This is a genomic window from Vibrio sp. Isolate32 (genome assembly GCF_022397955.1).
Taxonomy (GTDB): Bacteria; Pseudomonadota; Gammaproteobacteria; order Enterobacterales; family Vibrionaceae; genus Vibrio.
Genome location: NZ_JAKEUQ010000018.1, coordinates 57,672 through 98,217 on the forward strand (window position 1 = coordinate 57,672; position 40,546 = coordinate 98,217).

General features: G+C 43.7%; 41 protein-coding genes and 2 pseudogenes (1 of these 43 running past the window's edge). 21 read left to right on the plus strand and 22 right to left on the minus strand.

Features of this window, described 5'->3' with window-relative positions:
- Together rlmF and L1D11_RS14235 are read right to left on the minus strand one after the other, a co-directional pair.
- Window positions 1–792, minus strand: the 5' portion of a protein-coding gene (gene rlmF / locus L1D11_RS14230; RefSeq protein ID WP_239831817.1) for a 23S rRNA (adenine(1618)-N(6))-methyltransferase RlmF. 513 nt of this gene lie to the left of the window's left edge; 792 of the gene's 1,305 nt are visible here — the first part of the coding sequence; the start codon lies at window positions 790–792; its stop codon lies off the left edge, out of view.
- Between the two features lie 4 nt (window positions 793–796).
- Window positions 797–1,294 (minus strand): M48 family metallopeptidase, encoded by a 498-nt coding sequence (locus L1D11_RS14235; RefSeq protein ID WP_004734935.1) that lies wholly within the window; start codon window positions 1,292–1,294, stop codon window positions 797–799.
- Window positions 1,295–1,431: 137 nt separating this feature from the next.
- Here L1D11_RS14235 and L1D11_RS14240 point away from each other — a divergent pair, with 137 nt between their 5' ends.
- On the plus strand, window positions 1,432–1,668 hold the full coding sequence (locus L1D11_RS14240) for a glutaredoxin family protein (protein ID WP_016786183.1): 237 nt from the start codon (window positions 1,432–1,434) through the stop codon (window positions 1,666–1,668).
- Window positions 1,669–1,757: 89 nt separating this feature from the next.
- On the opposite strand, the gene L1D11_RS14245 is transcribed toward L1D11_RS14240, so the two are convergent.
- Window positions 1,758–2,630 (minus strand): LysR family transcriptional regulator, encoded by an 873-nt coding sequence (locus L1D11_RS14245; RefSeq protein WP_239831874.1) that lies wholly within the window; start codon window positions 2,628–2,630, stop codon window positions 1,758–1,760.
- Between the two features lie 112 nt (window positions 2,631–2,742).
- On the opposite strand from L1D11_RS14245, the gene L1D11_RS14250 reads away from it, so the two are divergent.
- The 3 genes from L1D11_RS14250 (at window position 2,743) to L1D11_RS14260 (ending at window position 5,474) form a co-directional block, all read left to right on the plus strand.
- Window positions 2,743–3,942 (plus strand): MFS transporter, encoded by a 1,200-nt coding sequence (locus tag L1D11_RS14250; protein ID WP_239833890.1) that lies wholly within the window; start codon window positions 2,743–2,745, stop codon window positions 3,940–3,942.
- A gap of 85 nt (window positions 3,943–4,027) precedes the next feature.
- On the plus strand, window positions 4,028–4,615 hold the full coding sequence (locus tag L1D11_RS14255; RefSeq protein WP_239833889.1) for a DUF1415 domain-containing protein: 588 nt from the start codon (window positions 4,028–4,030) through the stop codon (window positions 4,613–4,615).
- Between the two features lie 283 nt (window positions 4,616–4,898).
- Window positions 4,899–5,474, plus strand: a complete 576-nt coding sequence (locus tag L1D11_RS14260) for a nucleoside triphosphate pyrophosphohydrolase family protein (protein ID WP_239833888.1) — start codon at window positions 4,899–4,901, stop codon at window positions 5,472–5,474.
- A 100-nt stretch (window positions 5,475–5,574) separates the two neighbouring features.
- On the opposite strand, the gene L1D11_RS14265 is transcribed toward L1D11_RS14260, so the two are convergent.
- From L1D11_RS14265 to L1D11_RS14320, 12 genes and pseudogenes are all read right to left on the minus strand, one after another.
- On the minus strand, window positions 5,575–6,063 hold the full coding sequence (locus L1D11_RS14265) for a GNAT family N-acetyltransferase (protein ID WP_008217559.1): 489 nt from the start codon (window positions 6,061–6,063) through the stop codon (window positions 5,575–5,577).
- A 291-nt stretch (window positions 6,064–6,354) separates the two neighbouring features.
- On the minus strand, window positions 6,355–6,534 hold the full coding sequence (locus L1D11_RS14270; protein WP_102425737.1) for a hypothetical protein: 180 nt from the start codon (window positions 6,532–6,534) through the stop codon (window positions 6,355–6,357).
- A gap of 241 nt (window positions 6,535–6,775) precedes the next feature.
- Window positions 6,776–7,453: pseudogene (locus tag L1D11_RS14275) on the minus strand (chitin-binding protein); the annotation flags it as partial.
- A gap of 512 nt (window positions 7,454–7,965) precedes the next feature.
- The gene (gene btuD / locus L1D11_RS14280; RefSeq protein ID WP_239833887.1) at window positions 7,966–8,724 is read right to left on the minus strand and encodes a vitamin B12 ABC transporter ATP-binding protein BtuD; all 759 of its coding nucleotides are present in this window, start codon (window positions 8,722–8,724) and stop codon (window positions 7,966–7,968) included.
- Complete coding sequence (gene btuC / locus L1D11_RS14285) at window positions 8,711–9,706, minus strand: vitamin B12 ABC transporter permease BtuC (RefSeq protein ID WP_008217547.1); 996 nt, start codon at window positions 9,704–9,706, stop codon at window positions 8,711–8,713. Before btuC ends, btuD begins: the two co-directional genes overlap by 14 nt.
- A 134-nt stretch (window positions 9,707–9,840) precedes the next feature.
- Window positions 9,841–10,869, minus strand: coding sequence for a succinylglutamate desuccinylase (locus L1D11_RS14290; RefSeq protein WP_008217545.1), 1,029 nt, complete (start codon window positions 10,867–10,869; stop codon window positions 9,841–9,843).
- A gap of 266 nt (window positions 10,870–11,135) precedes the next feature.
- Window positions 11,136–12,932, minus strand: coding sequence for a M3 family oligoendopeptidase (locus L1D11_RS14295; protein WP_239833886.1), 1,797 nt, complete (start codon window positions 12,930–12,932; stop codon window positions 11,136–11,138).
- Between the two features lie 125 nt (window positions 12,933–13,057).
- Entirely contained in the window at window positions 13,058–13,675 is a 618-nt protein-coding gene (gene cobC, locus L1D11_RS14300) for an alpha-ribazole phosphatase family protein (protein ID WP_008217541.1), read from the minus strand.
- Window positions 13,676–13,684: 9 nt separating this feature from the next.
- Window positions 13,685–14,278, minus strand: coding sequence for a bifunctional adenosylcobinamide kinase/adenosylcobinamide-phosphate guanylyltransferase (cobU, locus tag L1D11_RS14305; RefSeq protein WP_008217539.1), 594 nt, complete (start codon window positions 14,276–14,278; stop codon window positions 13,685–13,687).
- 26 nt (window positions 14,279–14,304) lie between these two features.
- A complete protein-coding gene (locus L1D11_RS14310) occupies window positions 14,305–15,111 on the minus strand; it encodes an adenosylcobinamide-GDP ribazoletransferase (protein WP_008217537.1) in 807 nt (268 codons plus the stop codon).
- Window positions 15,111–16,139, minus strand: a complete 1,029-nt coding sequence (gene cobT, locus L1D11_RS14315) for a nicotinate-nucleotide--dimethylbenzimidazole phosphoribosyltransferase (protein ID WP_239833885.1) — start codon at window positions 16,137–16,139, stop codon at window positions 15,111–15,113. The genes L1D11_RS14310 and cobT overlap by 1 nt, the downstream gene beginning before the upstream one ends.
- Window positions 16,140–16,211: 72 nt before the next feature.
- On the minus strand, window positions 16,212–16,823 hold the full coding sequence (locus tag L1D11_RS14320; protein WP_239833884.1) for a flavin reductase family protein: 612 nt from the start codon (window positions 16,821–16,823) through the stop codon (window positions 16,212–16,214).
- 731 nt (window positions 16,824–17,554) lie between these two features.
- Here L1D11_RS14320 and L1D11_RS14325 point away from each other — a divergent pair.
- Complete coding sequence (locus tag L1D11_RS14325) at window positions 17,555–18,250, plus strand: NAD-dependent epimerase/dehydratase family protein (RefSeq protein WP_239833883.1); 696 nt, start codon at window positions 17,555–17,557, stop codon at window positions 18,248–18,250.
- A gap of 483 nt (window positions 18,251–18,733) precedes the next feature.
- Here the strand turns inward: L1D11_RS14325 and L1D11_RS14330 are convergent, their stop codons facing one another.
- Window positions 18,734–19,627 (minus strand): nuclear transport factor 2 family protein, encoded by an 894-nt coding sequence (locus tag L1D11_RS14330; protein ID WP_239862596.1) that lies wholly within the window; start codon window positions 19,625–19,627, stop codon window positions 18,734–18,736.
- A 130-nt stretch (window positions 19,628–19,757) separates the two neighbouring features.
- Between L1D11_RS14330 and L1D11_RS14335 the strand changes: the two genes are divergently transcribed.
- Entirely contained in the window at window positions 19,758–20,219 is a 462-nt protein-coding gene (locus tag L1D11_RS14335; protein ID WP_239833949.1) for a LysR family transcriptional regulator, read from the plus strand.
- Between the two features lie 482 nt (window positions 20,220–20,701).
- Window positions 20,702–20,809, plus strand: a complete 108-nt coding sequence (locus tag L1D11_RS22760; RefSeq protein WP_345772755.1) for a hypothetical protein — start codon at window positions 20,702–20,704, stop codon at window positions 20,807–20,809.
- 150 nt (window positions 20,810–20,959) lie between these two features.
- Here the strand turns inward: L1D11_RS22760 and L1D11_RS14340 are convergent, their stop codons facing one another.
- Complete coding sequence (locus L1D11_RS14340; RefSeq protein WP_239833937.1) at window positions 20,960–21,481, minus strand: DUF2058 domain-containing protein; 522 nt, start codon at window positions 21,479–21,481, stop codon at window positions 20,960–20,962.
- A 412-nt stretch (window positions 21,482–21,893) separates the two neighbouring features.
- On the opposite strand from L1D11_RS14340, the gene L1D11_RS14345 reads away from it, so the two are divergent.
- A complete protein-coding gene (locus L1D11_RS14345; RefSeq protein ID WP_239833938.1) occupies window positions 21,894–23,228 on the plus strand; it encodes a sphingomyelin phosphodiesterase in 1,335 nt (444 codons plus the stop codon).
- 39 nt (window positions 23,229–23,267) lie between these two features.
- Complete coding sequence (locus L1D11_RS14350) at window positions 23,268–24,218, plus strand: chromosome partitioning protein ParA (protein ID WP_239833950.1); 951 nt, start codon at window positions 23,268–23,270, stop codon at window positions 24,216–24,218.
- Window positions 24,219–24,222: 4 nt separating this feature from the next.
- Here L1D11_RS14350 and L1D11_RS14355 read toward each other — a convergent pair whose 3' ends face one another.
- Window positions 24,223–25,257 carry an AraC family transcriptional regulator gene (locus tag L1D11_RS14355; protein WP_239833939.1) on the minus strand — a complete coding sequence of 345 codons (1,035 nt, stop codon included), beginning with the start codon at window positions 25,255–25,257 and terminating at the stop codon, window positions 24,223–24,225.
- Window positions 25,258–25,462: 205 nt separating this feature from the next.
- On the opposite strand from L1D11_RS14355, the gene L1D11_RS14360 reads away from it, so the two are divergent.
- From L1D11_RS14360 to purT, 7 genes are all read left to right on the plus strand, one after another.
- Window positions 25,463–26,476, plus strand: a complete 1,014-nt coding sequence (locus tag L1D11_RS14360; RefSeq protein ID WP_239833940.1) for a DUF2804 domain-containing protein — start codon at window positions 25,463–25,465, stop codon at window positions 26,474–26,476.
- Between the two features lie 87 nt (window positions 26,477–26,563).
- The gene (locus tag L1D11_RS14365; protein WP_239833941.1) at window positions 26,564–27,412 is read left to right on the plus strand and encodes a sterol desaturase family protein; all 849 of its coding nucleotides are present in this window, start codon (window positions 26,564–26,566) and stop codon (window positions 27,410–27,412) included.
- A 198-nt stretch (window positions 27,413–27,610) separates the two neighbouring features.
- On the plus strand, window positions 27,611–29,035 hold the full coding sequence (gene sbcB / locus L1D11_RS14370) for an exodeoxyribonuclease I (RefSeq protein WP_239833942.1): 1,425 nt from the start codon (window positions 27,611–27,613) through the stop codon (window positions 29,033–29,035).
- A gap of 25 nt (window positions 29,036–29,060) precedes the next feature.
- Window positions 29,061–29,432 (plus strand): CidA/LrgA family protein, encoded by a 372-nt coding sequence (locus tag L1D11_RS14375; RefSeq protein WP_239833943.1) that lies wholly within the window; start codon window positions 29,061–29,063, stop codon window positions 29,430–29,432.
- Window positions 29,433–29,434: 2 nt separating this feature from the next.
- Window positions 29,435–30,112, plus strand: a complete 678-nt coding sequence (locus L1D11_RS14380; RefSeq protein ID WP_239833944.1) for an LrgB family protein — start codon at window positions 29,435–29,437, stop codon at window positions 30,110–30,112.
- A gap of 351 nt (window positions 30,113–30,463) precedes the next feature.
- Complete coding sequence (cdd, locus tag L1D11_RS14385) at window positions 30,464–31,351, plus strand: cytidine deaminase (protein WP_239833945.1); 888 nt, start codon at window positions 30,464–30,466, stop codon at window positions 31,349–31,351.
- 167 nt (window positions 31,352–31,518) lie between these two features.
- Complete coding sequence (gene purT, locus L1D11_RS14390) at window positions 31,519–32,694, plus strand: formate-dependent phosphoribosylglycinamide formyltransferase (protein WP_239833946.1); 1,176 nt, start codon at window positions 31,519–31,521, stop codon at window positions 32,692–32,694.
- Window positions 32,695–32,786: 92 nt separating this feature from the next.
- Here purT and L1D11_RS14395 read toward each other — a convergent pair whose 3' ends face one another.
- Window positions 32,787–33,440, minus strand: coding sequence for a thiopurine S-methyltransferase (locus L1D11_RS14395; RefSeq protein ID WP_239833947.1), 654 nt, complete (start codon window positions 33,438–33,440; stop codon window positions 32,787–32,789).
- A 322-nt stretch (window positions 33,441–33,762) separates the two neighbouring features.
- Between L1D11_RS14395 and L1D11_RS14400 the strand changes: the two genes are divergently transcribed.
- Window positions 33,763–34,542 carry a RelA/SpoT domain-containing protein gene (locus tag L1D11_RS14400; RefSeq protein WP_239833948.1) on the plus strand — a complete coding sequence of 260 codons (780 nt, stop codon included), beginning with the start codon at window positions 33,763–33,765 and terminating at the stop codon, window positions 34,540–34,542.
- 398 nt (window positions 34,543–34,940) lie between these two features.
- Here L1D11_RS14400 and ihfA read toward each other — a convergent pair whose 3' ends face one another.
- A complete protein-coding gene (ihfA, locus tag L1D11_RS14405; protein ID WP_004734853.1) occupies window positions 34,941–35,237 on the minus strand; it encodes an integration host factor subunit alpha in 297 nt (98 codons plus the stop codon).
- Window positions 35,238–35,784: 547 nt separating this feature from the next.
- Here ihfA and L1D11_RS14410 point away from each other — a divergent pair.
- The 3 genes from L1D11_RS14410 (at window position 35,785) to L1D11_RS14420 (ending at window position 38,680) form a co-directional block, all read left to right on the plus strand.
- A complete protein-coding gene (locus L1D11_RS14410; RefSeq protein ID WP_345772762.1) occupies window positions 35,785–37,035 on the plus strand; it encodes a dihydroorotase in 1,251 nt (416 codons plus the stop codon).
- Window positions 37,036–37,116: 81 nt separating this feature from the next.
- On the plus strand, window positions 37,117–37,677 hold the full coding sequence (locus L1D11_RS14415; RefSeq protein ID WP_239834709.1) for a carbonate dehydratase: 561 nt from the start codon (window positions 37,117–37,119) through the stop codon (window positions 37,675–37,677).
- On the plus strand, window positions 37,667–38,680 hold the full coding sequence (locus L1D11_RS14420) for a GTP-binding protein (protein ID WP_239834708.1): 1,014 nt from the start codon (window positions 37,667–37,669) through the stop codon (window positions 38,678–38,680). The genes L1D11_RS14415 and L1D11_RS14420 overlap by 11 nt, the downstream gene beginning before the upstream one ends.
- An 80-nt stretch (window positions 38,681–38,760) precedes the next feature.
- Here the strand turns inward: L1D11_RS14420 and L1D11_RS14425 are convergent, their stop codons facing one another.
- Window positions 38,761–39,672, minus strand: coding sequence for an EamA family transporter (locus L1D11_RS14425; RefSeq protein WP_239834707.1), 912 nt, complete (start codon window positions 39,670–39,672; stop codon window positions 38,761–38,763).
- Window positions 39,673–39,776: 104 nt separating this feature from the next.
- On the opposite strand from L1D11_RS14425, the pseudogene L1D11_RS14430 reads away from it, so the two are divergent.
- A pseudogene (locus tag L1D11_RS14430) lies at window positions 39,777–40,301 on the plus strand (GntR family transcriptional regulator); the annotation flags it as partial.
- Between the two features lie 3 nt (window positions 40,302–40,304).
- Here L1D11_RS14430 and L1D11_RS14435 read toward each other — a convergent pair.
- A partial coding sequence (locus L1D11_RS14435; RefSeq protein WP_239834706.1) for a transposase occupies window positions 40,305–40,546 on the minus strand: 242 nt, incomplete at its 5' end.

Genomic DNA, 40,546 nt, shown 5'->3' on the forward strand with positions numbered 1-40,546 from the left:
AGCTTGTAGGCGAGCTCGGATCTTACCTTTTAGATTAGGGTTACTTTCCGCAATGAAGTTCGCTGTTTTGATGGATACTGGATCAACATCCGTCCCTGTACAACGCCACTTATACTCTGTAGCACCAATGATAGGGTAAATACAATTTGCTCCAACACCAATATCTAACGCTTTCACAGACGCGTGGTTATATGGTTCGCCTTGGCCATCGCTATTTAAGATGTCTGCCACTCTGTGAATGTAGTCTGCACGACCAGGAATTGGTGGGCACAAGTAACCCGCAGGAATACCCCAATGTTTAACGCCATAGTGATGCGCCAGTAAAGCTTTGTTGAGGAGCTTAACGGCTAACGGATCAGAGAAATTAATGGTGTCTTCGCCTACCGGGCTCTTGATCAGGTGATCTTTTAGCTCAGGCAACGCGGCAACCAACAACTCGAAGTCATAACGACCAGTGTGCTGGTTTCTTGGGTGTAATCCACCTTGAGGTTTTTCAGCCGAACGTCTTTTCTGAGCTGCGTTTTTGTTAAAAGCCGTTTTGTTGAAAGAACCCTTATTCGATGTTCCTTTATTCGCACCCTGCTTACCTTTGCTATCTTTTGCAAAAGGTCGCTTTGCTTTGTTATTGCCAGCGCCTTTAGGGGCAGCACTATTCTTGCGGCTCTTATTCGATGTGTTCTTTGTAGAAATACGCTTGTCGCTGCCTTCTTTAGCTTGGTTGTCTTTTGTTTTTGCTGATGAAGTACTGTTTTTTGACAGGCTTAGCGTCGTTCTATTTTGTGATTGGCTCATTGGGCTACTTCTTTAAATCTAAATACATCATGAATAAACGGGCATCCAACTCAAGTTGATGATATTCCGGTTCCATGTGACAGCATAGTTGGTAAAAGGCTTTGTCGTGCTCTTTCTCTTTGATATGCGCCAGTTCGTGTACCACCAGCATTCTTAGCAAAGGTTCTGGTGCATTTTTAAAAACACTAGCGATACGAATTTCATTCTTTGATTTGATCTTTCCACCGTGATTCTTGGCAACGTAAGAATGCAGACCTAATGCATTGTTGATTAGGTGTATCTTGCCGTCGTAAATCACTTTGCTGATCGGCGGTGTTTTTTTCATGTAGCGATTTTTTATCTCAATCGCATAGTCAAACAGGGCTTTCTCGCTTTTTATTTCATGATTCTTTGGGTAGCGAGCTTCAAACCACGGCACCAATTTACCCGACTCTACAAGTTGAGTCACAGGATCAAGAATGTGCTTAGGGTAGCCTTGAATATAGCGTAAAGAAGGATGCATGCTGAAAGACCGTACAAGTTACACCACGACAATACGTTGTGGTCTTGAAAATTGAACCGCATAGTGTAACTGATCACACTTTTCTAATCACCTAGGATTCGTTACACTTTAGCGAGATTCACCAAGAGAATGAAAAAATGAAACGTGTTGTATTGTACGTCGCAGACAAATGCCCGCACTGTAAAGATGCCCAAAGGTATTTAGACTCTAAGAAAATTGTTTACCGCCTAACGAATGCAAAGATGCAGCGTGGCCGTAAAGAGTTGCAAGCGATGGGTGCTCGTTCTATCCCCGTGCTTAAGATCGGTGACCAAGTGATGGTTGGCTGGAATCAGAAAAACTTCGATAAGATGTATAACTCAAAGAACACCTAACGTTCTCTGACAACGTTATAATTCTATAAGCAAAGCCCGAATGTCCAACCCAGGATGTGCGGGCTTTGTTTTATCCAATTGATTCTAAATCACACATACCACTTAACGAAGTCAATAAAAGTTCTATCTGCTTTCGATAGGTAACCTTCTTTTCTCCAAGCTAGAGACAAATCCAGTTTAACCGGCTCTTTAAATGGTAGCCCCACTACATCTGACTCGTATTCCGTAACCAAACTAAGAAGCGCTGTGATTGCAAAGTCTCTCTTCACGATAGAAAGAATCATCGGCAGCAAATTGGTTTCGAAGGCGATGGTCATATCTAGATTATATTTTTTGCAGGTCGCATCAATAAAATCACGATGGAAGTAACCCGACTTAAACATGATCAATTCTTGTGCGAAAAACTCTTCAAAGGTGATGGATGGTTGGCTTGCGAGTGGGTGGTCTTTACAAACGACCGCAAGCATCTCAGAACTTAGCAGGTGGTCGGTCTCAAGATCATCGGGCAAATTTTCATGGTTAATTACGCCAATATCGAGGTCGCCGTTTAACAACATTTCTCGAATCGATGCGGTTCCAGCATCTATCAAAGTCAACTTTAAGTTTGGGTATTGCCTTTTAAAGGCCATCACGACTTGAGGGAAAAAATAACTGCCCATCATGCTTGGAGCGCCTAATCGAACCTCTCCTTTTTCTAGTCCCTTTAGCTCATCCATCGCGAGTTGAGCATCATCGAACTGCTGGCCTATTCGCTTCGCATGTTCAAACAGCACCTTCCCCTCTTCCGTTAACGTGACGGATTTATCTCCGCGACGGAAGAGGACCAACTCAAGTTTCTGTTCTAGTTTTTTAATAGAGATACTTAATGCAGACTGTGCGATATGCAGCGCTTTCGCGGCCTTAGTGAAGTTACCAAACTGAGCAACAGCAAGAAAATGTCGAAGTGGTTTTGATTCAAGCATAGATGAATATATTAAATATATAGATGTGATATTTTTAATATATTTCTTTAATTACATTGGTACTGATAACTTGTTCACAAATAGCTTACTAACTCGCACAGGCACAACGTAAATGTTTGATAAAGGCACTCCTCAATACAAACAAATCACACAATCATTAGCGATTGGCTCGTTTATCATTTTCTGTAACCTTTATCTCTTTCAGCCCATATTGCCGCACATGGCAGAGCACTTCCAAGTATCTGAACCCCAAATTAACTGGCTATTTGCAGCAACCACACTTGGGTTATCAATTAGCTTGGTGCCTTGGGCAATCGCTTCTGAAACCTTTGGCCGAAAACCCATCATTCTGTTCAGCTTATTTGCTATCCCGCTAATCGGGCTAAGCATGGTGTTCACAACCACCCTGCTACAGCTTGTTATTGCAAGGGGATTCATGGGAATTGCGGTCGCTGCATTCGCAGGTGTGGCGGTTGCATATATGGTCGAAGAGTTATCTCCGAAAGCATTCGCAGTCGCGATTGGTGGTTATATTGCGGCTAACTCGTTAGGTGGCATTTTTGGACGTGTATTGGGTGGCTTGATCACGGATTATTTCGACTGGCACACAACAGTTTTGTTTTTCGTTGTCGGCTCTTTGCTTGGCGCACTTTATATAGCCTATCGATTACCAGACCAACAAAACTTCAAACCACAAAAAGGCCTCTTTTTTCACCATAACCGTTCAGTAGTGATGCATTTAAGAAACCGTACCTTATGGCTCGCTATGTTGATTGGTGGTGCTAACTTCGCGCTGTTCGTGAATCTGTATTCGGTAATGGGCTTTAGATTAGTATCAGCGCCTCACTCGGTGCCTGTTGGTTTAGCTTCGCTGATATTCCTATGTTACTTGGCAGGTACGATAAGCTCAAAGCTCTCAAACAAATGGACACTTCGTTTTGATCCCTTGAACGGAATATTGATGGGCGTGTGCATTAGCTTAATCGGAATGCTAGTTTCTGCGTTCGATAAAGTCCTGTTCATATTAGCTGGATTATTATTGATTAGCGGGGGAGCGTTCTTCGCCCATACCCTTGCCTACTCTTGGGTAAGTGAAAAAGCACCAAGCGCGAAGGCCACAGCAACGGCACTTTACTTAGTCCACTATTATATAGGCGGGAGCTTAGGTGGCTTCTTACTCTTATATTGTTGGCAACTATTCGGTTGGAATGGCGTGATTGCTGGCGGTTCTATCTTCTATGTTGCTATATTTGCATGGGTTTATCAGTTGAAACTGCTTCAAATATCGACATCCAAACTCGCACAAGCATAAGTACGACTGTGGTTGTAACTCAATTATTGCTTTTGATTAACCTCCGTTCTGATATCCTACGCAAAATTTCATTTCGGAACCTGTTATGTCGAACACTCAAAGTACAGATCTTCAAACCATCCACGACCAAGTAAAGCAGTGGTTAGACGATGTCGTTATTGGCCTAAACCTGTGCCCATTTGCAGCAAAGCCTCAACGTAATAAGCAGATTAAGATCTTTGTGAGTGAAGCGAATACGGAAGAAGCGTTATTGGAAGACATCATGACGCATTTCGTAGAGTTAGATAACACGCCAGTCGTGGAATTAGAGACGACTTTGGTCGTTGTGCCTAACATGCTGCAAGATTTCTTCGACTACAACATGTTCATTGATTGGATTGAAGCATTGATCAAGCAAGAAGATTGGGAAGGTGTTTACCAAGTGGCTACCTTCCACCCTGACTATTGCTTTGGTGGTGCGGATCCTGAAGACGATGAAAACCTCACTAACCGCTCACCATATCCTGTTTATCATTTGATTCGTGAAGCGAGCATGGAAAAGGTGCTAAAGCATTATCCTAACCCTGAAGCGATTCCAGATACTAACATCGCGAGAGTTGAGTCGTTAACGCCAGAAGAACGTCGTAAACTGTTCCCGTACCTGTTCAGTTCATCGCTCGGCAAGCAAGTATAATAACTGGCACTAAGTACCTAGCTGCGGCTGATATGAAGGAGATAGAAACTGATCTCGTCCATTTTCTTAAGCGACATACAAACATTCATCCGCTAATTTAACCTATGAATCCCATGCCTAAGCCCTATCAGTTTATGGTCCACCCGAGCTTACGAGTAAGCAATTTGTTTGAAAAATGTCTCATTGGTCCAATGAATAAAAATCGAGTTCTTCGACTTTGCGTTAGCACCCTATCCCCACCTTTGTTAAAATGCCCCATTAACGAAACAGAATGGATAGGAATATGAACCTTTCTCAACTAAACCAAGAAATCTACAATCACCTTTACCGCGATATTGAAGAGTTCCGTAACACTTTTGATCTACCTGTTGCTGCACCTGAAACAATGGATGAAAAAGGCGATACGCTACATACCTCTCTAGCGATCGAAGAACTGACAGAACTTGCAGAAGCCGACTCTAAAATCGAACAAGCGGACGCTATTGTAGACAGCGTTTATGTTTTGATGGGACGTTTGGTTCACCTTGGTCAATCTAAAGTAGAAGACAACCTAGCGATCAGCTACCTGATCGATCTTCTGTTGAACGTTGCTAAAAACCGCTCAATCGACTTCTTACCTTGCTGGGATGAAGTACACTCAAGCAACATGAGTAAAGTATGTCGTAACGAGACAGAATACGCAGAGACTGAAGCTTTCTATGCTGAACAGCACATCAAGCTAATGGCGGTTCAAAAAGGKGAATACATCATCGCTAAATGTGCGGAAGATTTCGTATCTGAAGGTAAAACAGTTCGCCAAGGTAAAGTTCTGAAATCAGTGCATTACCGCCCAGCCAACCTTGAGCCACTAACGGCTTAAGTGCATCAAATATTGGCTTTTAAGTAAGCAGCCAACTGAAATCGTAAACGCCACGTTATAACAACGTGGCGTTTTATTATCTATTAATCGAACCTAGACGTTATACCAGTCGCGCCATATGGTAAGCCGCCACATATTCGCCATTTCTGAAGGCAAACCCTGCTGACTCCCCTTCAATCACGAAGCCAAACTTCTTATATAGGCTGATCGCTCGTTCATTATCGGTATAGACGGTGAGTTCCAGTCGTTTGATGTTAATCCAGTTGTCACATAAGTCGATTGCCGTTGCGAGTAATTGGCTACCTACACCTCTGCCTAACACATCGTCTTTAACACCCATACCAAAAGAAGCGACATGACGCCTTCTTGGATTTACACACACTTCTAAACCTAGGTTGCCAACAATTTCTCCGTCCAATAACGCGACATAAGAGTACACATTATCAGGAACATTTGAGATTCGTTTTTGCCAAGTTTCCAGAGATGGATTTGGGAGTTGCAGCGTACCAGTATAAGCATTAGTGCATTCGTAAACTTCTTTGATTCCCTTTGCATCTGACGGTTCAGAGCGTCTCACTACAATACTCATCGCAACTCCTACTGTTATTATTTTTTGCTAAATTTGAAGTACACTTTTTACGTGCACCTAGACACACTATCAAATAGTAAATATTTAACAATAGGTTAGATAAAATTGTTTCTATTTAACAATTTAGTGACTATGAGTATCGACGAGGCGAGCCAATGATTTTGAATGAAACATTAATGGTTGATGCTAAAAAGTTGAACTCAGAAAGGCTACATTGTGCTACTGGTATATACACAGATGAGGCAGCATGGGCACAAACTTCTGTGCCCAGTGCTTAATTATATCTTGTGGTTAGTCACGCTCACATTGAACTTGCATGACTTTTAAATCGGTAGTGTTTAACTTCTTAGCCAGAGCTGCACCTTCTTGGTTACATTCTTCAAGGCTCGTGAATTGCGTGTTCACTTCCATTTCGGCCGTACTTGGTGCGCCACCCATCATTAAGCTAAGAATCAGTGTTAGTTCGTACATTATTAGTCCTCTTTCGAGTTAAATAAGCATCCATTCAAATAAGATAAAGTGACTCGTGTTTTTCCTATGCACTTGTCGCGTTTGAAATAATTCTAATCAATCCTTCCAACTGAGTTTTACCATTTCGTGCCACGAGACGATAAACACCTTGAACAAAAAATGACGCTACATCTCTGTAGCGCCATTTATACGATAATAAACTCAGCCCAAATGGAATCATCAGGGGAACAGTTAACAGGCCTTAGTTAGCTGGACGCCAAACGCCCCACTTGTCGTTTTCGTAAGTCGCTTTCGGGTTTTCACCACCCTGAATCCACCACTGCGCTTTCCAGGACTGGTTAGAGTAAGTCACAATTTCACCACCAAGGTAAACCTTAGATGAATCCCATGTGCCCGGGTTTGGTGTAGGGTCTGGGTCTGGAGTCGGATCTGGGGCAGGTGTTACACCACCATCTTCAGCAATCACTTCAAATGTGAAGGTTTCAACACTCTCACTTTCAATAGAGCTAGCAATGAAAGACAAGGTTTCGTTCGCTGTGATCGCCGTAGTATCAACCACGATTGAAGCCGTACCATTGTTTTGAATGCTTACTGCAGAACCTTGTGTTTGCGTAAGGTTTGCGGCTTCACTTGTTGCAATCACAACTTTGTCGCCCGCATTAACGACATTGTCACTCTTAACAAGTTCGTAAATATCGCCTTTCAACGGCTCAACACCGCCGTCACCACCTTCAATAAGCGTTAATTGACCTGAAGCACGACTATCTTTTGAGTTAAAGAAATTACGAGACGGATCGTTTTGGAAGTACATGTAGTGCTGCATTTTAGCATGCCAGTCACCGATGAAGATCGCACCGCCTTTGAACTCTTCATGCCAACCATTAATTTCTGAAGCAAGTAAGCGAGTCCAATCGTTAACTGGTGATAGGAAAGTAACCACAGTGGATGGCACTTTGTACAGCGTCATAAACAGCGCAGTGATGCTGCGCATGTACCTCTTCTTCCATTTCTAATTGGTGCACGATCGACGATATGTTCAAGCTTAAAGGAAGCATGAATAACGACAAAATCAACAATGTGCGTTTCGCAGTTCGAGAGAAAAGGTTCAGAGTTTAGGCCCTATCGAGGTAATGCTAAGGAGATTACCACCGATAAACATGTCATTTATGTATCTAGATCAAAGTAATATCACTAATCGAAATCATTCTCATCACTATATAAAATGAGAGCAATGACAAATCAAAATCAGCGTAAATGCTTCTAATCATTTATAAATTAGTAATCTGGGATAGGAGAGTATTCGAACGAATACAACAGGGGTTACTAAGAGCCTTCAAACAAGCAGTCCTGATTCAACTGTTCTTCTCTTCTAAAGTGTCCATTGTGTTATTAAAAATAACGTTATTAGAAGCTACGTTATGAAAGGCGACGTTATTCGAAGACTAGGTAGGTTTGACCATCTACAGAGACACTTTTCACTTGAGTGTTGAATACAGACTCAAGTTGTTCTGAAGTTAGTACTTCGCCCGCAGTACCACAAGCTTGTAAAACACCTTTGTCTAGCAGTAGCACTTGGTCAGCGTGTCTTAGGGTGCGGTTAAGGTCGTGGTTTGCCATGATTACGGCGATGCCCTTTTGTGTCACTCTTTCAATGAGCTTATAGAGTAATGCCTCTTGCGCAATGTCTAACGGTGCCGCTGGTTCATCTAAGATCAGTAACTTCGCATATGGGTTAAGTGTTGGCCAAACTTGTAGGCACATGCCCGCCAATCGAACCCGCTGCCACTCACCACCTGACAAAGCTTGGATTGAGCGATGAAGCTTATCCGCAATATCGAGCATCTGGGTTATCTCTTTCAAAGCTGCATTGATTTCAGTATCAAGCCCTTGTGACGAGCTTGGCAGCGATAATGCCAGATATTGGAACACTTCTAAATTGAAAGCCGGTCTTGCGCTTTGACACAAATAAGCACGATGCAGTGACAAGTCTTGCAGCGATAGATCTGATAAGTCTTGCTCATCAAGCTTGATATTGCCCTTGTAATCATCACCGATACCCGAAATGGCCTCAAGTAAGGTACTTTTACCGCTGCCATTAGGCCCAATAACATGAGTCACTTGGCCCGGCTTGAGCTCAAATGATAAGGGTAATAAACGAGCGCCGACGCTCAGGCTCTTAATTTGAATCATGATTTTTAATTAACATCCAAATGAAGATAGGCGCACCGATACTTGTGGTCATCACACCCAAAGGTAATTCTGCAGAATCAAGTAATATTCGTGCGCAAATATCAGCAAACACCAGCAGCGCAGCCCCTGCAACAGCAGACAGAGGCAGTAGATATTTATTATCGGTGCCAATTGCTAAACGCAGTAAATGTGGCACAACCAAACCAACAAAACTGATCACACCACCCAACGCCACTGCACAGCCTACCAAAATGGATACTGCGAAGATTAAGCGCCAACGCAACTTAGACACATTCACGCCAAGTTGCGCCGCATGGGTCTCACCAATCATCAGTTTGTCGAGCTTGCTGCCTTGCAGGCACAACCAGATAATCACGGGAATCATCACTAATGTCAGCGAGTGTTGATACCAAGTCACGCCGCCTAAGCTACCCATTAGCCAGTACATCAACAGACGAAGGCTCATGTCATCACTGAAGTAGAATGCCCATGTCACCATCGCGCCAGAAAGAATACCTAGTGCGACACCCACCAGTAGCAGCTTGGTCGTGGTGAGCCGCATTGCTTTTACCATGCTCACAAGAATCACTGTGAAACAGAGTGACCCTAACACCGCTGCAACCATGAAGAGTTCAGGGGTAGGAGCAAACGGCAAAAAGAACAACACAATCACCATGGCGAGACTTGCACCGCCAGAAATGCCGAGCACACCCGGCTCTGCTAATACATTACCTAACAAGACTTGTAAGCTTGCGCCAGATACAGCTAGCCCTGCCCCGATGGCAATAGCCGCCAATAATCGAGGTAAGCGTAAATCAATCAGTAGTTTTTGTTCTAATGTGGACAAGGTGCCCAGAGGGGAAATGAAGAGATCGCCAACCATTAGGTAAATAGCACTCAGCGCGATTAGCAGTGCTGCCATCAGATAAATGGCTCGCGTCCATTTACGCTGTTTTTGGTGAAGAAGTTGTTGGAAATCCATATCAAGCTACTTTGAAATTGTTCGCGTAACCTTACCTGTATCCCCAAATAAACTCAAGGTTCACACCGTAATGTGAACCTTGATATTTCAACCAGTTGAGCGGTTATTCAACGAACTGTCATCGCTTCTACTGATTAATCGTAAACCAACTGCCCGTGGTCGAATCGCGTTTCCACTTCACACACCATTAATGCTGCTCGTTGACCGATAGCAACATTACGATTAGGGAACACCACCGCTTCGTTTTCGTTCTTTGCCATCAATGGTTTGTCACCATCATGACCAAAGACTTCACCGTGCTTAAAGGCAGTAAAGTTCTCTACAGAATCTGAGAACATGAAATCGAAATCATCATGTAAACGAACAATGGTGCGGCTCACACGATAAGTAATGGTTGGCTTGGGTAGATGCTCTGGCTCTACTTCCGCGATTAAATTACGCATTGCTAAATCAAAAGCAGTTAGCTTATCAAGTTGGTTTTCACCAATTCTCGCGACCTGCCCGAGTTCCATTGTCAGAGCCTGCGCACCGAAGTTTTCAGCGCTGTACCAGCTGAACGTGCTGGTAGGTGCATTCGACAGCAACACGGCTTCAACGTGAGCACTGTTGATGAAGTCGAATAACTCTTTGCTACGTACTTCGTGGCGAACCTTAGGGCTCACTGCAAATGAATAATGCTTAGATAAACGGATCGCACAGTGCAAATCTAAGTGCCAGCGTGTTTCTGGCTTGGTTTCTTTATAAAACTCTGTCACCAGATACTTTAAGTTCTGGGCGATATCCACTTCTCGATTGCTCTCGTACTGCTTTTCATCAAACAGACGGTTCATATTCACATCAAGAAAACGGGTATGCGCGTTGGTTGCTTCTGGGTGAGCTATGATAAACAAGCATCTAGCGTTCACTGCCTGAAAGCCTGTTTCAATATCCTCAACGAGCTTATCAATCAGCTCCATTGGTGAGGTTTCGTCGCCGTGTACACCGCTTGAAAAGATAATGTTCTTGGTTTCAGAACTGTAATCAGCGGGAATCACTTCCAACACGCCACGTTGATGAAGCTTAATTTGAACACCGTTACTCAGTACGGTCTGTCCTGCAAACACTTCTTGCTCAAGATCTAGGCTGTCAAAAAGAAATGATTGGCGAAAGAGGGTCTTCGTCATGCGTTACTCCTTAATTGCACGGCCGTATGTTAATAAATTGTACATAGAAATTGTGTTGCTAGGATCGCACTTATCAATAGAAACTCCGTTATCACTCACAAATACTACCCATATATTTTATATTTCCTGCTTATTAACAAACCGAGGCCTGTGCCAAATAACTTTCTCTATTTAAAGCAACTTTTGGTTGTATCAAGTTCTTTCAGCAAGATAAGAGCCACGTAAGCTAACACAGCTCTTACCTGCTATGAACAGATTGAGATCAATTAATCTTCCTGATCGAGCAATCTTTCAAATTCATCGATCTGAACTTTGACCATGTCGATGCTTTGTTGCCAAAAATCGGCTTTAGTCAGGTCCATTCCAAGATGTTTTTGAACCACTTCTTCCGCCATCATGCTGCCCGTATCTCGCAACAAAGACACATAGTCGCTATAGAACTGTTCGCCCTTCGCATCACGTTGCGCATAAACACCTTTGCTGAACAGATAACCGAACAAGTATGGGTAGTTGTAGAAACTCACCTGAGAAATACTGAAGTGTAATTTACTCGCCCAGAAGTAAGGGTCGGCCTCAGTCATTGCATCGCCGTACCACTCTTTCCAAGTGCTCTCCATCAGGTCACACAGTTGTTGAGCCGTCAGTTCACCTTTTTCACGCTGCTCATAGAACGCTTTTTCGAACTCAAAACGCACTGGAGTATTAATCATCAGAACTAAGGCAGTTGATAATTCCTCCCACAACATCTCAAGTTTCTCATTACGAGTTTTTGCTTGTTTAAGTAAGTAATCTCGCACGATGTTTTCAGCAAAGATTGAGGCGGTTTCAGCAAGCGTCATTGGATAACGTGTTTTACACAACGGCATATCTTTCATTACCCAGTTGTGGAACGCATGACCAAGCTCGTGTGCCAGTGTCATTAAATCAGAGCGGCTGCCACTCCATGTCATAAATACTAGCGGTGTACGTGTTGCAGCAAACTTAGTACAGTACGCGCCTAAACGTTTGTTGGCTGCTGGTGCGGCATCAATCCAACCATTCTCAACCATCAAAGTAACAAAATCAGCCATCTCTGGATTCACTTCAGCAAAAGCAGTTTTAATCACCTCAATCGCTTCATCAAAAGGATAAACCTTAGATTCAGCGTCACCCAATGGCGGCATTGCAGCTAAGTGGTTCCAAGGCTTCATTTCATCTAAGCCGTGAACTCTTGCCATTAGTAGACCCGCTTTCTGACCTACTTCGCGATTCGCTTTAGCGACAGACATCATAGTGTCTAATGTTTCAGGCACGATGCGGCTGCCATGCAAGCTAGGATCTAAGAAATGTACATCGCTGATTTTCGAGCGCTTTTTGTTTTCAGTCAGGCGCCAACCTGCAAGCGCATTTAGAATCGAAGCAAATGACTCTTGGTGTGTCTTCATTGCGCCTTGAACCGCGCGCCATGCAGGCTCTTGTTTGTCGAATTCGCTGCCGTACAACAAACTCGCCGCTTGCGAAAAACCGAGAACTTCTTCTTCACCGTCCAGTTTTAGGGATAGTTTCAAAGAGCCAGTTAGATTGTCGTATAAACGACCCCACGCATCACGGCCATCCACTTTCATCGCTGCTAAAAGCTGCTCTTCAGCAACACTGAGACGGCTACTTGATAACTTACGTGAGCTTTCAATCGCAAAGCGTTGGCCTGCAACATCTGCACTCTCGTGTTCTAAAACCGCATCAATAAACTCGGGTTCAGCATGAATCAGCGTATCTTCATAAGGGCTAAACGCTTGAGACATTTCAGAGTTAAGCTTTGCAACACGGCCAAGCAACGCTTTCGCTTCTGTGTGGGTCGCGTCTACTGAAGCGTGACAGTTAGCAAAGGTGTTAATTGTGCTCAGTAGCGTGCCTGCCGCTTCTGAGGTCTGGATTGCGTTTTGCATTGCCAGAATGATGTGACGCTTTTCAACATGCAGGTACAAGAGTTCGATACACTGTTGAATGAGTTCAATGTCCTGCTCAATTTTTGCATCATCAAGATCACGATAAGCAATGCTTAGATCCCAACTCGGTGTTGTCATGACTAAATTCCTTTCACGTAGGTAGTAATACCAATCTGGTATAGCGACTGTTAACGCCGCTTTATACTTCTAATTACTTTTAATACTTCTAAGATTGTTAATTCTTAAACTGTGTTTTTGGACACTCAGAGAACAGGCAGGCCTATCGCTTTGACGCTGATAAAGCTCTGCGCAAACTGAGTGACTTGAATATGGGTTATCGAGGCATTCTCGATCGATAGCTTCGAGTACAAGCTCGGATTTTTCCAATCAATATCAAGGCAATGCGCCAATAGCATTCGAATTACGCCACCATGAGTAACCATCAATAGATTGTCACTTGAGTTATTCAAAAGTTGCGACCAAGCTTGAGTTACTCTGTCGTGGAAGCTCTGTAAACTTTCGGCTCCAGTCAGTTGATGATTTGCCGGGTCTTGCCAAAAGGTGTCTAGCATCGCCCACTTATCTTCAAGCTCATCAAACGCGATGCCGTCCACCTCACCAAAGTTCATTTCTTGAAATTCTGGTGCAATCGACAAAGGCACCGACATGCGCTCTGCATATAAATTTGCTAGGTCGCTGCAGCGCCTTAATGGCGAGGTAATCACACCATCACAAGCCACACCGTGTTGCGCCAAGGCGTCACATATTTGCTGTTGAAGTTCTGGATTGACTAACACGTCAGATACACCGTTTAGTGCAGCTTTCCCTTCAACCTTGCCGTGCCTTAGCAAATAGATATTTTTGGTTGTTCCATTGACCATGTATGAGACCTAGCCTTGAGCATCAAACGAATGATTTGAGGGTTTTAAATTCAACGGTAATCCCGCGGCTATCAACGTAACTCGTTCGACAACTTGAGCGAGCGCTTGGTTCATTCGCCCAGCATTGTCTACAAATAAGCGCGACACTTTACCCAGAGGAACAACACCTAAACCCACTTCGTTAGAGACCATGATAATTTGCGCTTGGCTTTGCTCGACGCTTTTGACCAATGCTTCAACCATGGCTTCAACCTGTTTATTGGTTGCGTCGTCACCCAGTTCAAAGATGATGCTGTTCAACCACAATGTTAGGCAGTCAATCAGCACCACATCTTCTTTCTCAAAAGACTGCAATTTTTCGGCTAATTCGACGGGTACTTCATGCTCAATCCACTCTTTACCACGACGATCTTGATGATGAGCGATTCGCTCGCGCATTTCATCGTCTAAATAGGTCGCAGTCGCAATGTAATGCAAACGCCCATTTGAACATGCTTCAATTGCACATAATGCTTGTTGTTCTGCAAAACTCGACTTACCTGAGCGCGCGCCACCTAAAACAAGATGTCGATGACTCTGATACGCTTGATTATTCGTTGTCATGTGTTGCCTCTAAAATCCTGAATGAGTTACATAAAGCCGTTATAAAACGCAGCGGTAAACACAACGTAAATCAGCAGTTCCATCAACTGTTGAGCCGCGCCCAAACAGTCACCAGTAAAGCCACCAATTCTTACGATTAACCACTTTTTGAAGCCCACTCTAAACAGGTAAGCAATCACAGCTAAAACACACGTAAACGCTAACCCAAACCACAAGCTTGGTAACAGACCAACTAACATAAGGAAGACAAGTTCACCCTTGGTTTGTTTGTTGGCTAAAGGCTTACTCTTGCTTGTGTCTAAATCGCTGACGTAAGGCATGTCATAAATAAGGGATGCAGCAATCGCACGGCTAAAGGTGTAACTCGTCACGATGACCATAAACAATCCAGTCATACTTACGAGTTCATTGAGCAGAGCCCACTTACCAAGCAACGCCATGATCAGCGCAGACGCACCGTATGTACCAATTCGGCTGTCTTTCATGATGGTTAAGCGACGTTCCAATGTCATGCCACCACCAATACCATCCGCCATGTCAGTTAAGCCATCTTCATGGAAAGCACCGGTGAGCATCAAACTAAAACTCATCATCAAAAAGATGGCAATCGAGCTTGGTAACACAGTATCAAGCAACAGGAACAAACCGCCGCACAAGGCGCCAAGCAACAAACCGACCGTTGAGAAGTAACGACCAGAACGATTCATGCGCTCTTCTGAATAGGGCGTACTCTTTGGCATTGGCAAACGGGAAAAGAAGCCCATAGCCAACGAAAAAAGCTCCCATTGATAAGTAGCGCGATCTTTTAACGATCTTTGTGGCGTATCACTCATTAAACCGTGACTCCAGCGCTCTCAAAACTCGCCATATTGTTGTAAAACTCAGCCGCCGCTCGGATGATTGGCATAGCTAAAGCTGCGCCCGTGCCCTCGCCTAATCTCAAGCCAAGGTCAAGTAACGGTTCAGCGTCGAGCAGTTGTAGTAGGATTTTATGCCCTGACTCTTCAGAGCGATGTGCGAAGATCATGTAGTCACGGCAATTCGGCTCAATTAAGGTCGCGACATACGCAGCGACTGACACGATAAAACCATCGACTAATACTGGTGTTCTGTTGTGGTAAGCACCAAGGAAACCACCGACCATTTGCACGATCTCGTAACCACCGACTTGAGCCAAAACCGATTTCGGATCGAGTCCTTTACAGCGCGCAACACCTTGTTCAACAAGCGCCAATTTACGTGCAAGTTGTTCGTGATTAATGCCTGTACCTAAACCCACACACTCTGCCGCAGTTCGCTTTGCTAGTGCGCTTAAAATCGCTGACGCGCTGCTGGTGTTGCCGATACCCATCTCACCGAACATGACAATGTTCGTGCCATTCGAAATGGTTCTAGATACAAGCTCCGCGCCCAGTTCAATACCACGTTCTACCGTTTCTAAACTCATTGCTGCTTCGTTGGCAAAGTTATTGGTTCGTGTGCCCAAACGTTGTGACACTAGCATTGAAGAATCAGCTTCAACTGGCAATAGGATGCCCGTGTCGACTACCGTAATGTCGATATTGTTCACAGCACAAAAACAGTTAATCGCAGCACCGCCGTTTAAGAAGTTCAATACCATCTGCTGCGTGACAGCACTTGGCGCAATACTCACACCTTCGTCAGCGATGCCATGATCACCTGCGAATATAATGATGCTCGGCTTGTTCAATTCGATATTTTCGACCGCCGACTCTTGTCCTTGGCTCTGAATTAATGCTAATTGAAAGGCAACTTTTTCGAGTAAACCCAATGCCCCAAGCGGCTTAGTTTTTTGATCAATACGGTGTTGGATTTGCTGTGAGTATTTGGTATCTAACATAAAATTATTGCTACTTAGATTACAGAATGGGGTTTAGCGTTATTATCCGGTTGAAGCTCAATTGAATAACGCTTACTTAGGACGAGTCACTGAGAACACATTGGATAGCGTGGCGTATTCGCCTCCACCTAGTCGAGATAAAGGATCAAGTGCTAGTGCATCAATCTTCAAGCGTTCGCTCTCTTTATCGATCACACCTTCAGAGATATACACCTGTTCAACTTGAGCGAAGACAAGGCTTTGCGGTACTTCACCGACTTCTTTCACTTCATACAATGTGCAACCAAAAGCCACAGCGCACTCCTTCACTCTAGGTAAAGAAAAACCTTCAAACTCAACCAGCTCAATATTATTCGCGGTGACTTCAGAGTCACCATGAGCGAGCGTGGCTGCTGTCGCCGTCATCACCTCGGCAGAACTGGCTGACGCAATATGAATGACCAACTTACCGGTTTCAAGGGCATTACGAGTGGTATCTTTGATTTCGCCCGATGGCTTCTTCCCGACCGACAACATCAGTAGCGGTGGATTGCTGGAAACGGGTGTGAAATAAGAGAAAGGCGCTAGGTTGTACTCTTGATCAGAAGATTCCGTCAATGCCCACGCAATAGGGCGAGGAACAACGGTTTGTGTCATCAGGTGATAAATCTGAGTGGGAGCAAGAGTATCAAGCTTGAATTTCATAGCACGTCCTTGGTCTATGTGAATTAAGACTCAGTTTACGTGTTAAGAAGAGTCGTATCTATGGCTAAGTACCAGAAACCGCAAAGAGTGTTCTTAATTTAGAAAGATCACGTTGTTTTTTCTCAAATTGACAATCAGATTGACGAACCCTAAAACACATACAATACTGATAATAGATTTGCCAATAACTTACATTTTGGCATCTTTTATGCTTTATCTTTTTTAAGCGCTAACTAAAGTACTTGTTAATCTCTCCATTAAGAAGTAACCATACAATGTGTTCCCACAACACTGATGCAAAACAAAGAAACACGATTGATTGAAAGAAAGCTCAAAAATGATTTAGGAGGTACAATGATTCCCAATTCAAGTAAAAGAAAACCAAATAAATCAAACAAAAAAACGAGTAAAAAGGTAAGGAAAATCCCACTTTCCTTCACCTAGGAAGCAGCAACGTAAGTATCAAAGCCCGTCGCCCAGCGGGCTTTGTTATGTTTAACGCCTAACTTAAGTTTCATACCGTATTTATATTCCCCACCACAAGTAGGTTTCACTCCGCATTTATGTTTGTGGCCGTACATATATCTCAGACCAAGCTAAATCATCTCTTTTTCCATAAACAGGTGACTCCCCACACACTACTAAGAACTCGTTTAACAAACTTTTATTCGCTTAAAATTCAAACACTATTTATATTAAACAAACACTTGTAGAGTGAACAAGGGATTAGGATGAGCATTTCTGGAGACAAAACATCGGTTGTGGTGGCTGGTGCAACAGGGCTAATTGGCAATCACGTGATGAAGTTGCTCATCGATGAACCTGCCGTTGAGCATATCTATGCCCTATCTCGCAGAGCGTTAAATTCTCAATTTGACTCCAATAAGCTTCAAACTCTTATTCACAATGACCTGCAAGTCACGAGTTGGGATGACACGAATGCGACGCCTAACCTTGGCCTTATCTGCTTAGGTACGACTAAGAAAAAGGCAGGCTCAAAAGAAGCACTTCGCAAAGTCGATGTAGAATTGGTTAGCCAAGTGGCGCAGTCGATGAAGTTTCTTGGGGTTCAACGTATCGCGGTCGTTTCTAGCTATGGCGCATCACCGGATTCTTATTCGCACTACCTACGTTGCAAGGGGCAAATGGAGCAAAACTTAAAACGTATTGGCTTCAAACAGCTTTTCATCGCACGTCCAGGCCCGCTAGTTGGTGAGCGTGATAAACCAAGAGCTGATGAAAAACTCCTGCAAAGTGTCTTGCCTCTGCTGTCCCCATTTATGTTTGGTAAGTTCAAAAACCTACGCCCTATTCAATCGGAAGACGTAGCCAAAACAATGTTGTTCCGATTATTCGAAAATAATTTCCAAAATATCGAAATTTACTCGTCGAGTGACATGCTCAAGTTATTGGCAAAATATCACTAAAATTTTCGACTACTTCGTTAGAGTTTAAGGTTATAGAATCACGGTCAATTAGCGCGTGGTTATGCGGCTTCCAGTTGGTTGTTTTACGTCGGTTTCGACATGAGGCTACAACATATAATTAACGTAGCGGATAAATTAGTCGACTTCTGAATTCGTTCCATTGATTTAAACATAATGGACACTCATTATTGCTTGTTTTCTGCACCTTCAATGGTTGTGGAATATGGGAGTTAGTGCCACTGAACCTTTAGGTATCGTAATCCCAAATGCCCCTAGAAAGTCTCGAAGCTGATTCATCGTTCTTGCTCGTTTTAGTGTGTTGTTTTATAAACTGTGGCGGCACAATTTTGACTTCATGTACATGAATCCATTCCAATTAAACAAGGAGAGATATTTACTAACGCCTCAGGCTACTATAAATGTCTTAGGTCACTGTGAATAAAGGTGGCCGATAATCTAACCACCCCGCTTTTATTTTTAGATTCACTTGCCTTTTAGCTGATTTAACGCACCAGACCAATCTTCGACGTGATGCGATTTAACGATTTTGCCGTTCTCTATAGTATGAATATCAATTGTCATAATGTCGAAACTCTTACCCGCACCATCAACGCCGAATAGAGGGCCTTTTGGCGTACCGGTTGCTCGGCCTCGTACAGTCACATGATTACCAGAATGAGTCATCTCTTCGATATTCCAATTTAAGTCTGGAATTAATTTTGCGAAGTATCCCATTTGACCTAAAAAAGCACCTTTCGATTTGTTTTTGCCAGAATAGTTACCGATACTTTCCCAGTCATCCGTCGTATTAGCACTGAAAGCCTTTGCCGCTTCTTCAGAACCGGGGTTACTAAGAAGTGTATAAAACGTCTCTACAGTAGCTTTGTTAGCTTGTGAGTTGTCAGTATAAGCTTTGGATACCGCATAACTGTCTTCCATCCAATTCCAGCTTTGTACTTTACCGTCTTCTACATGAACACGAACAGCCCATGTGAATTTGCCCGTATCCATACCAGTTTTTTTGAGAATAGCGCTCATCGACCCCATAAATACCGCTTGATTAGCTTTAGCGAAACTGTAGTCAGTACTCCAACTTGTAACTGTCAAACCTTTACCAAATGCGGGCATAAACTTACCCATAACTTCCTCTTTGCCTTTCCAAGGGCCGATCCAAGGGAGACGTTTATCACCTTCATTATACCAAACAAAATCGTCGCTCATTAGTTCGATCAACTTTGCTCCGTTGCCACTGCCAGCAGCTTCGAGAAATGACTTCGCCACAGCTAAAGTGCTATCTGATTGAGCATCTGCATGACTGACACCAAGCGGAACAATCGAAATCATTGATACTATAATTATTTTTTTAACCGTATTCATACTATATTCCTTTTAATCAAGTTAGTAATAGAGAAGCGTTCTTGATGTGACTAGTCAATCTACTCTATCGAAACTTTTGTTAGATGATAATATGGCTTTAATTAACTTCATAATTCGATTAGATGGAACAATGTTAAATCAATTACGTCAAATAGTAATCTTTGCAAAAACCGTCGAACACGGTTCCTTTAGAAAGGCAGCTAAGGCATTGCACTTGTCTCCATCCGTTGTCAGTCATCACATAGCAAAACTAGAAGAACAGTTAGGTGTAGCCTTACTTTACCGTTCCACACGGAAAATCTCCCTAACATCGGATGGTGAAACCCTACTAGTATCAGCTCATGCGATGATAGAAGCAGCGGAAGACTTTTTGAACGTAGCGACAAAGCAATCAGCCCAATTAATGGGGGAGTTAAGTGTCGCACTGCCTGCTGTACTGCAACGCACCGACTTTGTGAATCACATAGGGGCCTTTGCGCAACTACACCCCAACGTAAATATTCGGCTCGACTTCTCTGACTTACAGCGAGACTTAGTAAAAGATGGTATCGACGTCGCCATACGCATGGGTTCGCTGGAAGACGCAGCTTAAAGGCGCGCAAGTTTTGTGAAGTAGAGCGTTGCGTTGTTACATCCGCCGAATACGCAAAATCGAAAACGGACAAAGAAAACATAACGATTGATGAAATCGAAACATGGGACTGGATCGAACTCACACCTGTTGGCTTAAATAATATCTATTCATTCACGAGCGCACTTAAAAGAAACTTTAGACCTAAGTCCAACATAAGTGTAAACAGCGCTTACGCCATACATCAACTCATAAGCAGTGGCTACGGTATTGGTGCTTTACCGACGTTTTTAGTAAAAGAAGGAATCGCAAACGGCACTCTCATACAAGTTATGCCAGAGATCAAAATAAAGAATATTGGCGTCTACGCCATATGGCCATCGAATGCGCCCAAAAGCGGTTTAACTAGCCAGTTTGTCAGCTTCTTAAAAAGAGCCTTGAAAAATCAACTGTAGTAGAGTGAGCCTACCTTTAACGACCTGTCTCGCTACCTCCATCGAGACGTGCTACCTTACAAAGATATCCTCAACACCGAAAAAAGCAGTGTGACTTTTCGCAATTTAGATAGCACTTCCAAAAAACAAAAAAACGCGCACCTTATCTACGATTGAGTTCTTAGTGTTCATCTTGCAACGCGTGCAGATCAAAGTCATTTGCTCCAACAAAAAATGCAGCGACAATCGAATGATTGCTCGCTGCATTTTTATTGTAAATATCGATTTTACTTAACTAGCCATTCAAATGAAGCTAGGTAAAACGGATTACCACATTAAATCGTCTGGGATAACGAAGTCTTTGTAAGGGTCATCTTCGTCGACTTCGTCTGTACTAACCGCTTGCGTATCAACGATAGACTCTTCGTCACGCATTGCGATTTTGTTCGCTACTGCTGTTGGAATAACAACATAGCTTTCGCCTTGACGTGCAATACTTAGAATGCCTTTACTTAGTTGCTTTTGAGTCAGCTCTTCTACGTAAAGGTATTTAACGAGCGTACCGTCGGTGAAGTTGTATTTGATCTCACCGTTCTTCTGTTCTAGCTTGTTCATCTCAATCAGTTGCTTCACTTGAGCTTTAATTTCTTTGCTCAACTGCTGCTCTTTCAACTTTTGGTTTAGCTCTTTGTCTTTCGCTTGCTGCGCCAGCTTAGCTTCTTCTGCTGCCGCTTTTGCTTCACGAGACTGAACGCGAGACTTTTTAGAGCCTTTCTTCGCCTTCTTTAATTTTTTCTCATTTACCAAGCCAGCTTTAAGCATCTGCTCTTGGAGTGTTAACTTTGCCATGACTTTCCCAGTTCAGGATTAAAAACGGCACCATCATACCTGTTTTTAAGGTCTCTGTTTACTGAACAAAGGTAAATTACAGAACAATCGCAAAATTTATGTTGAGAGAACTCAACTGTCGCTGGAGTCCCTTCTTAATGTTCACACCTTTCACTTTTCCCAACACACAACTTTTGCCTAAACACACCACACTGGTTCGTTTATCGCCTAAAACCCATGTTCTAACTCTATTATTCGCGCGCGTATCACTTATCATTCATACAAAGCAATATGTTAATTTTCAATGAGTAATCGAATTTATAAAACCATGGCATATATCTAATGTTTGGATAATTCTGATAGAGTTATAACTCCAATGTCATAACTCTTTACTACGTTATTCTTTAAACCAATCAGTCAGGATAACGTGAAAATGAAAACTCAATGGACTTGCCTTAGTGCATTACTTGCATCAGCTTCATTAATTTCAACCACTGCTATTGCAGATACCGATGTGTATCTGACCAACAACACCAACCAAGTGATGACGATTCAAGCCAACCATACCGGCACCGATCTACTTCAACTTGGCGATGAGTGGCAGCAACATGTTGAGAAAATTGGCCCTTGGGAAACGAAGAAGCTGATCAGTTTCAATCGCTGGACTGGTGTGAAATCTGGGAAGACCTATGAGTTTGACACTGTGGTATCGAACGCTGTGGGCGAGAGTGTTACGTTCAACCAAACCATGAAAGGGCATTGGTATAACTCGACACTGCGACATGGTCTGAGTGCTGCAGACGTCAACCTAACACTGCACGACGATCGCAAAATTCATCGCAGCACAACCAATGCGTTCGGGATCAATGCAGAGCTAGCACTTAAAGCCGATTCTACGGCGCGCTACGATGATATTTATTACACCATCACCCCGCCCAAAGTGGATGAGCAGCCAGAACAGGATGCCAACACACTGAAAGTGATGACCTACAATATTTGGGCTCTACCGGCTATCGCTTCGCATATCGGTGATCGTTATGATCTCATCCCTCAATACGTTAAGGGCTACGACGTGTTAGCGCTTCAAGAAGTGTTTGCCAACGGACGAGATGAGTTCTTGCGTGAACTGGCAAAAGAGTACCCATACCAAACTAAAATGCTCGATAAGGATGGGATTAACATCTATGACGGCGGCGTGATCATTGTGAGCCGCTATCCGATCGTCAACGAAACACAGTACGTTTTTCCTGATTGCACAGGTACAGATTGCTTCGCAGACAAAGGCGTTAACTACGCTGAGGTCATCAAAAATGGCCAGGCTTATCATGTATTCGGCACCCACACAGCATCGTTCGATACAGACACCGCTCGTGACTACCGACAACGTCAATTCAAGCAAATGCGTGCACTGGCGCAGTCTCTGAATATCCCTGCATCAGAAACTGTGGTTTACAGCGGTGACTTCAACGTGAACAAGCTGAAGTTCCCTGGCGACTACCAACAGATGTTCGCTAACTTGCAGGCCGAAGAGCCACAATATTCAGGTTACACCGCTTCTACTTTTGACCCACGTATCAACAACTTTGCAGGCGAACCTATGTCGGGTGGCGAGAATGTCGAATACCTTGATTATGTGGTAGTGAGCTCGGAATATGCAGCCAAAACTCATAACGACAACCGCGTGGATGTTCCAAGGTCAACAAACAGTGAGTTATGGAAGCACTACAACCTTTCAGACCACTTCCCTGTTAGTGCTATGATCAAGTAACTCGGTGAATCAATAATGCATCGAGTTTTATTAATCACAATGCTCGTCTTAACGGCGAGCATTGTTGGCTACTCATGGTCATCAAACTCCACTGAAACACAGATATCTTCTGCTCAACACACAGAAGCTAAGCCCCGTGTTTCCAAGACAACTGATTACGATAATCACACACCAACTGCAAGTGCTAGGCCGGAAAATTCAGTATCGCAGAGCAAACAAGCCAGAGCCGAATCGCTGAACCGGAAAACATATGCAGAAAGCTTAAACAAACTTGAAGGTAAGGCTTTATTCGATGAACTCGATGAATTTTGGAAGCTTTGTCAACAACGTGATGACTGCACTGAGCAATTAGCACGGTTAAAATCAGAACTGCCGAGTATATGGTTTGATTTGCTAAGTGATTATCCGCAGCTATCAGTCGATTGGCAATCAACCCAAAGTACTATTCCACTTGAATCCATAGATATTCTTGAAGAGCGTGTTGCCCTATTCAAGCAGTCTGCACAGCAAGTATGGGGAGAGTTGGCCCACCAACTATTCGCAGATCAGTTTGCTCACTTAGACTTTACGCTTGACGCACACTCCCTTGAAGTGAATGAAGCGAGCCAGTTTTTGACCAAGTATCAAGATTTGCTTAGTGAATGGCAAAACAATATGGGCACGTTAAACGCCGAAACAAAACTTCAAAAATATGAACTCGCAATGTCTTTGATAGCCACCAGTTATAGCCCTACTGAAATTGCATCAATCAAAGCCGACCTTCAAAATACCTACTTAAATGAAGCGCAGGCCAGCAACATTGCCGCACGAGAACAACAAGTCGCACAACAGCAACAAACTGTGATGAGTTATCACGAGCGATTGGATCAGCTCAAAGCGAGCTTAGACTCTCAGCGAGCCTCAAGTTATGCCACTTGGTCTCAGCAAAATTGGGACCGTTACTATCAGCAGGAAGTCGCCGGTTTCAGAGAGGAATTTTTTAGTAAGTAACGCCTTAACTTAGACCATCACGAAACTGCGCGGGCGTTTTATTGAGCCACCCTTTAAATGCCCTTCTGAAATTTGCAGGGTCGCTATAACCGAGCCTTTCACCGATGTCTTCGATACTCATGGTTGTACCGAGCAGCAGTTCTTTGGCCAGTTCCACTCGAACTTCGATCAGCAATATTTGATAGCTGGAATCATAGGTCACTAGATCTCGCCTGAGGGTTCGAGAGCTACAGCCAAACTCATCCGCAAGTTGTTCAATATTCGGGAAGCTGCCTGCGGTTTGATAAAAGATCGTTTTGATCTGGTTAGTGAGCAGATACTCAGAGTCCAGCGTTTCGACTATCGACTGGCAAGACGCAAGATAGCGCTTCAGTGTCACGGCATCATGAGTCAATAAGGTTTGCGACAAAACCGAGGCACCAAAACGCAGTTCACAATGGTTTTGTTCAAAAATCACCTGACACTGGAAACGCTCGTCATAGAACTGGGCGTAATTAGGGCGAGCATAAGGCAAAGCCAAAGTGTGAATATCCAACTCATGACCAGTCAGTTCTTTGAACAAAGAGGCAATTGAACTCAAGAAATACTCAGTGCAGAAAGGGAGCAGCTCGCCCACTTCCAAGGTGTTCTCAATCTGAATCACTGCTTGATCGGAATCTAGAAACAATTTAACCGAGAAGATAGGCCCATTCAGGCGCAGATATTTAAAGCCCGACTTGATGGCCTCTCCGACATTTTGACTGGTCGATAGCGCATAACCCAACACACCAAAGTGGCTCAAGCTAGCATGTTCTCCCAACCAAAGCCCTAGGCCATCGTGAGGAACGCGCTGATTCGCCGCGCTAAATAACGCAAGCTTATCAGCATATGTCAGTTTTCCATTCGGTTCTCGCCAATCCATGTTGGACAACCCTACATCATTGAGCAACCTTTCAATATCGATACTTCGTTGATCTAAGGTATTCAACAGCAATGCTATATCTAATGTACCCAACTGATGCCTATGTCCGGTTGGCTTATACTCCGCGATGATCTCCAACCGTCTCTCCTTTTCCGAACGTAGTTGTCACTCAATTATCGACTCAAGGATCGTTGCTCACTGCTCAACATTCGCCAAGTAGCATAAACCATCCATAGTGGAAAAATCGTGATTAGTGCCTAACTATTGTCCGGATATGACCTCCCAATCCAGCTTAACTCATCGCACAATGGCCTCAGTTGTTAAATTTATGTGAACCATCGCTATGATAAAAACCAACCCTGCCCCACATAATTTGATTGATTCTAATGGTCAGCCGACCATTGGGTATTTCGATGGCATCCCAAAGCATCTGAACATTGAGAGCTTTCACTACCTGAACTCGATGGATTCAAAAGCAGCCCCTTGGCAGAAGCACTTCCACTACAAGCAATTCCAGTTTGTCAACATCGTCACAGAAACTCACATTATTGGTGTCGCTATCGCGGATATTCGCTACTTAGGTTCAGCATTTTGTTATGTCTACAACATCGAAAACAACCATCTGGAAGAGTCATCTTGGTTGAGGCCGTTTGGGTTTGATAAACAAGTAACACCTTCACCATTTGAAGGTAAGACTTGCATTGCTGGCCAAAGCATTGCTTTCAATATCGAAGGCGGACAATGGAAAGTTGACTTGAATACCAAGCACATCAAAGCTGATATCACTTTAGACCCTGAAACCGGCAGCTTGCCCATGGCTATGTGCTGCCCAACAGGTTATTCAGGTTGGACTTACACCCAAAAGCACAATGCTTTGCGAATCAGCGGCGACATCCAAATTAAGGGAAAATCATTAAACCTCACGCAAGCTCGTGCTGGGTATGACTTTTCGTCAGGCTATATGAGGCGTGAAACCAGTTGGCGCTGGGCGAGCATCAATACACAGTCTAAGAGCACTGATATTGGCCTCAACCTCGCGGCGGGCGTCAATGAAACGGGCGGCTGCGAAAACGTGTTATGGGTCAATGGAACCAGACACTTGCTTAACCCGGTACAGTTTAACTTCAGTCGCCGAGACACGAATTTACCTTGGCAGATAACATCACAAGATGAACGTATAAACCTAACGTTTACCCCCCTTAATAATCGAAGCGAAAAGCTCAATTTATGGCTTCTCAAGAGTAACTTCCGCCAGTTCATTGGTCACTTTTCTGGCTCGATTGAAGACAACAATGGCATTGCCCACCAACTTGATGGTGTTTTCGGCATAACAGAAGATCACTTTGCTCGCTGGTAGCGAAATTCTGCTGACCGAATCACAGGCTACCAAGTCTAAGTAAACTTGATACTAAGAACACGTCTGGTGTCTCAACAAGGGTAAAACATGAATATCGACGCATTAATCAATCACCCCAAATGGCTACTGTTGGTATTAGCGCCCTTATTCGTAGTGTGCATGTTGGCTGAGTATTTTATCGGTCAGAAGCAAGGCCGGTTGCCTGCTAACTCCAGCTATAAGCTTTCAGAAGTGATGTGTAACTTTACACTTGCAGGAATGCATCAACTCTCCGATTTACTCACCGGGTTATTGGTCATGCAGCTGTATCTTTGGATGTTCGGTTGGCGCTTAATGGACATCGAGATGGGCATGCTAAGTTTTGCTGTATTGATGGTGTTACAAGACTTTTTCTATTATTGGTTCCATAGAGCAAGCCATCGTATTCGCTGGATGTGGGCGGCACACGTGGCACACCACAGTTCAGAACAAATGAACTTTAGCACTGCGTTTCGTCAGAGCTTGATGTACCCATTCGCAGGCATGTGGCTATTTTGGGTACCGTTAGTCATCATAGGTTTTGACCCTAAATGCGTCATCTTTATAGTACTTCTAAATCTAGGTTTGCAGTTCTTTGTCCACACACAATGGATACGGAGCTTAGGGCCACTTGAATACATCTTTAACACCCCTTCGCACCATCGTGTTCATCACGGCAAAAATCCTCAATACATCGATAAGAACTACGCCGGTGTTTTGATCATTTGGGATAAGTTGTTTGGTACGTTCGAACCTGAAGTTGAAACTGTTAGTTACGGCGTCACAAAACCAGTAAACAATTTTAACCCTATAATCGTCACCTTTCAAGAATGGAAGGCTATATTCAAAGATTTGAAGAACCGAGAGTTAACCATAAAACAAAAAGTACAGCTGATACTTTCACCTCCATCTGATTAGGTGAGAGATTATGATTACTAAGAGATAGCCACGATTAGATTCAAAAGCATACCCATTGGCTCGATTGGATAGTAAAGCACCGTTTTCCGGCAATTTATTTGTGATCTGGCTTGCACGCGTACCGCATACTATCAGATACTGAACAAAACTAATCTTCAGCCACAGTAAACGTTACGCGCTTGCTGTTCAGGAAATTCAATGAGTTCAGATAATCAGCCAACCTACTTCTTTTTCGATTACGAAACGTGGGGCGTTAGCCCAGCAAAAGACCGCCCGAGTCAGTTTGCGGGTGTTCGTACCGATCAAGATTTCAATGTTATTGGAGAGCCTCTGGTTATCTATTGCCAACCTCCTGCTGATTACCTTCCTGCACCTGAAGCTGCACTGATCACTCGCATCACTCCACAAAAAGCCATGTCTCAAGGCCTACCGGAACCTGAGTTCATCGCTAAGATTCATGCTGAGCTTGCAAAACCAAACACCACAAGCCTTGGCTACAACAGCATTCGATTCGATGACGAAGTCACGCGTTATACCTGTTACCGCAACTTCATTGACCCATATGCATGGAGCTGGCAGAACGGCAACTCACGTTGGGATCTGTTAGATGTGATGCGTGCCGTACACGCCTTGCGCCCAGACGGCATTGTTTGGCCAGACAATGAAGAAGGTTTCCCGAGCTTCAAACTGGAACACCTATCTGTGGCAAATGGCATTGAACACGAAAACGCGCACGATGCGATGGCCGATGTTATTGCGACTATTGAACTCGCGAAAAGGCTCAAAGCCGCACAACCTAAGATGTTTGATTATCTCTACAACATGCGCCACAAACGTAAGCTGAATGAGCTGGTCGACATAGTCAATATGACACCTTTGATGCACGTTTCAGGCATGTTTGGTCGTGACTGCAATTACACCAGTTGGATTGTTCCTATGGCGTGGCACCCAACCAATCAGAATGCCGTTATCGTAGTTGATTTGGCCAAGGATCCGAGTCCGTTATTAGAGCTGGATACAGATGCACTTAGAGAAAGGCTCTACACCAAACGCAGTGAACTTGCTGAAGACGAGCTACCCGTACCAATCAAATTGGTTCAGCTGAACAAGTGCCCTATTCTTGCGCCAGCCAAAACGCTGACGGCTGAAAATGCCGAAACCATCGGTATCGATCGCCAACAATGCTTGAAGAACTTGGCCCTACTGCGCGAACACCCAGAAATTCGTGACAAATTGATTGGCTTATATTCACAGGAACGTGAGTACGAACAGAGCGACGATGTAGATACACAGCTTTACGACGGTTTCTTTTCACCTGCTGATAAAACAGCGATGAACATCATTCGCGAAACTGATCCTAACAACTTGGCAGCTTTGGATATCACCTTCAGTGATGAACGTATTAAACCGTTACTGTTCCGTTACCGTGCGCGTAACTTCCCATGGACGCTCAACGAAGCTGAACAATTGAAATGGGCGAACCATTGTCGTGAACTTTATGAAAGCCGTTTAGAAGAGTACATGCTGAACCTTGAAAACCTCGCGCACGAACATGAAAGTGACGAGAAAAAAATGGCTATCTTGAAGGCGGTTTATCAGTACGTAGAAAAGTTAGCTAGCTAATTCCATTATCAAGAGATGTAACACTTTGAAAGAAAGATTAATCCAACTGGTTTACTGCTTAATCTCTTTCACCTTAATCATGGGTGCACTTACAGCAGGTAACACGTTACAGCACTTTTTGGATACCTCAATCCCAGGCAGTATTTTTGGTATGTTGATTCTATTTGCCGCCATGGTGATTGGTATTGTTCCTTCGCACTGGGTGCAGCCGGGTGCAAGCTTGATTATCCGCCTAATGATTTTGCTTTTTGTTCCGATCAGTGTTGGGTTGATGGATCACTTCAATATGCTCATCGCCAATGCATTGCCTATTATGGCAAGTGCCGTTGGTGGAACGCTCATCGTATTGGTGTCCCTGTCATGGTTCTTAGACCGCTTGCTTTCGAGAGGTAACTGATCATGTGGATTCTACTCACCATCGTGGTATTCCTGTTTGCTCGCAGGGTAAGTCAAAAAGTAAACTCACCGCTGTGTAACCCTCTGCTTATCAGCATTGGTATCATCATTCCGATTCTCACGTTCTTTAGAGTACCGTTTGAGACTTACTATGCTGACAACACCTGGATTACGTACATGCTTCAGCCAGCGGTTGTCGCCCTAGCTTATCCGTTATATGAACAGCTACCTCAAATTCGAGCTAACTGGCGAATCATTACCTTTGCATGCACGCTGGGTAGTGTGATGTCGATGACCACAGCGGCAATGATTGCCGTCGCTTTCAAAGCCGACCTAAGTTTGATTGCAAGTTTATTAGGTAAGTCAGTCACCACGCCAATTGCGATGGAAGTATCAAGCCATTTAGGTGGTGAAGCAGCGATTGCGGCAATACTGGTATTGATCGTTGGTCTGTTTGGGGCAATCTTTGCTTATCCAATCTACAATCTCATCGGTATTAAGAGCCCTATCGCCCGTGGTTTAACCATGGGTACCGTGTCTCACGCTTTAGGCACGGCAACATGTGCTGAAAAGAATCAGGAAGATGCAGCATTCAGTTCTTTGGCTCTTGTGCTTTGTGGCGTCATTACTTCAATCATCGCACCGAGTATATTTTCGCTTGTAGTTTGGTTCTATTCTTAACCACCGTGATTTCAGTTGAAACGCTGATTGATCATTGGTTACCTAATAGATATAGCTAGCGGTTTTAAAGTGTGACAAATATCCAAATGGCCCAAGCAGAACTCTGATTATTTCAGTGTTAGCTTGGGCTTTTTTCTCGCATTTAGTCAGCAATAGCAGACAAATCGCAATCTGTTTAGGCCAATAAGTGCGATATCAATGGCAGTTTTTTATATTGCAATCGATTTCATCTGTGACCTCACTCTAATTATGCAAGCCAATGTAACAACAACAACTCTATAGTGATCATTATCACAGAAAAATCCTGAGCATTGCATAGAATTAAAGCCTAAGGTCAATTAAGGATTCAACATGAACAGTCGTATTACCCTGGCGCTGGAAAGTGCTCCAACAGCAATCAAAGCGCTTTTGAGTAACATCGTATTAGCAGACAACTTTGACGCGACATTGTCTCCAGAACAATTTGCCAGCCTACTGCAAGCAAGTGGTCTAGCGGATGACGAACTACGTATTGCGCTACTTCCTTTTGCCGCAGCGTATTCTTACGCTCCGTTGTCTGACTTTTATGTTGGTGCAATCGTGCGTGGTTTGTCTGGTACTCTGTATTTTGGTGCAAACCTTGAAATCGCTGGTGCTCAACTTGGCCAAACCGTTCACGCTGAGCAATCTGCAATCAGCCACGCTTGGATGAAGGGCGAGCTAGGAATCTCTGATATCACAATCAATTTCAGCCCTTGTGGTCACTGCCGTCAATTCATGAATGAACTGACAACAGCACAAGAACTTAAAGTTCAGCTTCCACAACGCGATGAAATGTCTCTGCAAGAGTACCTACCAGACTCTTTCGGCCCTGCTGATTTAGGTGTGACAACCGGCCTAATGACTAAGCTTGATCATAAGTACTCGACCGAAGAAACAACGCCGATTGTTGTAGAAGCACTAGCAGCACTAAACCGTAGCCATGCTCCTTACACCAAAAACCTAAGTGGTGTTTCACTACAACTGACATCGGGTGAGATTTTTACGGGAGCTTACGCAGAAAATGCAGCGTTCAACCCGAGCCTACCCCCTCTGCAAGTGGCGTTGATTCAACTGAAACTGGCTGGCTTCGATTTTGAACAAATTGAAAGTGCTGCTTTGGTTGAAATCGCAGAAGGTAGCATCAGTCACCTAGCGGATACGCAATCTACATTAGACGCGATTAATCCCGACATTCCAGTGACTTACTTAGCAATCTAAGTACATCTAATTAACAACTTTTTAAATAAGCAGCTCATTTTTATAGGGCTGCTTTTTTTATGCTTGTAATTAACACCACAACCCACGCAAACGTTTGCTTTTGTCGTTTAAATAAGTATGATCATCCCGTTTTCAATCAATCGTTCAAAAGATCGGAAGGAATTTCTATGTTTGGTACTGCTACTCGTGAAAATGCTACTCGTGTACTTCTATTAGGTTCAGGTGAACTTGGCAAAGAAGTGGCTATCGAGTGCCAACGTTTAGGTTTGGAAGTTATTGCTTGTGACCGTTATGCAGATGCGCCGGCTATGCAAGTCGCACATCGTAGCCATGTACTAGACATGTTAGATGGCGATGCACTTCAAGCCATTATTGAACTAGAAAAGCCAGATTACGTGGTACCTGAAATAGAAGCTATTGCCACCAGCAAGCTGGTCGAGCTTGAAGCACAAGGTTTGAATGTCGTTCCAACAGCTAACGCAACTAAGCTAACGATGAACCGTGAAGGTATTCGTCGTCTTGCAGCAGAAGAACTAAAGCTAAGCACATCCCCTTACCGCTTTGCAGACACCCTTGAAGACTTCGCTGCCGCGGTTGAATTTGTCGGCATGCCTTGCGTTGTTAAACCCGTAATGAGTTCTTCAGGCAAAGGCCAGAGCGTTATCAAAACCGAAGAAGACATCCAAAAATCGTGGGACTATGCACAAGAAGGTGGTCGCACTGGCGCTGGGCGTGTAATCGTTGAAGGTTTCATCGAGTTTGATTACGAGATCACTCTTCTAACTGTTCGTGCAGTCGACGGTGTCCATTTCTGTGCGCCTATCGGTCACCGCCAAGAAGATGGTGATTACCGCGAATCATGGCAGCCACAGGTTATGTCAGACAACGCTCTAAAAGCGGCACAGTACACTGCAGAGCAAGTGGTTAATGCTCTAGGTGGTCATGGTATCTTTGGTGTTGAGTTGTTCGTTAAAGGTGACCATGTGATCTTTAATGAAGTATCCCCTCGCCCACACGATACTGGTTTGGTGACATTGATGTCTCAAGACTCGTCAGAATTCGCACTGCACGTACGAGCATTTACAGGTATGCCTATCAAATCAATTACTCAATATGGCCCATGTGCGTCTGCAGTAATCCTTGGACAAGGCAAATCAACGAACATTCGTTTTGAAGGCCTTGCAGAAGCATTAGAGGCACCACAAACGCAAGTTCGTCTGTTTGGTAAACCAGACATCGATGGTCGTCGTCGCCTTGGTGTTGCACTAACACGCCGTAAGAGCACAGAAGCCGCGATTGAAGATGCAATCAACAGCGCATCTAAGGTAAAAGTGATTTACTAATCAGATTCTCAACTCTTGAATCTTAACGATCAAAAAGACGGGCGATGCGCCCGTCTTTTCATTAGTGTTATCTCTTCGAAAGTAAACTGAATCTAGACTTCCGATTCAATCAAATACACTTCTTCACTGAATCGAGACAAACCTTTCTTAGCAATCTTAGGATGCTCATCGTCTGCAATATCTTGATTCAATAACGTAATCTTGTAACCCGAAAACAACTGATCGATTTCCAGTTTAGGTACGCTAAACGGAGGGCCTGCCATTTCGTCTTGATCGTAGTCTAGCGTTACAAGTAGGATCTTACCGCCAGGCTTCAATAACTGCTTCAAGCGCTCTACATATTGCACTCGCATCTCAGCAGGCAAAGCGACTAAAGAAGCACGATCATAAATAATCTCGACCGGCTGAATTGGCGCAGTGAAGTAATCCCCAGTGTAAACACTCAACTCATCAAACTGATAAAGCTCATGTTGACCGTTAATTTGAGTTACGGTTGGCGTGTAGAAATGCTCAGAGAAAAAAGCTCGAACCGCAATCTGGCTCAATTCAACACCTTGAACGTCTTCATGTTTAGACGCAAGCCAAATCAGATCTTCACTCTTGCCACATAGAGGAACAAATACACTCTTCTCATAGCTAGGGTCCGTTGCTTTCCAAAACTCAACCAAAAGTGGGTTTACATCTTCAAGGTGGAAACCAATTTGGTTGGCTGCCCATTTATTGTGCCAAAATTCAGGATTATTCATCTTTCGTTCATGTTAAACAGTCATAATGTAAGGGTACAGTATAGACAAGTAAGAGCAACCTTAGCTTGGCTTAAAGTGCCAAAATGGTTTCGAATAAGACCAGAAACTGGCTAGGTTCAAAGTTCTTAAAATTTCGGAACAAACGCTTGGATTATTTGTCTATATGTTCACATTTTAAAGCAATATTAAACGTTAGAGTTGGTTTCTGTCTTAGCTAGCCCCATTTAATATGTAGTGAGTTTAGTTAAGCTTTTTACTCTTATGCGTTACTGGTTACCCCTTTTAACTACCCGTTTTTGTAACCTTGTATTTTGGAGTTTGAATGAGTGTATTTCTCCGTACGACGGCCCTAATGCTTCTAGTATTGAGCCGAGCGCCTGCATTCGCAGCAGCACCTGTTTCAACGAGTTCAACTGATCAATCGCGCACAGCGTCTTCGCAAAACCAAGTTTCATCAAACGTATTCCGCCACAGCCTAAGCGGCCTATATGGCATAAAGGCATTCGACTCGCGTCCAACTCAGCCTTATACCGACTTCGACATCCTTTACAGCAAAGCTCACCAAGCACAAGCAGAGCTAGAAACGATCTGTAAAAGTACTGCTCTTCTCACTAATTCAGACGCTCTATTTGCTGGTGTTAAATCTCAAGCTCGCGCTCAAGAGAAAATTGAATTGGAACTGGATGGGGATAACACAAAAATTACCGATCTAGCACGCGCAACAATCATCGCTAATGATGTAGAAAGCCTAGTTGAAGTGTACGAAGTACTGAGCCGTGAAGCGGACGTAGTAAAAGTGAAAAACAAGTTTAAGTCACCAGCTGATTCTGGCTACCGTGACCTTAACCTGTTGGTTCGTTTACCAAAAACCAACATGATTGCTGAGGTTCAACTTCACTTAAAAGCGATAGCGGATGTGAAAAGTGGCCCTGAACATGAGCTATATGAGATCATTCAAGGTATTGAGCGTCATGCCATTGCTGAAAAGCGCCCAATCAACGACATCGAAGCTGCGCAAATCAACAGCCTAAGACGCCAATCTTTAGAGCTGTACCAACAAGCATGGCAACCATACATTACGACTCATATAAAAGCGGCTTAACAACAACCTTACCGTTACTACAAAATAAAAACGAACAAGGGCTGCGAATGCAGCCCTTACTCATTTCAGAAACACTCTTATAAAGTACCTTTGAAGCTTATTACTTTTAATACAACCTGAAACGAGTATACAAACCCAATGACTTTACGTGCTAGATATACTTATCCAATAATGATTTAACAATATGTTGCATATAGAAGCCTTGGCGGCCATTGCTTTTAAACCAGGTAATTGCTTCAATACATAATCCTATTTTTTTGCTTTTTAACACCTTTGAGTAGGAGTATGCAGTGAAACTTCAGCTGAGCTACGATAGGATAAAAGAATGAAAACGAGAGACAAGAATAAATACGCTTATACAAACAAAAAGACCACGCTAGGCGTGGTCTATTGCTTGGCTACTTCTCGATTTTAATATTTTCAACTCGGGCCTTTAGTTTTTGTCCCGGTCTAAAAGTAACAACACGTCGAGCAGAAATTGGAATGTCTTCACCAGTTTTCGGGTTACGACCAGGTCGCTCGTTCTTCTCGCGAAGATCAAAGTTACCAAAACCAGACAGTTTTACCTGTTCGCCATTTTCAAGCGCTTTTCGAACTTCTTCGAAAAACACTTCAACCGTTTCCTTGGCATCCCGCTTGCTGTATCCGAGTGTCTCAAACAGGTTCTCAGCCAAATCGGCCTTCGTGAGTGCCATAAAACTTTCCTCAAAGCTATGTTAATCATTGCTACTATCGACAGTAGCGCCAAAGCATTTACCGTATTCAATCAATGAGATAAGGTCGTTTACAAGGAAAGTGTATGCCAAGCTTCTGATTTTCGCCAACTTTTTTATTTCAACTGTCAGATTATTCTTTTAAATCAGAAAGATAACTCGCTCTTAATTTCACATATATGGCTAAAAAACATCTGATTAACAGTTGTCAAATAGAACTATATTCCAATTAATATTGATAAATTGGAATTTAAAACTTTACCGGTCTAAAAAATAATTTTGAGACTTTTCTCCTATCCCCAATAAAATCAGCTACTTGATTTGATATCCATCTCAACAGAAGTTACGAAATAATCATTATTAAATATGAGATTTGTATCATTTCAGAATTTAATTCGAATCGGTCAATGCTAACACTGATAGTGAACTGACTTTTACTGTCATTCATCTGTATTCCAATCCTATCAACCTCCCCCCTTTAGTGACGCTGTGCAGTAAGGTACATTTCACAGCACCATTTTGATATGTTATAACATATCAAAATAGAAGGGTTTTAGTACATAAAATGAAAGATATTGAAGCGATCATTAATCACGTCAAGCAAGGATGCAAAGACAATAGCTACCTCATCCCTGGAATGATTGACGACCAAGTACACTTTCGCGAGCCAGGGTTAACCCACAAAGGCACAATCGCGACAGAATCACGAGCCGCTGTCGCCGGTGGTATTACTAGCCATATGGAGATGCCCAACGTAAACCCCGCTACAACAACCATAGAAGCCTTAGAGCACAAGTTTGATATCGCAGCACAGAGCTCATTGGCTAACTACTCTTTTTACCTAGGTGCGACCGAGGATAATTTAGAGCAGATAAAGCAGCTCGACCCGGCCAAGCACTGCGGCATAAAAGTCTTTATGGGCGCTTCAACCGGGAACCTATTAGTCGAAGATCATCAAGCGTTGGATGCGATTTTTCATGATTCTCCGTTACTTACCGTGACCCACTGTGAAAGCGGCTCAGTGATTGCTGAAAATCAGCAACGACTCAGGAATGATGCACCCAATTTCACAATTGAAGACCACCCTATCCTAAGAGATGACAGAGCCAGCTATGCCTCTTCTTCTTATGCCGTTGAGCTCGCTAAAAAGAACAATAGCCAACTTCGTGTATTGCATATCACTACAGAGAAAGAGTTGGCACTATTTGATAAAGGGCCAATCGAAGGCAAGCGCATAACCGCTGAAGCGTGTGTTCATCACCTTTGGTTCAGTAATGAAGAGTACCCAAGATTAGGGAACCAAATCAAATGCAACCCAGCCATCAAATTTCCAAGCGATAGAGCAGCACTACTTGCCGCCTTTAGCACCAATCAAATAGACATCATCGCTACAGACCATGCTCCTCACACATGGGAAGAAAAACAAGTTTCTCATGAGCAAGCGCCTGCACCTGCAGGTTTACCTCTGGTACAACACGCCCTCTTAACTCTGTTTGACCATGTACATGCCGGAACCATGACCGTAGAGCAAGTCGTAGAGAAAACAGCACACAGACCATCCATTCGTTATGCGATACAAAACCGCGGTTATATTCGTGAAGGCTACTTCGCAGATTTAGTGCTCGTCGACCCACAAGCATCAACATTAGTTGGTGAGGAAAACAACCTTTATCAATGTGCTTGGTCTCCATTCACTGGTCACGAGTTCTCTTCCCAAATCAAACATACTTGGGTAAATGGCACCAAGGTTTATAGCAATGCAGATTCGAGCTTGATCTAAGGTACAAATCACTCTCCAACAATGAGGCTGTCATTCGAGCGCTAGTTCACCAGTTATTACCATCAATAAAAAGAAATCAATATGTTAAGAAGAAACCCTAACGGCCATATGCCAAACGTATCGGAAACCGCCTTCATTGATCCAACCGCCATTATTTGTGGCAAGGTGATCATTGAAGATAACGTGTTCATTGGTCCTTATGCCGTGATACGTTCCGATGAGGTTAATGAACACGGCGATATGGAAGCCATCGTGATTAAGCGAGACACCAATATTCAAGATGGTGTGGTTATTCATTCAACAGCTGGTGCCGCAGTGACCATAGGAGAACGTTCCTCTGTCGCTCACCGTTCCATTATCCATGGGCCTTGTGAAGTCAGTGACGATGTCTTTATCGGCTTCAACTCTGTCGTTTTCAATGCCGTCATTGGTAAAGGTTGCGTGATTCGTCATAACTGCGTGGTGGACGGACTCGACCTTCCCGAAAATTTTCATGTACCACCGATGACCAACATAGGTTCAAGCTTTGATCTAAACAGCATTTCAAAAGTACCACCAGAATACTCGGCGTTTTCAGAATCGGTTGTCTCTGCCAACCATACTCTTGTTCAAGGCTATAGAAGGATTGCTAATGAACTCTAATAAGTCCCCCTTGATTGGGATTCCGACCAACATTATTACTGGGTTTCTCGGAGTAGGAAAAACCACCGCGATTCTTAACTTAATGAAGCACAAACCAGCCGATGAGAATTGGGCTATTTTGGTGAATGAGTTTGGTGAAATTGGCGTTGATGGAAGTTTATTCGAAGGCAAGCAAACCAAACAGCAGCAAGTTTTTATTCGCGAACTACCGGGTGGCTGCATGTGTTGTGCAGCTGGGCTACCCATGCAGATAGCACTCAATCAATTGCTTTCAGAGGCGAAGCCAGACCGCTTGCTGATTGAGCCTACTGGGCTTGGCCACCCAAAAGAAGTGTTAGAAGTATTATCTTCTGAACATTATCGTAAAGTGCTGTCACTGCAAAAGAACATCACCTTGGTAGATGCTCGCAAGCTGTCTGATACTCGTTATTCTGACCACGATACTTTCAACCAACAAATTACCATTGCGGATACGATCGTCGGCAATAAAGTAGACCTTTATAACAAGGTTGATGCAGAAATGCTTGCCGAGTACGTTGCTCAGGTTTGTCACCCTGACACTAAGCTGATCTTTGCTCATCACGGTAAGATCCCATACGAAGAGTTTGATGGAAGCAGTAGTTTTTATCAACACCAAGCTCATGGGCACCATCACCACCATGATCACAAACAAGATAAGCCACTTGCATCTGAACTCCCGATGCCAGAAAGCGGCATGCTCAAAGCGACCAACCAAGGCGAAGGCTTCGAGAGTATTGGCTGGCGATTTGCAGCCGATAAACTGTTTGACCACCAGCGTTTACGACACTTTCTAGTCGGCTTGAAAGTTGAACGTATGAAGGCTGTGTTCATTACTCCAAATGGTATTTTTGGCTACAACTTAACGGAGGATGGTTTGACAGAATCAGAACTCGATGAGTGTAGTGAAACCAGAATTGAGGTAATTGGTCAGGGCATAGAGAGTGATCTCGAAAGCCACCTTCTAGAATGTCTTGTTAACTAAATTAGCCCTATCGACAATTAAAACTAAAGCCCTATGAACTAGACATCCATAGGGCTTTTTAGACGTTGAAGTAAACATCACTACGTTATCTTACTGACACCAATCGTTTCTCTGTCACCGGATGTGCCGCTACTCACCGCTTTTGCAGGTTTAACGATCAAACCAATCCCGATTAAGAACAACACCGATGCCACTACTTGAGCGAGTGACAACACTTCGTCGTACATAAAGTATCCGCTGATCAGCGCGAAGACTGGCACCAGCAAGGTTAACGGTGCAGTTGTGCTTAGTGGATATTGGATTAACAACTTGTTCCACACCCAATAGCCAAATAGCGTGGTTGGATAAGCCTGAAACAGCACCGCAATCGTTGTGTTCCAATCCCATTGTTCAATCCCCTGCCAAATGATTTGATCCCCGTGTAACATCACAGCAAACAACACCAACGGCGCTGGTGCAAACAACATTCCCCACACATTAAACGCAAACGCCTGCTTAGTTTTAGAAGCCTTAACAATGACGCCCATTAAGGTCCAACTGCACGCTGCAATCATAATCAAGATAACGCCGTTAACGGTGACATTCCCTTTCGCCGCTGAGACTAAAACTGCAAGTGCACACAGGGCTAACATCGCACCAATTAACTTACGAACCGACGCATTTTCTTTGAAAACCCATACCCCAACTGCCATTCCAATAAGCACGTTGCTTGAAAGCAATACTGAGGAAAGCCCAGATGAGAGGCCTGCTGTGATTGACCATGATGCCATACCCCAAATACCAACCCCAAAGACAAAGCCATAACTCACGAGATAACGCCACGCGACATTCGGCCTTGCGACAAAGAATATCACTGGTATCACGGCTAGCGAGAAACGCGCGGCCGTTGCCAACAAAGGATGAACGTTGGTTACGCCCATTTTGATCATCGAGAAATTGAATCCCCAAATTGCCATCACCAACACCGCTAACAACAAATCATTTCTTTTCATACTGTCCCCCTCTTTTGTTTTAAAAAAGTATCCCTTGAACAACAAAACGGGTACAGATACAATTTTTGAAACAAAAACCAGTACAGTCAACCACAACCGTTACCATGAGCATTTACCGAAAACTTGCGAATCAGTTTATTAATGAGATTGAAAGTGGAAAAAGACCCGAAGGTGGGCGTATGCCTTCGCTTCGTCAATTAGCTAAGCAACAAGCCGTTAGCATGTCGACCGTAGTAAGTTGCTACCAAGAGCTAGAGTCACAGGGCTGGATTCACTCTCGACCACAAGCCGGGTATTTTGTTTCTCCTCATAAGCCAGCTCACTCAACACCTGAATGGGCACAGTTTGAGAGTAAAGTTTCCAGAGTGAGACAAACCTCATCGACTCACAACTCAATCAATGGGCCTTTAGGGGTTTCTAGCACCACCAATGATGAGCAATCGGTCGTTGAACTAGAACGCAGTTTCCGTCGCTCGATAAAACGCATGGGTAACAGGCTCAACCATTACCCTGATACTCAAGGCGAGCCGATATTACGACAAGCATTGTCCACTCACTTTGCAAAGCTTGATGTGCATTTTTCACCAGGCGAACTGGTGGTCACGGCTGGCTGTATGTCGGCAATAAAAGGTTCATCGCGGCTTTCCGGGGAAAGCCGCTTTTATCTTCAAGAAGAAGTAGTCTGTATCTCGATACCCATATCCCATTCGCTTGATTAGTTTTATCTTGTTGTTTATCCCTTCCAATGTGCATGTGTTAAGCGGATAACTTGCCGATGCGATAATGCCGTGAAGATAAGGACTCAGTTTTCGTGCGAACTCTTGCAATGGCTTAATTCCACTCTCCTGTACTTGTGCCCACCACACCTCCCAGA

Bases quoted from the DNA above. Each gene is read 5' to 3' on its own strand.
- L1D11_RS14320 (WP_239833884.1), bottom strand. From the start codon at position 16,823: ATGAAATTCAAGCTTGATACTCTTGCTCCCACTCAGATTTATCACCTG.
- L1D11_RS14335 (WP_239833949.1), top strand. From the start codon at position 19,758: ATGTTAAATCAATTACGTCAAATAGTAATCTTTGCAAAAACCGTCGAA.
- L1D11_RS14290 (WP_008217545.1), bottom strand. From the start codon at position 10,869: ATGACGAAGACCCTCTTTCGCCAATCATTTCTTTTTGACAGCCTAGAT.
- L1D11_RS14245 (WP_239831874.1), bottom strand. From the start codon at position 2,630: ATGCTTGAATCAAAACCACTTCGACATTTTCTTGCTGTTGCTCAGTTT.
- L1D11_RS14425 (WP_239834707.1), bottom strand. From the start codon at position 39,672: ATGAAAAGAAATGATTTGTTGTTAGCGGTGTTGGTGATGGCAATTTGG.
- L1D11_RS14400 (WP_239833948.1), top strand. From the start codon at position 33,763: ATGAGTGTATTTCTCCGTACGACGGCCCTAATGCTTCTAGTATTGAGC.
- cdd (WP_239833945.1), top strand. From the start codon at position 30,464: ATGAACAGTCGTATTACCCTGGCGCTGGAAAGTGCTCCAACAGCAATC.
- L1D11_RS14310 (WP_008217537.1), bottom strand. From the start codon at position 15,111: ATGAGTGATACGCCACAAAGATCGTTAAAAGATCGCGCTACTTATCAA.
- sbcB (WP_239833942.1), top strand. From the start codon at position 27,611: ATGAGTTCAGATAATCAGCCAACCTACTTCTTTTTCGATTACGAAACG.
- btuD (WP_239833887.1), bottom strand. From the start codon at position 8,724: ATGATTCAAATTAAGAGCCTGAGCGTCGGCGCTCGTTTATTACCCTTA.
- L1D11_RS14350 (WP_239833950.1), top strand. From the start codon at position 23,268: ATGCTCGTCTTAACGGCGAGCATTGTTGGCTACTCATGGTCATCAAAC.
- L1D11_RS14270 (WP_102425737.1), bottom strand. From the start codon at position 6,534: ATGTACGAACTAACACTGATTCTTAGCTTAATGATGGGTGGCGCACCA.
- L1D11_RS14360 (WP_239833940.1), top strand. From the start codon at position 25,463: ATGATAAAAACCAACCCTGCCCCACATAATTTGATTGATTCTAATGGT.
- purT (WP_239833946.1), top strand. From the start codon at position 31,519: ATGTTTGGTACTGCTACTCGTGAAAATGCTACTCGTGTACTTCTATTA.
- L1D11_RS14340 (WP_239833937.1), bottom strand. From the start codon at position 21,481: ATGGCAAAGTTAACACTCCAAGAGCAGATGCTTAAAGCTGGCTTGGTA.
- L1D11_RS14380 (WP_239833944.1), top strand. From the start codon at position 29,435: ATGTGGATTCTACTCACCATCGTGGTATTCCTGTTTGCTCGCAGGGTA.
- L1D11_RS14325 (WP_239833883.1), top strand. From the start codon at position 17,555: ATGAGCATTTCTGGAGACAAAACATCGGTTGTGGTGGCTGGTGCAACA.
- L1D11_RS14365 (WP_239833941.1), top strand. From the start codon at position 26,564: ATGAATATCGACGCATTAATCAATCACCCCAAATGGCTACTGTTGGTA.
- L1D11_RS14255 (WP_239833889.1), top strand. From the start codon at position 4,028: ATGTCGAACACTCAAAGTACAGATCTTCAAACCATCCACGACCAAGTA.
- L1D11_RS14395 (WP_239833947.1), bottom strand. From the start codon at position 33,440: ATGAATAATCCTGAATTTTGGCACAATAAATGGGCAGCCAACCAAATT.
- L1D11_RS14415 (WP_239834709.1), top strand. From the start codon at position 37,117: ATGTTAAGAAGAAACCCTAACGGCCATATGCCAAACGTATCGGAAACC.
- btuC (WP_008217547.1), bottom strand. From the start codon at position 9,706: ATGGATTTCCAACAACTTCTTCACCAAAAACAGCGTAAATGGACGCGA.
- L1D11_RS14265 (WP_008217559.1), bottom strand. From the start codon at position 6,063: ATGAGTATTGTAGTGAGACGCTCTGAACCGTCAGATGCAAAGGGAATC.
- L1D11_RS14420 (WP_239834708.1), top strand. From the start codon at position 37,667: ATGAACTCTAATAAGTCCCCCTTGATTGGGATTCCGACCAACATTATT.
- L1D11_RS14240 (WP_016786183.1), top strand. From the start codon at position 1,432: ATGAAACGTGTTGTATTGTACGTCGCAGACAAATGCCCGCACTGTAAA.
- cobT (WP_239833885.1), bottom strand. From the start codon at position 16,139: ATGTTAGATACCAAATACTCACAGCAAATCCAACACCGTATTGATCAA.
- L1D11_RS14345 (WP_239833938.1), top strand. From the start codon at position 21,894: ATGAAAACTCAATGGACTTGCCTTAGTGCATTACTTGCATCAGCTTCA.
- cobC (WP_008217541.1), bottom strand. From the start codon at position 13,675: ATGGTCAATGGAACAACCAAAAATATCTATTTGCTAAGGCACGGCAAG.
- L1D11_RS14295 (WP_239833886.1), bottom strand. From the start codon at position 12,932: ATGACAACACCGAGTTGGGATCTAAGCATTGCTTATCGTGATCTTGAT.
- L1D11_RS14235 (WP_004734935.1), bottom strand. From the start codon at position 1,294: ATGCATCCTTCTTTACGCTATATTCAAGGCTACCCTAAGCACATTCTT.
- L1D11_RS14250 (WP_239833890.1), top strand. From the start codon at position 2,743: ATGTTTGATAAAGGCACTCCTCAATACAAACAAATCACACAATCATTA.
- ihfA (WP_004734853.1), bottom strand. From the start codon at position 35,237: ATGGCACTCACGAAGGCCGATTTGGCTGAGAACCTGTTTGAGACACTC.
- cobU (WP_008217539.1), bottom strand. From the start codon at position 14,278: ATGACAACGAATAATCAAGCGTATCAGAGTCATCGACATCTTGTTTTA.
- L1D11_RS14330 (WP_239862596.1), bottom strand. From the start codon at position 19,627: ATGAATACGGTTAAAAAAATAATTATAGTATCAATGATTTCGATTGTT.